Origin of the sequence: Pantoea sp. MHSD4 (assembly GCF_021043305.1) — a bacterium.
GTDB lineage: Bacteria > Pseudomonadota > Gammaproteobacteria > Enterobacterales > Enterobacteriaceae > Pantoea > Pantoea eucalypti.
In genome coordinates this window covers 1-57671 of the sequence record NZ_JAJNDH010000009.1, presented here as the reverse complement: position 1 = coordinate 57671, position 57671 = coordinate 1, and the positions used below count along the sequence as shown (strand labels likewise).

Genomic DNA, 57671 nt, shown 5'->3' with positions numbered 1-57671 from the left:
AAATGCTCGCTTCTGATGATGGCGCTGTCTATACCGTGCATGCCGAAGTGGAGGGGATTATTGGCTTACCAGACTTCGACAAATTGCTGAATGCAGCAACCCGTAATGGCATTCAGTTCTGTCCGTTAAGCGAGCTATTGCCCGACGACCTGACCACCTTACCCGTGGGAAGGATCGTCAGAGGTGAAATTCCCGGACGGGAAGGGTGGCTGGGCTGCCAGAAACTGACTAAAGAGGCGAACTAGTGCGGATACATAAGAACACGAAGTGGCTCATTTTTTTTAGCTTTTTCATTCTCTATTACCTTCTGCCGCCGATGTTCCGCGACCTCTGGCAACCGGATGAGACACGTTACGCAGAGATCAGCCGGGAGATGCTGGCAACCGGTAACTGGGTGACACCACACTTCTTCGGTCTTCGCTATTTTGAAAAACCGATTGCGGGTTACTGGATAAACTCACTGGGCCAATGGCTGTTCGGCCATAACAATTTTGGTGTACGGGCAGGATCAATATTCTCAACAGCGATAACCGCCGCGTTGATCTTCTGGCTCGGCCGGCGGATGTTTGGTTCGGTCCGCACCGCTGCTGTGGGTTCTCTGATTTTCCTGAGTTCACTGCTGGTTTATGGCGTTGGCACCTATGCCGTGCTCGATCCGATGCTGATGCTCTGGCTGGCGGCTGCAATGTGCAGCTTCTGGCTGGCGACGGAGGCCAGCGGGCGCGCCGGGCGCGCGGGCGGCTATCTGCTGCTGGGTCTCGCCATCGGCATGGGATTCATGACCAAAGGATTTCTGGCACTGGCGCTACCGGTGCTGGCGATTCTGCCATGGGTGATCTGGCGAAAGAGAATACCTGAGCTGCTTTGCTTCGGGCCGCTGGCGATTCTCTCTGCCGCAGCAATCAGTGCACCCTGGGCGCTGGCGATCTATCATCAGGCCCCTGATTTCTGGCACTACTTCTTCTGGGTTGAGCATATTCAGCGCTTTGCAGAAGAGAATGCACAGCACAAAGCCCCTTTCTGGTACTACCTGCCGGTTCTGCTGCTGGGAACACTACCGTGGCTGGCGCTGTTACCGGGTGCACTGATGACCGGCTGGCGCGAGCGTCAGCAGAATCCCGGCGCACTGTATCTGCTGAGCTGGACGGTGATGCCGCTGCTGTTTTTCAGTCTGGCAAAAGGCAAACTGCCAACCTATATCCTGCCCTGTTTTGTGCCGCTGTCGCTGTTGATGGCCCATTATGGGCTGAACGCGGCGCAGCGGGCAGGGCGCGCATTAACCGTTAATGGCTGGATCAACCTGATTTTCGGCATCCTCACGCTGGCAACCGTGCTATTGGTACTCGCGCCCTGGAGCGTAACGCATCACCCCCTGTTTGCCACTCATGAGATGCTGAAGCTGGGACTGGGAGCGCTGGCGTTTCTCATCTGGGGACTGGCGGGCGCATACAGCTGCCGATTTTCACAACGCCGCTGGCTGGTGGCCGCGCTTTGCCCGCTGGGGGTCGCTCTGTTTATTGGCTCAGCTATCCCGGATAAAATCCGTGATGCCAAACAGCCGCAACACTTTGTCTCTGTGATCAGCGAGCGTCTGGCATCCAGTCATTTTATTCTGGCGGACAATCCGGGCGTGGCATCTGCCGCAGCCTGGCACCTGCAACGCAGTGATATCGGCTTCTATGATAATAAAGGTGAGCTGCAATATGGGCTGAGCTACCCGGATGCGCAATCCCGCTTTGTCTCTCAGGCGGATTTTGGCGGCTGGCTTGCCGATCATCGCCGCATGGGAAGCGTGTCCCTGCTGTTACTGGTTGATTCCCCACACAGTGATATCGGCGAGGATGTGCCGGTTCCGGATGCGGTCTATCGCCAGGGCAGGCTTGTCTGCCTTTATTACGGTCAGATGAAGTAAATGCTGCTGCTGATTGTGCTGGTGAGTCTGCTCAGCTGCAGCGCGCAGCTGTGTCAGAAACAGGCGACCCACGCGGTATCAGGCCGCATCCGCTTAAGCTGGATTGGCGTAAGCGTGCTGCTGTTGGGTATCGCGATGCTCCTCTGGCTGCTGGTGCTGCAGCGGGTGCCCGTCAGCCAGGCGTATCCCATGCTGAGCCTTAATTTCATCTTCGTTGCGCTGGCCGGACGCATTTTGTGGCGCGAACGGCTAACGCTTCGTCAGATTGCAGGCACGCTGCTGGTGGTGACGGGCGTCGCGCTAATGGCGAGCCAGCTATGAAAGGATATGGATGGGTTACGTGCAGCGTGCTGCTGGTCTCAGCGGCACAGCTGATGATGCGCTGGGCGATGCCGCGCCTGCCCGATGTCAGTAGCCTGACGTCGCTGCCAACAGTTGCCATACTGCCTGCCTTGCTGCTGCTGGCCGGGTTGGGAGCTTATGCTGTTTCCATGCTCTGCTGGATTCGGGCGCTGCACTATTTTCCGCTTAATCGGGTCTATCCACTGCTCAGCCTGAGTTACGTGCTGGTCTGGCTGGTGGCGGTTTGCTTACCGGTATTTCACGAAGCATTTAGCTGGCGTAGCTTAGCTGGTGTGGTGATTATTGTAATCGGGCTACTGTGCATTGTTGTTAAGCCCTGAACATTCCGTCTTTTACCATTTCCGCAATGAACACCGTTTTTATTAACGTTTCCGGGCGGTAGTTAATGCCGTCATGATGGCTTTTTTAACGTTTTCATGATAAATATCCATTTTGTTATCGTTTTCGGGCGACGGATAAAGGATTCGACATGCTGGTTGGCTTCAGCGCACTGTGCGAACGTTATGCTATCAAACTGGCGCAGCCCTTACGCGTGAAGTCAGCTATCGGAACCGTACGCTCACATCATGAGGGCCAGGGACAGGTAGAAAATCATTATCCACCAGGCTATCAGCCGGAAGATGATTTTGCGGGTCACTTTGCCTTTGGTCTCAAGTACGAAGAGATCCATCTGGAGTTTTTCGCACGCCTGTTTACGACCATCGGACCACAACCTTTGGAAGCTTGGTGTCGGCAGGAACCGTTCGGACAGTATGCGCGACGGGCCGGCTTTCTCTATGAATGGCTGACTGGTAATACCTTACAGGTACCGGATGTCACCAACGGAGGCTATGTTGAGGCGATTTCATCCAAAGCGTATCTGACCCGAACGACCGTGAACCGTAACAGGCGCTGGCGCATCAATAATAATCTGCCAGGATCCGCTGATTTCTGCCCACTGGTGCGCAGAACCGCAGCCATTGAGCAGGCGCTCACGTTCGATCTCAACGATGCTTTGCATGATCTGGATAACACCTTTGGCGCGGATATTCTGATGCGCACCGCCAGCTGGCTGACATTTAAAGAGTCACGTGCCAGTTTCCTGATTGAGAAAGAGGCGGACCAGGGCGATCGTATTCAACGATTTGCCCACGTTATCGCGCAGTATTGCGGCCAGCTTGAGGATCCACTCAGCGATGCCAGCCTGCATACCATACAGCAGGGCATTCTCGGGCAGGATGCGCTGGGATTGGGGCTGCGACGTTCGCCCGTGTTTGTCGGACAGTCGACCATGCGTGAAGATATCGTCCACTATATTGCACCACACTATGATGACGTTCCGCGCTTTATGAATGGGCTTAAAGCCTTTGAGCAGGCTACGCGGGGTGCCGCACCACTGGCTCGTGCGGGGGTTATCGCGTTTGGCTTTGTCTATATCCATCCGATGCGCGACGGCAATGGCCGCATCCACCGTTTTTTAATCAATGACACACTGATTCGTGATGGAGCGATACCGGATGGCGTGATCCTGCCTGTTTCAGCCACCATTACCAGTTCGATGGATTTTCGGGTCGGTTACGATCGCACGCTGGACGTATTTTCTAAACGGCTAATGCGGCGCTATGCAGGCTGCTATCGGTTTGGCGAGTTGAAAACATATGAAGATGGCACGCGGAGTAATTTCACTTTCACCGAGTATGAGGATGCCCGTTTCGCCTGGCGTTATCCCGACTTAACCGAGCATGTGCTCTATACCTGCAGAGTCATCGAGCACACGGTCCGGACTGAAATGGCTGATGAAGCGCGCGTATTGGTGATATTTCAGCGCGCTCAACAGCAGCTGAAGGAGGTCGTTGAGATGCCTGATCAGGACGCCAGTCGTATTATCCGTTCGCTGAAAGAAAATGGCTGGCAGATTTCTGGCAAGCTCAAAAAAACGTTCCCGCTGCTGGACGATACAACTACTGCACAACGGATTGTGGAAGCGGTCAGGTCAGCGTTTGAGACCCACACAGACTAAGTATTCAGGTGTCATGTGAGGTCGCTGAGCACTGCATTTAGCAGAGCGGTTTAAGTTTTGTGGCCAGCGCACCTATATCGCTGACAATCAAATCCGGTGCAGGTGCCAGCGGGTAAAGTGCCTGTCCTTTGCGGGTAACAAATGCGGTTTTCATTCCTGCGCGTTTTGCTCCACCCACATCCCAGCCATGAGCGGCCACCATCATGCACTGTGATGCAGGCTGATCCATTTCCTGCATTGCCCACTGATACACTTTCAGATCGGGTTTATAAACCTGAACCTGTTCCACACTGAGAATGCGCGTGAACAGCCGAGCCAGTCCGGCAGAACTGAGCTGCTTTTCGGCCAGTGCCGCAGAAGAGTTGGTCAGCGCGACCAGTGTAAATCCCTGTTGCTGCAGAGCACTCAGTCCTGAGGCGACATCAGGATGGGCTGGCATGGCTGCGATAATGTCAGCCAGCGGTGTTGCGTCTGCAGGCAGAGTAATACCATAGCGTGTGGCGGTCATCTGCAGCACTGCTTCGGCAATATCACCAAAGTTATGCCAGCTGCCGGTCACCGACTCCACGAGTGAATGATGTAACAACGAGGTAAACCAGGCCTCAGCACGTTCCGGTCGGTCACCGAGTCGCTGCGCGACAACCCGGTTCAGCTCAGTGGTATCCAGCAGGGTCTCATTGACATCAAAAAACAGGGTGCCGCTGTAGGGTGCGGGGTTGTGACTGTCGGTCATCGTGCCTCCGGTTGGTTTAATGGATGTGACAGGTGAGGCGTTAAAGACGCTCTCTGAAGGTAGAACACCGGTGAGGATTGCTCAATATCGGGTGCTGCGATAGTTAGAAATCAAACTGGAAAACCTGATGTGATTCAGAAAAATATTAATACGCAAAATACTAGTTATGTTAAATAAGATACCTGGCATGCCAGTTTTTCCTCGTTATTCTGTTCCCTGCAGTGCTCTTTATCTTTATAGATTATCATTGTCCTTAATGGCTCTTTAAACTGGCAATCATTTAAAACGTCATCGCTTCTTCTGCCTGTGAACCTCCGCGCTCACATCAACATGATATCAAACTGTGTGCTTTTGGTTTCTTACTACGCAAAATCTGACATGAAAAACTTAAAAAAAAGAGGTGTATTGACATTTTTTGAAAAATTGAAAATCGCGCCACCACTACATAACTAATTGAAAAATAATAATTAAATTTATTTTAGCTGATGCAGGCTCGAACTCGTTGCATCTGCATTTATAATTTGATTAAATAAATTAATAGGAATATTCTTATTTGACTTGTTTCGGGATTTAGTGGCCTCTCAAGGACTTGAAATGACTATAGATTCACATCAACTAATTTCTTTGTTTAGAAAATATGGTTTCGAATATAAAAAAAGTTCTTCGGGCAATGGGTTTTATGCTTTCACCTTTAAGACCGGCTTCTTCCATAATGCTGAAGTAGTTTATACAGATGAATGTAATTCAGACGATGTAGAGAAATGTTTAAATGATCTAAAAAATATTGGTTACTCTACTAAAAAGTCTTTATTTAGAAGTTTGGAAGAAGTTGCTGAGCAATTGTTCAAAGGTTTTTTTAATGTGGATGAATGGAAGGAGCGTATTTCTTATGAATACGGTCATTACTGCGATAAAATGATATCTCTTCTTCCGGATGGTGCGAAAAATTATAGTTATGTTCAGGTTCCCTTTGAGAAAGACAATAAAAAACTAAATAGTGGTTTGATAGAGGATATTTTAGCGGAAATTAATAAATCAACCTCTCAACTTATAATTATTGAAGCGCCAGCAGGCTTTGGAAAAACCTGTACTTCATATGAAATATTAAATTCGCTAATTTCCGATGATGATGCTCCTCTTCCGTTCTTTACTGAATTCTCAAGGGATCGTCAGGCAAAAGTATTTAGTCATGTTTTTGTGCGTGAAGTTGATAGAAGTTTCAGAAATGTTAAAAGTGATTTGGTAATAGATGAAACCAAAAATGGAAGAATTGTTTTAGTGCTCGATGGATTTGATGAGCTTTTAAACGACACATCTACTAATAAGACAAATGAAATTGATTTCGAGAAAGCTCAGCCAATGCTTGAAACTATTGGTGAATTACTTACTAAATCCGCTAAGGTAATACTCACATCAAGAAGAGCTGCAATATTTGATGGTGAAATCTTCCAAGAGTGGAAAGATAATTATCAAGACAATTTTAATGTAGTAAGGTATAAACTTAACTCCCCTGAAGTTAAAGACTGGCTTAGTGCTGAGAGAATAAATAAACTTGAAGAATCTGGCTTGGATATAAAAAAACTATCTAACCCTGTACTTTTGGCTTTTCTCCGTTCTATCGATGATGAAGAGTTCAGCAAATTATGCGGTCAAAGTTCTAAGATAGTAGATCATTATTTCCAGGCAATGCTTGAAAGAGAAAGAGAACGGCAAGACTTATTGATGGTACCTCTCAAGCAAACCTCAATCCTATCTATGATTGCATTAGACATGTGTGAAAATGACTACACTAGTGATAATAGAGAAAAGATTATTTCACTTATAAAAAATAAAAGTTTGAACATACTCGAAGAAACAAGGCATCTTTATCCTGGGAAAGATCGACCGACAATTGATGCTCTGGCAAGTAAAATTGCAACACATGCTTTTTTTGACAGAAGTAATCAAGGCGAAAACAAAATTGAATTTGTTAACGAATTTGTTTTTGGGAATTTTATTGCAAATGGAGTAATTGCTAATGATTCGAATGAATGGTTGGCAAGTGATGAGCGTTTCGTTGAGCCAGCAGTTCAATCTTATCTACCAAGGGATACAGATGACCGAATCCTATTATGGGAAAGACTAAGTGGTATGCGAGAGTTCTTAAGTGCCACAGATCATATGAAATATGAGTATATGCTTTGCCAAGAAGTTGATGAAAATGTGTATTTAGAAACTACGATAACTGGCCTTGATTTTGATAACGCAATATTCTTCCCAAACCAAAAAATAAAAAATTCAGTATTTAATGAATGTGTATTCTCTAACATTGTGTTTAACTTCAATCATTTTAAAGATGTGACATTTATATCCTGTCAATTCTATGGGTGTGAGTACGATAATAATAATCATCCGTACGACATTAGCTTTTTGAATTGCTCAGATAACAATGGCATTATAAATGAAATCGAGTCGTACGAAGTCTCACAGAATGATGATGATTTGGAACTTCAGCTGGAAAAAGAAATTTTGTCTAAATTTATGCAGTTGGGTTCTAACTCAATAACACGACTCCATATATACACTGGGGTTTTGTATAAAATTGATGGTTACACTAGAAAACAAATAACCAGAGCTATTAAGAATCTGAAAGAAAGAGGGATTTTGGAAAGCGCAAATAAAAGCTCCTTCACAGCAATAAATAGATTCAATGTTGGTGAAGTCAAGAAAATTCTGGGACGATAAAATGAATAACTTCAGCTTTAGTGATACATTAAGATCAGATGTAGAAGATTTAATATCTTCAAAGCTTAATAACTTAGGTATAATGTTTCGATTATTTGCTAGGAACAAAGACACTCAGTCATTAAATAAGAAGTTAGAAAATACAAAGTACGGCATAACTCACAAAATTCAAGATGCACTTGGTGTAAGAATTGCACTGTATTTCAATGATGATATTGAGTTAGTTCATGCTATTTTGAATGAAATTTTCATTGAAAGAGAAAAAGACCATAGTATTGACATAATGACAGCCGCTGAATTTTCAGCGGTGCGTTATAATATAATTTATGAGCTCCCAATAAATTTATTATATGGAGAGCGTAACTTTCCAGCCGCTTCAAATTTTATTGATTCCACTTTTGAACTACAAATAAGATCTATTTTATCTGAAGGTTGGCATGAAGTAGAACATGACCTTAGATATAAAGCAAAGCAGGATTGGGAAGGAAATGACGTTGAAAGTAGAAAGTTAAATGGAATTTATGCCACATTAGAGACATCTGAATGGACTATGATAAAAATATTCGATGAATTAGCTTATAAGCATTATAAAAACAAAAATTGGAATAGTATGCTGCGTCAGAAGTTTAGATTGAGACTAACGGCGCAAGAGCTACATCCGGATATAATAAGTCATTTCGATGCGAACTTACATGTTGCAAAAGAAATATTTAGAATCCCAAGGAAGACATTGCTTAACAAGATGTCTGAGAAGGATTACACCCTCCCTCTAAATGTTAACAATTTAGTTTATTTTAGTAATTTATTCTTTATAAAAGATCAAGCTTTAAATCTAATAACTCCAAATATATTCAGTGAAGAGTTTGCTACTGACTAAATATGACTAAATCATTTTAATGAAGAGGGCAATCTGCTCTCTTTGTATCTGATTATTTTCTTTGATGACATTAAGAATTTCTTTATATGATGTTTAAAACTCCATTAATCTATCCTTCGCTTATAGGCATCAGATTACTAATAAAATTTTCGTATTGGCATAACTTCATACATAAAAAAACCCATGACCTCTGAGGCCGTTATGCCATTTTTCAGCTAATGCGTGTACTAAGAAATATAACCTTATATAATTATCATTATTGTAGCCTGGAGCCCACTACTCAGCACCCTGCCACAACAAGAACATGGTTCATATTTATTACTTCGTATAATTATTCTTATACGAAGTTATGACAGGCTGATGCTGCCGGGTTATGATGGAAACTATAACAATGCCACACCGATAGATGACAACGCTACGTGAATTCTGGCAGGTAATCCCCCTGCTAACTTCTCAGAATTCACGTAGCGTTGTCTGGACATGTTTTGGTTGATAAGTGAGCAAAAATGAATGAGTTAGAGCCTGTCACCTATTTGAGTGTGGATCCGAACAGCGACATCACAGAACGCCTCAGGCAATTCGTCCAGGATAAAGAGGCTTTCTCACCTAACACCTGGCGGCAGCTGATTAGCGTCATGCGGATCTGTAATCGCTGGTCGGAAGATAACCAGCGCAGCTTCCTGCCGATGAGCGCTGATGACCTGCGCGACTATCTCTCGTTTCTTGCTCAAAGTGGTCGGGCTTCTTCAACGATTACTTCACACGCGGCCCTGATCTCGATGTTACACCGTAACGCCGGATTGCCGGTGCCGAATGTATCTCCTTTGGTTTTTCGTACCATAAAGAAGATAAATCGCGTGGCCGTGATGAACGGTGAACGTGCTGGCCAGGCTGTTCCCTTCAGGCTTACTGACCTGCTGGTACTGGATGGAAAATGGTCAGGATCTGAAAACCTTCAGTTAGTGCGCGATTTGGCCTTTTTACACGTAGCCTATGCCACGCTACTCCGTATCAGTGAACTGTCGCGATTAAGGGTGCGTGATGTGATGCACGCCGTTGATGGCCGTATCATTCTGGATGTTGCCTGGACAAAAACGATTGTTCAGACCGGTGGATTAATCAAGGCGCTCGGCACCCGCTCAACCCAACGTCTGGAACAGTGGATAGAAGCCTCCGGACTCTCTAATCAGCCCGATGCTTATCTGTTTACCGCAGTTCATCGATCTGGCCGCGTACTGGTTGCCGAAAAGCCAATGAGTACCCGGGCTCTGGAACAGATCTTTAACCGTGCATGGCGCAGCGCTGGGAACGTTGGCGCGGTGAAAGCTAACAAAAATCGCTACAGTGGCTGGAGTGGCCACAGTGCCAGGGTGGGTGCCGCTCAGGATATGGCGGATAATGGTTATCCGATTGCCCGTATTATGCAGGAAGGCACATGGAAAAAACCGGAAACCCTGATGCGGTATATCCGTCATGTGGATGCACATAAAGGCGCAATGGTAGAGTTTATGGACCAGTATGCTGACACTGACTTATCTGACTGATAGCTTCTAAAAAGGCCATCTGAAGCTATATTCAGGCTAAAGTTATCCACAGAAAAAGTGGACAGCCTGTGTGTAAGCCTGTACTGAATAGGTCGTTATCTGGCCTTTGTTCCCATTATCTCGCTGATTTAAAGCATTTATTCACCAGGTATGCTGTTTTAGGCTCATCTGTTCTGGAAAAATATTTCGCTTCAGAAGCCAGGATCAGGGATGCTGCCAGCATCACACCCTTCTATAACATCAGCTTCCCACACTGGAAAATCATGTCTCCTGACAGGGGTTGTTAATAGGTCTTCTCAGGCGGTTTACATCACTCCAGATAACTTTAATTCAGCTTACATCTGTCTGAACAATATCATCAACGTCACTTATCCGCTGTGGCGCTGAAAAGCCCGTCACCCAGCGGATAAAGTAATTGAATCTGTTGTTTCTTTTTATTGTGCGTAGCCTTTCTGTTTATCGCAGCTGCCGTGGCAGCCGTGACAACGTCCCTTTCCCTCCTGCATCATGCCTGGTATTGCCTGCACCCGGCTTCCTGCTTTTCGCAGTGCAAACAGAATGACCATGTTAAGCAACAGTATGCCAATCAGGCAGGTTGCGCTAAATGCAGGATGCTCGGTAAACGTGACGGTCTGATAAAACAGCGTGGCCGTGGTGTAAGCAATATTCAGTCCCCAGAAGAATGAGAACATCATCCACTTTCTGCCGGCTTCGCGCGCAATAGCGCCCATGACTGAAACACAGGGCACATAGAGCAGGACAAAGATTAAGTAACTGTATGCGGCGAAGCCACTGCCAAATTTGGCTGACATGATGCCCATAGAGCCGGATGCCATCTCACCATCACCTTTGCTGGCATCGATGGGATGAGCCAGTGCATCAATTCTCAATGCAGCTGTTAACCCCGCCCAGGTCTGTGTCAGCGCATCGGTCAGCTCAGCTTTAAGGTTAAAAGTCTGCGGATCAAACGCGTTGTTCTGGAGCGCTTCAGTGGTGTAAAGGCTGTTGAGTGTGCCGACCACGACCTCTTTAGCCATAATGCCACTCACCAGTCCAACGGTCGCCTGCCAGTTATCCTGAGTGATACCAATCGGCAACAACGCAGGTGTAATCGCTTTACTGGATGCCGCCAGTGCAGAATGGTTAATGTCTTCGACCAGCTGGCCATTAAATGCAAAGCTGCTCAGTACGCCAACCAGCATGCTCACCAAAATGATGACCTGTCCGGCCCGGACGACAAACATTTTCAGCCGCTGCCAGGTCTGCAACAGCAGACTTTTCAGATGAGGCCGGTGATAGACCGGCATTTCCATGATAAACGGGGATGCTTCCCCGCTCAGCAGGGTGTGCCTGAGTACCAACCCGGTGATGATCGCAACAACAATGCCCAGCAAATAGAGTGAGAAAACCAGGCTGGAGCTATGTGCGTCAAAAAATGCTGCAGCGAAAACCGCAAAAATCGCCAGCCGCGCCCCGCACGACATAAAAGGTGCAATCAGGACCGTAAGCAAGCGCTCACGCGGTGTGTCGAGTGTCCGGGTGCCCATGACTGACGGTACATTACAGCCAAAGCCGACGATTAGCGGCACAAAGGATTTACCCGGCAGGCCCAGCGACTGCATAAGCCGATCTATCACAAAAGCAGCGCGCGCCATGTAGCCGGAATCCTCCAGAAAAGAAAGGAACAGGAACATCAGGCCAATCTGAGGAATGATCGGCAGCACGGTATTTATGCCGGATCCGATGCCCTGGGCCAGAAAAACGGTCAGCCAGTCCGGGAAGTGGCCGACATAGCCCAGCCATTGCATGCCATGAATAAATATGGCCACAGAACCACTGTCGAAAAGTGGCTGCAGTGCGGCACCGATATTAATTGAGAGCACAAACATCACATACATCACTGCCAGGAATATCGGAATGCCCAGCCAGCGATTCAGCACGATACTATCAATCTGACGGGTCCGACCGGCTGGTAATACCTGATGAATATTACTCACGGCTGCGCAAAGTGCGTTGATGGCACGATAACGGTAATCGGCAATCTGTACGCCGGTGTCATTGCCCGCCTGTTTCATCATCTCAGGCAAATGCGGGAGCAGCTCCGGGCAAAGCTTCTGGCTGTTAATATCACCCTCCAGCAGCTGCAATGCCAGCCAGTAACGTTTTTGAGGCGCTATCGTTTCGGGCATTTGCAGACACAGCTGCTCAATTGCTGAGTTAATCGCGGCCGGGTAACGCACCCGTTCCGGAGCGCAGTAAACATGAGCCTGATCGATCAGGGTTTTGAGCTGGGCAATACCATCGCCCCGGGTTGAGGTCACGGAAACAACCGGACAGCCAAGACGTGCAGATAACGCCTGAATATCAGTAGTGATGTTCTGACTGGCGGCAACGTCCTGCATGTTAAGGGCGATAATGCAGGGCACGCCAAGCTCCAGTAGCTGCAGGGTCAGGAACAGATTACTTTCCAGACTGGATGCATCGACCACGTTAATCACCATATCGGCGTGATCCTGATAGAGATACTGGCAGGCGATGCTCTCATCAATGGCGCTTTCAGCAGACAGCGTCGTCAGCGAACGAGTTCCGGGCAGGTCGATGAGCCTGACATCTGACTGTGCAGTAAAAAATTGCCCTTCTTTACGCTCAACTGTCACACCCGCCCAGTTACCGACCTGCTGCCGGGCTCCGGTAAGCTGATTAAATAGCGTGGTTTTGCCGGTGTTAGGATTTCCAATCAGCCCGATGGTGATCTTTTTCATCAGACGATTTCCTCCAGGATCATAGAGGACAGGTCCCGCTGTCGAACTGCCAGACTGATACGGCGCGTGCGAATTTGCACAGGGTCCCCCATTGGCGCCACGCGAACCGTCTCAAAAACGGCGCCGGGAAGCATGCCCATCGTCAGTAATTTCTGACGCCAGGCGAAATTTACAGACGGCTTATAGCCAAGAATTCGATAGGTACTGCCCATGTTAATTGCCATAACACGCTCTGCCTCAAGGTAAGAAGCACTCATTTTATAAATGATAAGCGTTTCGCTTTTTGATCTGGAATGAGCAATCGAGAGAAAACATGTCGTCAATGCGTATGTGGAAGAAAACGTATCCTTTCACAGGAGCCTGGTGACGGGTGAGATGGCCTGATACGTGTAAATAGAGACATCATGGCTTGTTGCCACTGAGTCAGACCTGCATCATAAGCGGTGACAATGTCAGGCAACTACAGAGGCTATTCGGCCATAATGAATGGCACAAAATCTTACGGTAACCTTGGGGTAGAGAGCAGCCCTGGATCAATAAGGATTATATGAAACAAATTACGTTGAGTGACCTCCAGAAACAAAGCGAACAGGCTGCACACTCTCCTCGCTTGCGAGCTAATCGTAATCTACATCCCGAATTAAGCGATCCGGTTCAACGTCTGGCCATCGCTATGGAGCCGGGCACTTATGTGCGCCCACACCGCCATCCGCATACTTTTGAATTGCTGATGCCTCTTCGAGGACGCTTCCTGGTATTAAATTTTGATGACAATGGTTATGTGACCCAGCGGGTGATGCTGGGTGAAGAGTGCAAGGTGCTCGAAACGGATGCCGGCATCTGGCATGCGGTACTCTCCATGGATAAAGGCGGGGTTATTTTTGAGGTAAAGCATGGCGGTTACCAGCCAGTTACTGAACAGGATCTTGCCCCATGGGCACCCGCCGAGAATGAGCCTGGCACCATGGAACTGATGGCATGGTACGAACAGGCGCAGGTGGGTGATGGTAGTTTCACTCGATAATTTTTAGCTTATTTACAGCGGGCGGTATGGTGGCCGATGCCGTCCTTCAGGTGACATCTGGCAATTTTCAGGGTTGCCTGCACTCATCTCTAAATCCAGTGATTGGCTTTTACGAACCCTTGAGATGTAAAAAACGGGTATCCGAACACAGTAACTAAGTAGGCTTAATCAGGTTCCGGTAGTAGCTTAGCATTTGAAACAGACCATTCGGATGATGCAGTAAATTGAGCATTAAGCCATCTATCAGGTCAGGCAGCGCCATTTCAGACGTCTCCACTGCACTATTGAGGTCAGAGAGGCAATAAACGTCATCAGCCTTACATTCGAAATAAGGCTGAGGAATTTGTCTTTTAACCACCTTTGAGCTTTATTGAAAAGTTATTTTTATAATTCATCCTCTATAACCGTAGTTTAAATGGTGGATACACCAGCGGTTCACGGTATTGATTTATGGGGAGTGCGCATTACGGATGTGTAACCACTACAATATTCCCGGACACTCTGTTAAAAATGACGCTTCTCCAGCTTCACTGGACTTCGTAAAAGAATCTTACCGATTATAAAACTGTGGTTTTTGTCGATTCAGATGATATCGTTTCTGAGTAGTGAAAAAACACACTGATCTTCCCTCTTTTATTTGCTGCAAGGGCATTTACGGTTGATTATCATGGCATGTAGCAAGTCTTAATCCTCCCATTGATAAAACGGCAGAGCCAAAACCGAAACATGCCCTTTGAGGCTACGGCCTATGCGTTTAAGGGCTGATTATACCGCCGTTGAAGTTAGCTGGAACGTATTTATAGTTTGCTGATATGAGCCTTACGCAAGTTTTAATGTTGTAGCTGTTAAGGATTAGAGGACAGTTACGGGATCGCTGCTAAAAGTTAATACATTCATCAATTTAAAGGGAAAAATCAGAACCCAATAATAGCACTTAAACAGGATCTTGCAGAAAATTAGTTACATCATACATAAGTCTATCACGTCTATGTACGCCCCTTCGGGGCGCGGGGGCGGCTAGTCAAAAGGCACTCGGAATTCCAGAATAACTTTGTTTTTAGTACATCAATAAACACACAAAATCAGCAGGCCTTCTCGTGTTATTGAAACTAATTTAACAGGGTGTTGTAACTAACCTGTCGCGTTATTGCTCTTTTATCACTTAATATAAATTATACTTTCCATTTTCCTGTGGAACGGCTAACACTTATTCCCTTCACATCCCGATTTTTTATCATCTGAGAAAAGCGGTTATAAATTTAAGTTCAGCTTATTTAAATAGTGCGTCGTTCATTTTATAATCAGATGCACATTCAGGATTTTCTTTATCTGAATTGAAAGTTTCATTTATCGCAAATACATGTTTGATTTTCTATTGCAGCTTTTTAACAAAACATGCTTAATCATCATACACCCCAACACATTACAATTGATCTGCATCAGTCTTTTGGCAGATAATTTTCCGAAGGCTGGAATTGTTATCGTGTCGTTTAACAATTTTAGCTAATAATGCCACATCTTCTTAAAAACTAATGACAGGACAGTGAAATGACATCTTTCAATTCTGGCAAAAAATTCGTCTGCGCTATTGTGATGACGGCTGCAGTAATATCCATGACCGCCTGCTCAAGCAATTATGTCATCTCTACCAATGACGGGCACATGATCACGACTCATGGTAAACCCGCCAAAGATAAACAAACTGGCATGATCTCGTATAAAGATGCAGACGGAAATATGCATCAGTTGCAGCAGCACGACGTTAAAGAAATTGTACAAAAATAAATCAATTCAGCCAGCAATCGTAATCATTAATTTTAAAATTTAAAAGCAGTGGAACTGAACAATGAAACTTTCTGTAATCAGCATGGGTATGCTGCTGTGCGTCTCTTCGTCTGCAATGGCCATTGGCTTGAATGTGGAGCAAGGTAAAAATACCACTGCGCTGGACGCAGAAATTGGCCGCTCATCCAGCGGAATTTATCTGGATAGCCAGTGGATCAAAAATACGGCGGATGGTGTTCAGATTGGTCAGGCGGGTACCGGTTATAATCTTGAACTTGGTCCGGTAATGCTGACTGCTGGCGCCAAAGCCACTTATCTTGGTGGCAAGAAAGGGGATAACGGCGTCGCATTTCCTGTCGGTGGCGGTGTGAAAATCAATCTGCCCGCTGATTTTGCGATTTATGGTGAGGGATATTCTGCTCCGGAACAACTGACTAACAGCGTTAAGAATTTTGTGGAAGCGAACGCCGGCATAAGCTGGTCACCGCTGGGGCCGCTGGTCTTGAAAGCCGGCTACCGTTATGCAGGTGTTGATGGCAAAGATGGACGCCCGGGCCATACCCTGATCGATGGGCCTTACATTGGTGGCGGCCTGACATTTTAATATCAGATAACGCTCCTCTTCTATAGGGTGAGGAAACCAGCCAGCTTGACTGATCGGTTTCTTTACCCATTTTTCGTTATGACTCTGACGGAAAGCAGTGAGAAACAGATGATGAAACCACTCATGTTGATGTTATTTACCCTTTGTCTGACAGGATGTGTCCAGTATAAATGGGTCAAGCCTGACGCATCTGAGCAGCAGGAGTTCGTGGCAGAAACAGCCTGTAAAGCTCAGGCACTCAGGGATTTACCGCCAGACAATGTCGTTAGCGGTAAATACACCTCAAAAGACAAGAAACACAAGACAACTGATACGAATTACTCAACCAGCGATGCTAATGAAAGTCAGCGAGACATATTGGTGAAAGACTGTATGTTCAAACAAGGCTGGCAACAGATTGAGATTCAGCACTAACGACATTGAACTGTCAGAGGCCAGGTAAAATCCTGGCCAGCACTGACCCGACAGGTTTTATCGATTGTGGCCGGAATTTATTCGGGCATCATCCTGCTGCTGCTGTGCAGTACGCTGCCGACGGCACCGTTCCGAGCAATACAGAACCTCTTCCCAGCACCTTTCCCATTTTTTTCGCCATGACATCGGTTTGTTACACGTTTTGCAGTAGCGCACCGGTAGTGACTTTTTATTGCCTTTGAACACGTCAATCCTCCAGAAAACCCAGGATACTGACAAAGCCTATGCCATATACAGTATAGCTAACCGTCGCACTGGATAACTGATGACAATGGGCGACAAAGTTAGCAGACTGCTTTTTTTCATACTCTCTTGTTCTATGATTATTCTTCGACGACCCCATTTGCTCTGACATTGTACTGTGAAATATCTATTACAGGTTTTTGGCATTATGCGCTGCTGACGACGAATTAATTAGCCAGGTTAATAATAGCCGCTTCCTGGCACACCGTTTTCAGTTCAGTGTCTGGCAGCATGTCCATCGATGTGTTTTGGGACAGGCTGGCGAGGTGATTGCAAAATCACATGGTTCACGGACTGAGCTGAATGAATATCGATGAAAAATGCTATCGCTTCCGTTATCAGCATCAATGACAACAGGGTAATAACGTGGGGAAATAATGCTGTCTATGATTACGTTGTAAACTACCTCCCTCTTTGAATCTTTACAGAGCTTCAAAAATCATGACTCTTGTAAATAATTGACTTTAGCCCACAACGGGTGGCTCTCGTTTTGACGAGTTTGTATCCATTTATTTGATGGCTGTAGGTGGATGCAAACGCTTAAATCAGCCATAACGCAGGCCGGCCCGCTCTTAAATAACCCTATGCGCTGCATAAGAAAAAAACAACCCATTATCATGGCGTTACAAATAACCACAGTTAATCAGTGGGCTAATTATTTAAAGCGTCACCGTGCCAGTCATTCAACAAAATTACGATTAACATCATGATCTTATCCAGTTTTAGCTGTCTGCCCTGAATCATTACCTTTAATTTTCAGAGCAATGCGTGTACAGGATTTGCGAAGCGACTTTGCTGAAAACAGCGTTAAAGCACAATTTCCCTATACCCGCTCCCAATTAACTAACTTTTCAGATGTCGTTTTTTTGACATTTTGAGCTAAGAGCACCGCAAAGAGTAACTCTGCTTCAATTTAAGAGTGATACGGTAATTACAGTTTAAACTCTTGTAGAAAGCGATTAATATGTTAGCGTTGAACTATCGGTTCTGTATTTTGATTCTTCGAAGGCAAGCATTCTAAAAAAGCAGGTCTGACGAAAAGCATCAGCGTGAACCCGCTCTGTATTTTATTATCTGAACATGACTATGGTGACTTTGATGAGTGACACTCTCAACAGCTTGAATAATATCCGTACCCTTCGCGCAAACGCTCGCGAGCTTGACCTGGCTGCCCTGGAAGAAATGCTGGAAAAACTGTCAGTTGTAGTGAGTGAGCGTCGGGAAGAAGCTCAGGCTTCGGAAGCAGCTAATCGTGAAAAAGCCGAGAAACTGGCAAAATATCGCGAGTTACTGTTGCAGGAGGGTATCGATCCTAATGAACTGTTAAATGGTATGCCAACTGCACCCGCTGAGAAGAAAAAACGCGCACCTCGACCAGCTAAATATCAGTACACCGACGAAAATGGTGAAGTTAAGCAATGGACTGGCCAGGGCCGTACACCCTCAGCTATTAAATCAGCCGTTGATGCAGGTAAATCACTGGATGATTTCCTGATTTAACTCAGTCTGCATACATGAAAACAGCCTGCTTTAAGCAGGCTGTTTTATATCACATCGACATCCGGTAGTAGCTCTGACATTATCCGTCGGCCCTTACCCCGCCCTTCTGCAATTTGTTTCATCCGTCAATCTACAGTTCTTCCCAGGCGTTTCACTACACTTAGTTGCTGAACATCTTCCGCAACAGACACCCGGCTTCATTCTTCCCCTGAGCTGATTTATTTATTCAGCGCTTACATGTTACGAGCGCTGATAATTTCCAGGCCGATCTGCTGACTATAAGAGAGTTCACGCGTATTGCCATCAGGGTCGGAAAAAACGCCCGGTTACCCATTGGTGCATCAGATTGCTGAGCGTCCCTTAGGCAAAACACCGTCAAGCCGTGCGCGGGCAACGTTGACATCTATCCCTTCACGACGGGTAAAGGCCACACCAATATAACCAAAGGGACCCGGCGGCGTATCTTTACTGTTGTCAGATTGCACCCGCACCAGCGCAGCACTGCAAGATGTTGAGCAGAACATCTCAAAGGATAATGCTTCAAAACCACGACGAATTTTTGGCGATGGCCAACCACTATCATGGCAAGGCATCATGCCTGTCCTGAATAAAACCTCATTTCTGATTCACGCACAGTTAATAAAAAAGAAAATTCTAAACCCAGCTCCGCTTCTATAACGAAAACCAGGCATTAGCCAGCAGATTACGCTTAAACTGTACGATTTACTGGATTAGATACCACCATTCTCACCTGATAAACAGCGAATAAAACCACATTGGCCCTTCAAATGCCGCGTACGGAAATGTTACCCTTGCTGGCTGAATAATTTGCACTTTATTGATTAACTTGAGTATTTGAGGATTGGTATGAGTAAGAATCTGAGCAGCCTGAATAATATCCGCACAATGCGTGCTGAGGCACGCAATATGACGCTGGATCTGCTGGCAGAGCTACACCAGAAATTAGAAACAGTGGTAAATGAGCGTCGTGAAGAGGAAAGTGCACGAGAGGCAGAAGCCCGTGAGAAAGCTGAAAAGCTGGCGTTTTATCAGGAGTTGCTGATGGAAGAAGGAATTAATCCGTTGGAACTGGTAAATAGCGCTTCTCCTTTGGTAACCGGCAAAAAGAAACGGGCGAAGCGTCCGGCTAAATATCGTTACAATGATGAAAACGGTCAGGTTCGTTACTGGACGGGTCAGGGCCGAACCCCTTCAGCCATTAAAACTGCGATCGAAAATGGCCAGTCACTGGATGATTTCCTGATTTAATCGCGCTAATTTCTTGCCGGAGTGTTGACCGCCAATGGGCGGCAATATTCCGGTCCGCAGAGTCCCATGGCACAGATATTTATCCTAGTGTCCTGGCGTCCTTCTTTTCCACGTTATCATTGGCCATCACTGGCTCAGAACCACGAAACGTTCGACGCCACTCGCTGGGTGAAACACCAAACCGCGATTTAAAACGCTGACGAAATGAAACCGGCGACTCAAAACCCACCTTTTCGGCCACACTTTCAATATTCATAGTGGTTGTTTCCAATAGCCACTGGCTGCGTTGAAGGCGCTCAGCCGTCAACCACTCACCCAGAGACATACCCGTTGCTCTTTGGAAGTGACGGGTCAGCGTTCGCCGGCTCATGCTGAGCCTGCGCGAGAGGGAATCAAGATTCTGCGGCTTATGCAGATTCTCCCGCAGTGACGCCAGCAGTGCATTAATCTTACTGTCACGCGTTGTTTCCGGAACCGGACGCTCAATAAACTGCGCCTGACCGCCTTCACGGTAGGGCGGCACCACCATTCGTCTCGCTACCCGATTGGCAATGGCACTACCATAGTGATGACGGATGATATCCAGACAGCAGTCGATCCCTGCAGCGGTACCAGCAGAGGTTATCAGACGATCGTCACGGGCATAGAGCGCGTTGCTATCGAGCTGAACGGCCGGAAAGCGGGAACTGAAGTCCTGCTCAAATTCCCAGTGTGTGGCAGCCCGGCGCTGATCAAGTAAACCTGCATAAGCCAGTACATATGTGCCCAGACACAGTCCAACGACTTCCGCACCACGCTGCCAGGCCGCTACCAGCTTATTAAGCAGCACCTGCGCCGGTTTTTCAGCCGGATTGTGCCAGTAGGGAACTATAATAATCGCCGCCTGATCAAGGAGTTCAGGGCCATGCTCTACGGTGATTGACAGTCCCATATCGGAACGAACCACGCCAGGTTTTTCTGCAAAAACATCAACCTGAAACAGCGCCTGCTGTGGCATAGCCGATCCAAATAAAATGCAGGGAACTGAAAAGTGAAATAGACTAAAACCTGCGGTTGCCAGCACTGCGACTCTGAGCCCAGCCATTATCTTCCCTCACTGTACACGCATGGCGGTGGAAACCGATTGTAAAGCACAAGCCGTTCACAAAGCGCCTGTGTTTAGTGAAGGGCCGATTAGAACGTCATGGAGTCACCATCTTCCGGGATCAGCACTTTGTCAGCAATACCCTGTTCTGAGGTATAGGCGCGCAGTTCAGCACGTGTCAACAGGCAGTGGTTGATGGCTTCCATATGAGAAGCAACAACTATCACGCCAGGGAGGATGTTCAGGGTACGCAGCGTATCCTCTTTGCCCATAATAATCGGACCATAGAGATCGTTGGTAGCATTGCCAATATTTAACACCACAACCTGCGGCTGGAAACGTTGCAGACTTCTGACATAAGGTTTGACCCACACCGTATCGCCAGCAACATACAGCGTTTTTTCTGCCGGATGAGTAAACACCAGACCACAGGCATCACCCAGAATCTCGCCCATTGCTTTGTCAGCATACAATGCATTACTGCCATGCTGCCCATCGGTTTTATATAGAGTGAGACCATCGATGAAACGGTTTTCATCCTGCAGCACCCGCACGTTTTCAAAACCCTGTGACCGAATCAGCGCAGCATCACTTTCATTCTGGCTGTAAATCATCATATTCTTTGGCACCTGCTGTTGCGCAGCTTCATCCCAGTGATCGGCATGGGTGTGGGTGATGATGACCGCATCTACTGCCAGCAGTTCGTCCAGCGGGACTGGCAGATCTACCATCGGATTTCTGAGGTGAGGTCGGGCATTGCCGGCAAAGCCTGGCCAGGCCTCTTTTTCGGCCAGCATAGGATCGATAAGGAATTTTTTTCCTGCATACTCCAGTAACAGCGTAGCGTTACGAATTTGGGTCAGCTTCATGCCAGGCTCCATAAACAGTTTCAGTGAAATCAGCCAGCTTTACTGGCGCTTATGCGATTACTTTACGTCACTGTTCATCGTGTGCATGACAGGCCCAAAGGTCAGCATTCGATGGGATCGGGCCAAAATGTGAAATTATCTTTTGGCAGGTGGGAGAACCGGTCTCAAAGAGCGGACCAATGACGGTCGGGCTGCTGCAAGGGAGTCCGCTGTGAAGTTCGGCTGAAAACCACACAGTGCGACATTATCAGCACTGAGATTCATCCGCCCGGGGCAGTCATTTAAAACAGCGGCAGAGAAAACGGGCATATCCCGCGCCACATATTTCCGTCCGAAACGAAAATTAAAAGCAATTCATTCCATTGATTTAAATCAATAAAAACTCAACTGGCATTTCCGCCATAAAGGAACAGAAGGCGATAATCCCTGCTCTTTAATCACGAAACAGGAGTTCACAGAATGGCTATACCTGTTTATTTACGGCTGAAGGATGATGGTGGAAATCCCGTCAAAGGCTCTGTTGATGTGCAGCAACGAGAAGGAAGTATAGAAATAACCGCACTGGCTCACGGCATATGACTCCCTACGGATAATCTGTCCGGTAAGATAACGGCCACTCGCGAGCATGCGCCCTTTATGCTGACCAAAGCGCTGGACTCTTCAAGTCCATACCTTTATCAGTTCGTCAGCGCCGGAAAGCTTTTAAAGTCTGCCGAGCTTAAATTCTATCGCATTAATTACGCCGGACAGAAAGAAGAATATTTTAACGTATTTATTGAAAATGTCCGCATTACCTGTGTCGTACCCTTTATGGAAGATGTTAAGGACCGGGATTACGAACGTCACGATCACCTTGAAGTGCTCGAAATGACGTATGAAAAAATCACCTGGAAATATCTGGACGGCAATATTATTCACTCTGATTCCTGGAAAGAGCGTAGCGCGGCATAGGAGAAAACATATGGCATGGATATATCACCAGAGTACCGGCGAACTGTGGCACCGCGGTAAGTTAATGGGTAAAGGTTATTCAGGGAGCCTGACCAACAAAAACAACCCGGATCGTCAACACGTTAAAGGTATGGGGCCAATTCCTCGCGGTACCTGGCATATTGACGGACATACCAGTACAAAGGGACCATTTACCATAATTTTGACACAAACCTCTGGCGAAAGTTATGGCCGCTCTTTATTTCGTATACACGGTGAAAGGAAGCCGCCGAAAGTACCTGGATTCGCTTCTGAGGGTTGCATAATCCCTGGGCCGGTTATTCGCACAAAAATCATTCAGTCAACAGATAAAACGCTGGAGGTAGTGAGATGATTTTGCGAATCATCTTGCTGATCGCCTGCACTATTCCGTCCTCCTGCATAGCATCATCAAATGAATGGAAAGCTTATATCCAACTGATTGAGCAGGCAGACAACAAAACGCTCCATGCGTTTCCGGGAAAAATTGACAGTATTGGTGATACCCTTGACGCTGCTCATACAGAGGAATTGACCACAGCTCTTAGCATGGCGTTAATTAAAGATCCAATATCTGTAATTAACGCAACCAACTCGCTGGACAAAAGTACCGACGCCTTAAAGCAGCGATTTGGCACATCAATGGTATGCGGTATACCTTTAATCACACATGCAAATCAGATGAAAATTGAGGAGTATTTCGCGAAGGCAGAACCCGTGCTGGAAAAAGCTGGAGCTGCTGCTGCAAAATGTCTGAGCAATATGCGTGACACGATTGACGAAGTCAGACAAGAAACCGCAAAAAATTCAGGACATTAATCCTCAGAACAAACCTGGCGCTTGCCGGGTTTTCTGAACGAATACTTGTTAATAAAAACAATACATTATAATCTTAGCGTGGTTTTTTAAACTGTTGACCCTTAAACCCAATCAGCGTGATTGCGGCTGGCCTGTCTGATGGACTGCTGACAAAATAAAGGCAAAAAAAATGCCGCAGCAGGCTGCGGCATATCATTTAGATTCCCATCAGAAATCGGCTTTCAGTACGACACGGTAATTGGCTTTACCGGCGCGGACGTGATCCAGCGCTTTATTGATGTCCGACATCGGGAAGAACTCAACCTGTGGGGCGATATCTGCACGGGAAGCAAGACGCAGCAGCGAGCGCAGCTGACCTGGTGAGCCGGTTGATGAACCGGTTACCGCTTTGTCGCCCAGAATCAGATCAAAAGCACTCACTTCAATCGGCTTCATCACTGCGCCCACGGTGTGGAATTTACCCTGAGGTGCCAGCGCGGCGAAATAAGGTTTCCAGTCCAGATCGACCGCCACAGTGCTCAGGATCAGGTCAAAGCGACCCGCCTGCTGCTTCAGGGCTTCAGGATCGCGGCTGTTTACCACTTCATCTGCGCCCATATCCAGGATTGACTGCTTCTTATCTGGCGTTGAGCTGAATGCCACGACTTCTGCACCCATCGCGTGCAGGATTTTGATGGCAATATGACCCAGCCCACCGATACCGATCACACCTACGCGGCTGGTCGCCGTGATGTTACTCATCAGCAGTGGTTTAAACACGGTGATACCACCACACAGCAGCGGACCGGCGCTTGCTACATCCAGTTTTTCCGGCAGCGGGATAACCCATTGCCAGTCGGCGCGCAGCTTCTCGGCAAAACCACCTTTGTTCATGATGGTCGGGATGCTGCCCTGCTGACAGTTCACCTGCTCGCCGTTAATACAGGCATCGCAGTGCTGACAGCTTTTTGCTGTCCAGCCGATTCCTACACGCTGGCCGATTGAGAGACCTTTATTTTTGGCCGCTTCGCCCAGGGCAGAAACCCGACCAATCACTTCATGTCCTGCAATCACCGGGAACTGAGAGATGCCCCACTCGTTATCGATCATCGACAGGTCTGAGTGGCAGACGCCACAATATTCGACCTGGACTTCGACTTCTTCGGCTGCCAGCTCGGCGGCATCGTACTCATAGAGTTCAAGGGCCTGGCCAGCCTGCATGGCTGCATAACTTTTAATTTTCATTCATACCTCTGCGTGATTAATCACAGACAAGTGTAACAACTGAAAGCCGGCCTTGCCTGGCCGTTGCGCTTACACCGCACTTTTTTGTCTTTTATTCAGATAATTCAGCCTTTAACCTGCGCACCTGAAAGAGTTTGTAACACCTTGAGCTGCGCGACGGCTTCCTGCATCGCATCCATTCCCTGCGTCAGTTCGCGCAGGCTGCCGAGGTGCTTCGCGATGTCGGCGCGCTCATGACGCGTCTGCTGGTTCATCGCCGCCAGCGTATCGGCTGCTGAAATACTGCGCTCTGCCATCTGCGCGGCGGTCTGCGCCGAATCACTGGCCACCAGCCGGATGCGTGAGATGGTGCTGACCGCCTCACCAATGTTACTGGCTGTGGCTTCAGCCTGCTCTTTCGATGAATGCGCCAGACGCCGGACTTCGCCCGCGACCACGGCAAATCCGCGGCCAGCCTCGCCCGCACGAGCTGCTTCTACTGCGGCATTCAGCGCCAGAATGTTGGTCTGGAAAGCAATATTGCTGATGCCATGCGTAATCTCATTGATGCCGTTGGAGATTTTTTCCAGATCGTCCAACCCATCGTCCAGTCGTCCCTGAGCCTGCTGACTCTCAGTGGCGATATTGCTGATATTACGGATGCTGCTTTCTGCCAGGCTCAACGTTTCACCCTGGCTCTGGGTAGCCGTTTCCAGCACTGGCAACGCTTCCATCAGCGGCGTCAATGCCTGCTGATAGTTGATAACCCGATCAAGGACCCGCGTCTGAATACTGTTCAGCGCTTCCCAGCGACGCAACGCACGCTGCGCGTAATGTGCGGCGTAACCGGCATACTCCACCGGGAACTGGCTCATCGCTTTAACGTCATGATTAAAGAACACCAGTGCAGAGAGCGTCTGATTGATTGGCACGCCCAGAATTTCGCCAAAGCTGGAGAAGCCGGCGGCAGCGATGCCTTTAAAAAAGTGGGCGCTGTGAAGCTTATCAGCATTACCGACACGACGCAGGATACAGTCGTTCATCAGAATCGCCGCCGGTTTGCCATGCTGCGCGGTAAAAGCCTGCCACTCCTGCTGCGTCGCTTGTTTGAAGTCTTTCTCCTCCATCAGGAACAGCCGGTCACCAAACTCGAGGTCACAAAAAAACTGCACGCCACCCGATTCAATTCTGGCGATCGAGCGAATGAAGTATTCCCCGCCGACTTTAACGCCAAAGGTTAACCCTTTCAGCCGTTCGGTCAGCTGCGCTTCAGTGCAGTTAAGGTGTTCACACAGCGATGCGACAAACGGCTGCTGCTGACCCTGGCGATTAAACACAGAGGTGACGGTGCGCGCAACCGGATCGGCTTCGGCAATCAGCCAGCTCTGTTCGCGTGGCGTAAAGTTCTGACTTTTAAACGGAGCAAATGATTTTCCGGGTGCCATCTGACAGAACATAATCACAGCTTTGCCCTGCAGCACCTTGCCACCAGTACCGATCCAGGTGCCATCAAAGGTAATTTTACCGCCCGCTGAACCGCCAATCGCCAGGCATGGGAAACGTCCGCAGTTGTACCAGGCCTGCATCAGAAAACCTTCGGACGCGGACAATCCGTCGCAATAAATCATCGCGAAAGTACGGTCTGCCGAAAGTGGCATCCGCACCTGCAACCGCATAAGTTCCTGCTGGATGGCGGTAATACGCTGGCTGGCAGTCTGAGTGTCCGCGACATGCAGGTCGACAATGTGCGTCTCATGGCTGGCGATCAGCGTGTCAGGCAGCCAGAGATAACTTCCCTCCGGGCCATTGCCATCACAGTAAGTACTTTGCGATCGGCTGCTGCTCAGCGCACCGTTGGAAGAGAGTGTCAGCACGGTCAAATCGGCGGAATTAAAGCGTTGCCAGGCCTGACTGACCCGCTGAAAATCGGCTTCAGGCGGAACAAAAGTCATCAGGATCCCGCCCGCGCGCGAGCTTAACCCGATGGAAGAGAGTGATTCCGGCAGCGCACGACAATCCCAGGTGCCATTCGCTGGCTGGCTGCTACGCCTGAGACGGGCAACAGGCAGGCGACTTTTGATCGTCTTAATGATCGACATATTATTATTTTCGCTTTTATCAGAGTAGGTTGCGCTTAAACTCGCGCTTGCTGGTGTTTTTTAAAAGGAGGGCTAAATGCAGGTCCGTTCGCGTTCAGAACTCGTCGCTGAGTACCGGGTTCATCATTGATCGGCGCGCTCAACGCCATTGGGTTATCGCCACTAGCGGGAAAACCTTTAGCAATTGCTGTAGTTGGTTTAATGAATGAAGTTGTTACATTTTAGTAGCATAAAATAAGCCAGAATGAGGGCCTGGCACTATTCCTGTTTATCTGTCACTCATCTGTTGCCTCTGCTTTTCGCAGCGTTTGCGTGCTACGGCGGGCAGATCCCCGCCAATCTCCCCGCGTGTCGAGCAAGGTCGCTTTACTCATAACATTCTCCTTTTTCGTCAGGCCTTTATGCGCAGTTCATCTCTCCTTACCATGCCGACGCCAGCGCTTTATTAAAAATTAATGTCAGCATTATCAACAACTTCAGTCTGTGCATTTGCATAAACGAAGCGGACGACTATGCTTCCTGGTGTGACTAGCTAGTCCTTTTTATCTAATGGAACATTGATATGAGGTCTTCCTATGACACAACAGAAGTACAGAGGTGGTGCCGGCAATTTTGCCAACGATCCAGAACGAGCGAGTGAAGCTGGCAGTGCAGGAGGCAAGGTCAGTGGGGGCAACTTCAGAAACGATCCTGAAAAGGCCAGGGAAGCCGGTCGGAAAGGAGGCAAGATTAGTCGACGTCCTTCTAAGTAATTCTGAATAAAGCGCTTTAGGACGTATTACGCCATGGAGTGGCATCTCTTCCGTTAACACTCAGAATAGGTTCATCATTCCCCCTCTTTTAGCCTTAACGCCTCTCTGACCAGGTTAAAAGCCGGTGAATGCTGCTTGCGGCTGGGATAATAGAGATAATAACCGGGAAACGGTTCGCACCAGCGCTCCAGCACCCGGATCAGCGTGCCCTGCTCCAGCCCTTCTGCGACTTCCTGTTCAGGCAGAAAAGCAATTCCCAAACCGGCCACTGCCGCTTCTGCAATGTGTGCCGAAGTGTTGAAGGTTAACTGTCCATTTACCCGCACATTCAACGGCCCTTCTTCTCCGTCAAAATCCCAGACATACAACCCACCCGCTGTTGCCTGTCGCATATTAATGCAGTTGTGATGCAGCAGATCGTGTGGGACCTGAGGCGCAGCATGACGACGAAAATAGTCTGGCGCCGCCACCGCAGCCATTCGTAACGGTGGGGTTATGGGCATCGCCACCATATCTTTATCAATTGTGTCACCCATTCTGACTCCGGCATCAAACCGATCGGCCACGATGTTTCGCAAGCCATGATTCGCATCGAATTCGAGTCGGATATCCGGATAAGCCTCCAGCAGTGGCGTCAGTTTTGGCAGCAGGAGTGAACTGAGAATATGCGGGCCACAAGTGATGCGTACCGTGCCGGCGGGCTTGTCACGCATCGCAGTCAGCATATCCAGCTCCGCCTCAATTTCATCGAATCGATTGCCAATCGCCAGGATTAACCGTTCACCTGCTGCGGTCGGTGAGACGTTCCGCGTCGTGCGGGTCAGCAGCCGAATTTCCATCCGGTTTTCCAGGGCAGTAATCGTCTGACTCAGCGCGGGCTGCGTAACGCCCAGCAGTGCCGCTGCACGGGTAAAGCTGCCCTCACGCGCTACGGTAATAAAAGCCTGCAGATCATTCATGTTGCGCTTCATGTTGCGCTCCCATTGGTGGATTCATAACCGCTGGTTATAACCCCATTAAGGATTCATTAGCTAGTCAATATAAAGTTAAACCGTAAAATTTCCTGAGTTCATCATGACCCCCAACAATGAAACAGGATTCAGCATGACTTCTCCGGAAACAACAGCATATTCCCCTCAGCACAACGTCGCTCATTGGGGTGGCGTCTGGGCGATGACGCTTTGCGTATTCGCGTTGATCGCATCTGAATTTATGCCAGTCAGCCTCTTATCACCGTTATCATGTGATTTGGCGGTCAGTGAAGGTCAGGCCGGACAGGGCATTGCTATCTCCGGCGCATTGGCGGTGATGACAAGCCTGTTGATCACCCGTATTGCAGGCAATCTCGACCGCAAAATCCTGTTGCTGACGCTGACACTTCTAATGGCGCTATCCGGATTGATGGTCGCGATGGCACCCAACTATCTCACCTACATGACTGGCCGGGCGTTGATTGGCGTGGTGATTGGCGGGTTCTGGTCGATGTCAGCTGCGGTGGCTATCCGGCTGGTCCCCACCGGGCAGGTGCCGCGTGCACTGGCTATTTTTAACGGCGGTAATGCGCTGGCGACAGTTATCGCTGCACCGCTGGGGAGCTATCTCGGTTCTGTCATCGGCTGGCGTGGCGCTTTTTTCAGCCTGGTGCCGGTGGCCTTGCTCGCCCTGCTCTGGCAAGGAGTTACGCTGCCGTCAATGCCCGTCGATAAAGCACGGCAGCGAAGCGCAAACCTCCTGCAGCTGCTGCGTTCACCGCTGGTAACAATAGGTCTTGCCGCCTGCGGACTGCTCTTTATGGGGCAATTCACCCTCTTTACCTATCTCCGTCCGTTTCTGGAAACCGTCACGCAGGTTGACGTTTCTACGCTATCGCTGGTGCTGCTGACCATTGGCGTTGCCGGTTTTATCGGAACACTGATCGTCGGGGTTGTTCTGCAGCGTGGATTTTATCTCACCCTGATGATTATTCCACTGATCATGGCGTCAGTCGCAGGGCTGCTCATGGTATTCGGTCATCAGCTGTGGCTGGTGGCACCGTTGCTGGGCATCTGGGGACTGGTGGCAACTGCCGCACCCACCGGATGGTGGGCCTGGGTCGCCAGAACCTTCCCGGATAACGCGGAGACGGGTGGCGGATTAATGGTTGCCATTGTCCAGCTGTCGATTGCTCTGGGATCGACGCTGGGCGGTCTGGCCTTTGACCATGCAGGCTGGCAGCTCACCTTTGCCATCAGCGCCACATTACTCATCGCTGCCGCTGGACTGGCGTTGATCACTGCGCGCAAAGAAAGCGCCGCCTGATAGCAGATTCATTGTTTAACCGGGCAGCCTGTTGCCCACTTCTCGTCAACCCTGAGGATCCTTTCATGAGAGCATTAACCCTGATGTTTGGACTGTTGATCAGTTCATTTGCAGCCAGCGCTGCCGATATGTCACGCGGCGCCGACAACTTTTATCAAAGCGATAAAGTGACACGCGAAAAAGTGACGTTTAAAAACCAGTATCAGATGGGCGTCACCGGCACCCTGTTCAGACCTAAAGAAGCGAGTAAAACAGCGCGTCTTCCGGCGATAGTGGTGGGGCATCCGATGGGCGCAGTCAAAGAGCAGAGCGCCAGTCTCTATGCGCAAAAGATGGCTGAGCAGGGCTTTGTTACCCTGGCAATCGATCTCTCATTCTGGGGCGAAAGTGAAGGCCAGCCACGTAATGCGGTTTCTCCGGATATCTATGCCGAAGACTTCAGTGCCGCAGTCGATTACCTGGGGACACGCGAATTTGTCGACCGCAATCGGATTGGTGTGCTGGGCATCTGTGGCAGTGGCAGTTTCGTCATCAGCGCGGCAAAGATCGATCCCCGCATGAAAGCGATAGCTACCGTCAGCATGTATGACATGGGATCAGCCAACCGTAATGCGCTGAATAAAAGCCAGACGCTGGCTCAGCGCAAGCAGATCATTGAAGCAGCAGCACAGCAACGTTATGCGGAATTTACCGGGGGTAAAATCGCTTACACAGGCGGTACACCACACAAAATTGATGCTGATTCACCGCCAGTTGCTAAAGAGTTTTATGATTTTTACCGGACACCTCGGGGCGAGTTCACCCCAAAAAGCTCGTCAGCTGCACTAACCACGCACCCGACGCTCACCAGCAATGTGAAGTTCATGAACTTCTATCCGTTCAATGATATTGAGACCATCTCTCCGCGCCCAATGCTCTTCATCACCGGTGATAAAGCGCACTCACGCGAGTTCAGTGAAGATGCTTTCCAGCGCGCAGCTCAGCCCAAAGAGCTGTATATCGTACCTGATGCAGGTCATGTCGACCTTTATGATCGCACTGATCTGATCCCGTTCGCCAAACTGACGGCTTTCTTTAAACAGAATCTGTAATCTTCTGCTCATCGACTCCAGCCCGTCTGCAGAAAACTGCAGACGGGCTGTCTGCGTGATTAGCCTTTGCGATGGCGGGTCAGATAATGCTTCACCAGCACAAAGAACAGCGGAACAAAGAACAACGCCAGGACCGTGCCTGCCAGCGTGCCACCGATGATGCCGGTCCCGATGGCAATGCGGCTATTAGCACCCGCACCGGTTGCCACCGCCAGCGGGATCACGCCAGCAATAAAGGCGAGTGACGTCATCATAATCGGCCGCAAACGGGTTCGTGCTGCCTGCAATGCAGCTGCACTCAGCGAACTGCCCCGGCGCACTGCATCTTCTGCAAATTCGATGATTAATATCGCGTTTTTAGAGGTCAGTCCGACCGTGGTCAGCAACGCCACCTGGAAATAGATATCGTTGCTCAATCCCCGCAGCGCCACTGCCAGCACGGTACCCAACACACCAAGCGGCACCGCCAGCAGCACTGAGAACGGCACCGACCAGCTTTCATACAGCGCAGCCAGACAGAGGAAAACCACCAGAATCGAGATCGCATAAAGCGTAGTCGATTGCCCGCCCGCCTGTTTTTCCTGCAGCGAAAGCCCGCTCCACGCGCCCGTCGTGCCTGCAGGTAATTGATTAGCCAGCCGCTCAATCGTATTCATGGCATCGCCGGAGCTAAACCCTTCGGCATTCTGACCCTGAATTTCATAGGCGGCAGAGCCGTTATAACGATCAAGGCTTTCTGGTCCCATGGTCCACCGGGTCGAGGCAAAGGCCGAGAATGGCGTCATAGTGCCTTCACTGTTCCGGATGTACCACTTATTCAGATCTGACGGTGCTGAACGATACTGACTGTCGCCCTGCACATAGACCCGCTTCACCCGTCCACGATCGATGAAGTCATTGATATAAGCACCACCCCAGGCGCTGGTTAGCGTATCGGTCACATCATCCAAATTCAGTCCCAGCGCCACCGCTTTGCTGGTATCAATGTCAACCTGCAACTGCGGGGTCTGCGGCAGGATATTCGCCCGCACGCCCGTTAACTCCGGGCTTTGCGCTGCGCGTTGTAATAGCTGATCGCGCAGGTTACCCAATTGTTCACGCGTGGTGCCACCGCTGGCCAGCAGCTCATAGGTGAAGCCGTTGTTCTGTCCCAGACCTGGCACCGATGGCGGCGTCAGTGCAAAGATCTGCGCATCCCGAATCGACGCCAGCGCATAGGTCGCGCGTCCGGCAATCGCCTCGGCGGAGTTCTCACTGCCGGGTCGCTGGTCCCAGTTTTTAAGCTTGATAAACGCCATACCGGCATTCTGCGCAGCACCGCTGAAATTAAAGCCGTTAATGGTGAAGATCACATCAACATTCTGTTTTTCTTCAGTCAGAAACCAGTCAACTATTTGCTGGTTGACGGCCTCTGTACGACTGGCCGTAGCGCCCGCTGGCAATGTAGCCTGAAGCATGATACTGCCCTGATCTTCGGTCGGCAGGAAACTGCCTGGTAATCGGGTGAACATCACAAACAGCACCACGCCCATTGCCGCATAAAGCGACACCATGACCAGCGGACGACGCAAGGTGCTGACCACTTTGTGGCGATACTGGCGCTCGGTGGCGGCATAAAAGCGGTTAAAACCGCCAAAGAAGCCTTTACGATGCGGTGTTGTTGGCCGCAGCAGCATGCCACACAGCGCGGGCGTCAGGGTCAGCGCCACCACCACGGAGAAGGTCATAGCCGCAATGATGGTGATGGAGAACTGCCGGTAAATCACGCCGGTCGATCCGGCGAAAAACGCCATCGGCAGAAAGACTGCCGAGAGCACCAGCGCGATAGCCACCAGCGCGCCGGAGATCTCTTTCATCGACTTTTCCGTTGCCTCTCGTGCCGGCAAACCTTCGTCATGCATGATGCGTTCGACGTTCTCGACCACTACGATTGCATCGTCCACCAGCAACCCGATGGCCAGCACCATGGCAAAAAGCGTCAGGGTGTTGATGGTGTAGCCGCATAACGCCAGTACACCGAAGGTGCCGAGCAGCACGACCGGCACCGCCAGCGCCGGGATCAGCGTCGCGCGTATGTTCTGCAGGAACAGGTACATCACTACCACGACCAGCGCGATCGCTTCGATCAGGGTGATCACCACATCCTCAACGGAGATTTTGATGAAATCGGTGCTGTCGAGCGCATAGGCCACTTCGTAGCCTTGCGGCATTGAGTGGCGATACTCTTCAACTTTGTTTTTCACCAGCGTCGCGGTGGCCAGCGCATTCGCGCCCGGTGCCAGCATCACCCCGACCCCGGCTGCAGGATGCCCGTTAAGTCGTGTGGTCATGTCATAGGATTCGCCGCCCAGTTCCACCCGCGCCACATCACCCACCCGCACGATCGCGCCGCTTTTATCACTTTTGACGATGATATTGCGGAACTGCTCTGGCGTCTGCAGTCGCGACTGCGCTCTGACCGTGGCGGTGAGTTGCTGATTATCGGGTGATGGCAGGCCGCCGATTTTACCGGCTGAGACCTGAATGTTTTGCGAGCGTATCGCCGCCGACACGTCAGACGGCTGCAACGCATAAGCGTTTAGTTTGAAAGGATCGAGCCAGATGCGCATCGCGTACTGACCGCCGAACACCTGGATGTCGCCGACCCCTTCGGTCCTGGCCAGCGGCTCCTGCATATTACTGACCAGCCAGTCACCGATATCTGTGCTGTTGCTTTTACCCGTGGTGTCATACAGCCCCATCACCAGCAGAAAATTTGACTGCGATTTCGTCACGGTGACACCAAGCTGCTGCACCTCGCTGGGCAGACGGGAAAGCGCCTGCTGCACCTTATTCTGTACCTGCACCTGAGCGGTGTCGGGATCCGTGCCCTGGCTGAACGTTACAGTGACTGACACGTTCCCCTGCGAGCTGCTGCTGGAGGTGAAATAGAGCAGGTTATCCAGCCCGGTCAATTGCTGTTCAATCACCTGCGTGACGCTGTTCTCCAGCGTTTCCGCTGACGCCCCGGTGTAAGTTGCGCTGATATTCACTGAGGGCGGTGCAACATCGGGATACTGTTCTACCGGTAACAGGGTGATAGAGAGTGCGCCAAGCAGCATAATTAAAATGGCAACAACCCATGCAAAGACGGGACGATAAATAAAAAAACGAGAAAACATCAGCGGGATCTCTTCCTTTGGGCGGGGGCAAGACCTGCATTCCTGCGGGCCAACAAACTGCGTTGATTATAGGTTGTACCTTTCGGATAAACATCCTGACATTACCTTTTCTTACACCAGGCTGAATGCAGCGATATTTTGCCCCTTAGCTGCTGACAAGCCAGGTTAGCGCTGGCAGGATGGTGATTCTCTGAGCTGATCTGAGCAGCCGGGTAAAACCGTCGCTTTTATGCCGGACTGGAGATGATGAACTGCGGCGGGTAAAACGCTGACAGAGAGGAAAGCAAGACGCATGCAAAGGGATGATTATCAGGCTGGCGGTGGAGCTTAAGCGCATAAAGATTAAAAACAGGCCTCGTTAGCCAGGTGGCATAGTCATACCGGATTGTATCGCTTCCCTTCCCGCGGAACACGATGATTTCTCCTTCGGTTCCGTTGTGGGATATATTAGCTGCACTCTCGTGACATTTACTCTGAATAACAGGTATTCCCGGCAATGGCTCTGATCCCCAAAAACTATACGCGGCTGGAAGGCGGCTATCGTGAGAAAGCACTTAAAATCTATCCATGGGTGTGTGGACGCTGCTCACGCGAGTTTGTCTATTCAAACCTGCGCGAGCTGACGGTTCACCATATCGATCACGACCACACCAACAATCCGGAAGATGGCAGTAACTGGGAATTGCTGTGTCTCTATTGTCATGACCATGAGCACTCAAAGTACACCGAGGCTGACCAGTATGGCACCCGCGTAGTGGCAGGCGAGGATGCACAAAAAGATGTCGGTGAGGCTACCTACAACCCCTTTGCTGACCTGAAGTCGATGCTGAATAAGAAGAAGTAATGGCTTAACTGTCAGGCTGGCCGATCGGCCCGACAGTCTCGCTTCCCGAAGAGGATCTCAACGTCTGGCCGCGGCCACAACGCACCGTAGTCCGTCATGCCAGATGCCACCCTCACCAGACTCCGCGCGATATGAATCCTGTACCAGCCGGTTATTTCAGATTTTGATATCCGTCATGGCCGGGTGAACCGTACATCAATCCCCCCCTCACCGACACTCTTTTTGAGGCTACCTGTCGACAGCATCTTTCCTATCGGCGTGTAACTATAGGAGGTCTGGAATGTCTCGTAAAAAAGCACCAGCGTCTTATTGCCATACAGCATCACATCGCCCTGCTGGATCGTGCCGGGTTTATGCGGATCGTTTTTAAGGGCAGCAGGCAGGTCTGCAAACTTCTCGTTGCCGTTCAGCTCCTCCATCGTCATGGTCAGCGGAAGTTGCTGTAAAAATGCTTTCGCGGTGGGGTTATCCGCCAGCGCAATCTCATACGACTGATGGTTGATCGTCATAATAATCTTCATGGGACGCAGCTCTCCAGCCCGATCCGGGCCACTGGCTTTAACGGGCATCAGACTATAAGTGGAAAGTAAAACCAGCAAAAGTAAGGCTCTTTTCATAAGGTTGCTCTCCGGATTATGGTGCATCTATTCAGACATGGCGTGCGTTACTGCAATCGCCGTCCAGCCATAATAAACGGGCTCACTTACCCGCCGTTGCCTGATGGTAAAGATTTATCCTTCCTCCTTTGCCTGCCTCATCATCCTGTCGGCGGAACTCGGGCGCCGCTTATTCTGCAACAGCCCGGATGCGCTGCGCTTCATCTGATGTGCGGCTTACGTTTCGGGCTGTCGAAACATTTTGAGAAATAATTTCCCTGAATTACAGCCAGTTTCCGCGTTGTTGCCACTGTTTCTGTACCAGGCTTATCGGATAACAATAGAGACACTGTGGAGCATTATGAAAGAGCAAAATCGCACAAATGGCATCGCCCCTTATGGGGGGGCTGCCGGTGGCTGGGGCGCACTAAAGGCGGTTGCGGATGCGATCCGCGGCCAGATGTCTGTGAAGCAGGATGTGATTGCCCTGTTTAAAGTCAACCAGCCGCAGGGCTTCGACTGTCCGGGCTGCGCCTGGCCCGACCCGCAACATGCTTCCTCCTTTGAGTTCTGCGAAAACGGTGCAAAAGCCGTCTCGTGGGAAGCGACCAGCAAGCGCACCACGCCAGAGTTCTTTGCGGCTCATACCGTGACTGAACTGTGGGAGCGCAGCGCACTGCATCTGGAGGGCGAAGGACGCCTGACCCATCCGATGAAGTACGATGCCGCTACCGACACCTATCAGCCTATCGAATGGGATACGGCATTCCGGGAAATTGGTGAGCATCTGCGCAACTATGACGATCCGGATAGCGTGGAGTTTTATACCTCGGGTCGCGCCTCGAATGAAGCGGCGTTCCTGTGGCAGCTCTTCGCCCGCGAATATGGCACTAATAACTTCCCCGATTGCTCAAACATGTGTCACGAACCGACCAGCGTCGGGCTGCCGGAATCAATTGGCGTGGGCAAAGGCACGGTAGAACTGGAAGATTTTGATCACTGCGACCTGGTGCTTTGTATCGGCCACAACCCAGGTACCAACCATCCGCGCATGCTGGGCACGCTGCGTGAAGTCTCTAAACGCGGTGCGACTATCGTGGCGATCAACCCGCTGCGTGAACGCGGACTGGAGCGTTTTACTTCACCGCAGAGCCCGATTGAGATGCTGTCAATGAGCTCCACTGAGCTGGCATCGACCTACTACAAAGTGCGGGTAGGCGGCGACGCGGCAATGCTGAAAGGGGTGATGAAGATCCTTCTCACTATGCACGAGGAGGCGCTGAGCAAAGGCGAACCCGGCGTCATTGATGAAGCCTTTATCACTGAACACACCGAAGGTTTTGACGCCCTGAAAGCCGACCTGGAGAGTACCGACTGGGAGCATATTCTGAAAGTCTCTGGCATGGCGCGCGAAGAGATCCAGCATATCGCCCGGCTCTACGCTAGTGCTGAACGCACCATCATCTGTTACGGCATGGGGATTACCCAGCACCAGTATGGCACCCAGAACGTGCAGCAAATTGCCAACCTGTTGCTGATGCGCGGCAACATCGGTAAGCCTGGCGCAGGTATTTGTCCGTTACGCGGTCACTCCAATGTGCAGGGCGATCGCACGGTGGGCATCACGGAGATCCCGCCGCAGTCGCTGCTGGATGGCATAGAGAAGGTGTTTGGGTTCCACCCGCCGCAGAAGCATGGTCACGGCGCAGTTGAGGCGATTAAGGCGATGCGCGACGGCAAAGCTAAAGCGCTGCTCTGTCTGGGCGGCAATCTGGCAGAGGCGATTTCCGACCCACAGGTCACGTTCCCGGCGATGCGCAAACTGGATCTGGTGGTGCATATGGCCACCAAACTCAACCGCTCACACCTGTTACTCGGTAAGCACAACTATCTGCTACCAGTACTGGGCCGTACTGAAAGCGATGTTCAGGCTACCGGTGTTCAAAGCGTGACTGTTGAAGATTCAATGTCGATGGTGCATGCCTCACGCGGCTCGCTGGACCCGGCTTCGCCTCATCTCAAATCTGAACCGGCGCTGGTGGCCTCCCTTGCCAGGGCAACTCTGCCAGACAGCGTGGTTGACTGGTCAGCCATGGCGGCCGATTACAGCCGCATCCGTGATGCCATTGAAGCGGTGTTCCCGGCGTTTGAAAACTTCAATGAGAGGATTAAGCATCCGGGAGGATTCCGGCTTCATAACGCTGCGTCAGAACGCGTCTGGTTGACGCCATCTGGCCGTGCTCAGTTTAAGGTGATGCAGGGCATCAATGAAGATCCCCGCTCGCTGAAATGCCATGATCTGGTACTCACCACCCTGCGCAGTCACGACCAGTATAACACCACGCTGTACGGCCTGAATGACCGCTATCGGGGCGTGACGGGCCGGCGTGACGTGCTATTTATCAATGCTGAAGAGGCGGAAAAACGCCAGCTGCGGGTCGGTGACCGTGTCGATCTGATGGCGCTGGACCCGGATGGCAATCCCACTTCTCGCCAGATGAAAAACCTGACTATCGTGATTATCGATATGGCCTCAGGTTCGGTTGGCGCTTACTATCCGGAAGCGAATGTGATGGTTCCGCTCGACAGCCACGATACCAAAAGCGGTATCCCCGCTTATAAAAGCATTCCTATCTCCATGACGCGCGTCACCGACGAGACGCAGATGACCTCAGGCGTTCTACGCTAATCGGACATGTCAGAATATGAATGTTGTCAGCGTGGCCGGTGCACCGGTCACGCTTTTTTGTTTTTCCGCCCTGCAGAGATGTTTTTGCTCATCCTTTCTCTCTGCTTTATCCCCGTTAAAGCACCTGGCGTGAAGTAACCCTGACGGCAGCATCGTATACACTACAGTGCTGAAAACGGCTCTATAAACCCTTGTCTCTTTTTTGCCTGCGCGGATATTCAGCGCCCTACCGGAAAAATGCCATGTTTCACCTGATTTTCAGCTTACCCAGCTGGTATGTTATTGCGCGCGTCATTATTCCATTATCTATGCCTCTGGCCATCAAGATCCTGCTCTCCGCACTGGTGCTGCTGGCTTCACAGTATCTGCTGGTAAGCCGCTTTACCTCAGGCGGAATTTTTTCCGCCGAAATGCCCCGCATCATCATCATCCTGTTTAACTGGGCATACAGCACCGTACTGTTGCTGGCGCTGCTGCAGATGCTGATGGATGCGGTCATGCTGATTGCCCTGCTGTTACGGCATCCGCTGGAGCTGGTTCCCGGTATTCGCTATCTGGCCGTCGTGCTGGCAATGGCGCTGGCTGCCTTTGGTGTTCAGCAGGCGATACGGGTGCCCCCGGTCAAAGAGGTGACGCTGGTGCTACCCAACCTGCCTCCAGAGTTCGATGGCTATCAGCTGCTTCAGCTGACCGATCTTCACATCACCCGGTTATTTAATGCCGCCTGGACCGCCAGGATGGTTGAAAGAGCGATGTCTCTTAAAGCCGATCTGATTGTGGTGACAGGCGATGTGATCGATGGCAGCCTGGAGCATCGTCGGCATGACGTCGCGCCGCTGCGGAAGCTGGCCGCGCGCGACGGCGTATGGGCCATCACCGGCAATCACGAATATTTCTTCCATCAGGCAATCTGGACGGCGCATCTGGCCTCACTGGGGCTACAGCCTCTGCTCAACAACCATACCGTTATTGAGCGCGGAGCCGCAAAGCTGGTGATTGCTGGCCTGCCGGACACCTCCGCGCCAGGCAGGAACGCGACCGGTCCGGATCTGGCCCGCGCACTGGAACAGGCACCTGAAAGCGCGCCGGTGATTCTGCTGGATCATCAGCCACGAAATGCCCGCCAGAACGCGGCGCAGGGGGTAGATGTGCAGCTCTCCGGCCATACGCATGGCGGACTGATTATCGGGCTGGACCGGCTGTTTGCTAAACCCAATGGCGGTTTTGTGTCCGGGCTTTATCAGGTCGACGGAATGCAGCTCTATGTGAATAACGGCACGGCACTCTGGCCAGGCATGGCGGTCAGGCTGGGTCGTCCCTCCGAACTGACCCGGATTACCCTGCGCCGCCAGCCCTAATCGCGTGACGAAATAGCCTCACGAAAGTGCGGTTTTCGCAGGTGTGCATAAGCTTGAGTGAAACAAAGGAGATCACTATGACGATGTTATGTACCGCCTGTGGAACCGCTTATCCCTCTGCTGCCCCTGATGAGCACTGTAAAATCTGTGAGGATGAACGCCAGTATGTTCCGGCTGCGGGTCAGCGCTGGATCGCATTTGATGAACTGCGCGGCAGCCACGCCAATAAGTGGACGGCCCATAGCGATGCGCTATTAAGCCTTAAAACTGTGCCTGAGTTTGCCATCAACCAGCGCGCTTTTCTGCTGCGTACGCCGCATGGCAACGTGCTATGGGACTGTATTGCCAACCTGGATGATGCAACTTATACGCTTATTGCCGCGCTGGGTGGCATTGATGCTATCGCGATTTCACATCCGCATTACTACACCACCATGCAGGAGTGGGCTGAGGTCTTTAACGCGCCTATTCATCTGCATGCCCGCGACAGGCAATGGATTGTGCGGCAGAGTCCGCATATCCAGCTCTGGCAGGGTGAGTCGCTGACGCTGATGCCCGGTGTGACGCTGTTACGGCTGGGCGGTCATTTTCCCGGCGGCTGCGTGCTGCACTGGGATGAAGGCGAAGGCGTGATGCTGGCGGGTGATATTATTCACGTCACGCCGGGTGCGCATGGCGTGTCGTTTTTGTGGAGCTACCCGAATATGCTGCCACTGTCAGCCGCGACCGTGAGTGACATCATGCATCGGCTTTCCGGCGTGACGTTCGGACAGCTTTATGGCGCGTTCGAAGGTCAGGATATTCATCATCAGGCAAAAGAGAAAGTGATGCGGTCAGGAGAGAAGTATCTGGCCTGTCTGCAGGAACATCAGGCGTAGCGGACGATAAACACGGAGAAGAGAACAGCCGCCCACAGGTGGCGGCTGTTTTAACTCACTTATGCGGTCTGGAATACCGCGACCATCGTACGCAACTGACCTGCGCGCGAAGCCAGCTCCTCTGCAGAGGAGGCAGACTCTTCGACCAGCACGGCGTTCTGCTGCGTCACCTGATCCATCTGGTTCACCGCAATATTAACCTGCGAAATACCGCTGCTCTGCTCTTCAGATGAAGCAGAGATATCGCGCATCAGCTGAGAGGTCTGTTCAATCGCGCTGACGCTCTGCTTCACTTTGTCGCCTGCGTTCTGGGCCATCGCGATCCCTTCATGCGCATGCGTCACCGACTGCTCGATCAGGCTCTTGATTTCTTTCGCTGCACTGGCTGAACGTTGTGCCAGCGCACGCACTTCCGACGCGACAACCGCAAAGCCTTTGCCCTGCTCACCCGCACGTGCCGCTTCAACGGCCGCATTCAGTGCCAGGATATTGGTCTGGAAAGCGATGCTGTCAATGACGGAGGTGATCTCTTCAATCTGTCCAGAACTGCCCCGGATTTTCTGCATCGTCTGCATCACGGAATCCATCGCCGCACCGCTTAACAGTGCCGCCTGAGTGGCTGATTCTGCGCGATCAGAGGCAAAGCGGGTGTTATCCGCATTCTGCTGAATGATTGATGCCAGTTGTTCCATACTGGCCGCTGTTTCAGCCAGAGATGCAGCCTGCTGTTCGGTGCGTGATGAAAGGTCGCCATTGCCACGAGCAATCTCTTCAGAGGAATTGGCGATAGTGGCTGCGTTACCTTTGATATCCGAAACCAGCTGGGCAAGACGCTGCTGCATCCGCATCAGCGCATTCAATAGTTCAGCCATTTCATTGCTGCCGGAAACAGTCAGCGCTGCCGTCAGATCGCCGGCCGCAACACGGCTGGCAACTTCGACCGCTTCTTTGACCGGACGGGTGACTGAACGGGTGATCATGACAGCCAGCAGAATAGCCAGCAGCGCGACGGTGAGCAGGCCTGCCAGCAGCAGGTATTGCGCCTGACGACGTTCATCAATTTGAGATTGCAGTAGTTCCTGCAGTCGACCACTACTCTGATTGCCCAGCATGGCGTAGCGGTTAATCGCCTCGGTTAAGACCCTCACATATTCAACCGGCGTAATACTGACCTGTCCGGTTATGATGGCACCTTCAGCCAGCTGTAATGCACTCAGGGCCTGTTGTTTTGCATTCTGCGCAAGGTCACCAAAAGTCGCCTTTAGATCAGGTTCAATCATAAACACCTTATCCATATTACTGCTGAACTGCGACAGTACCGTTTTGCCATTATCAATCTGAAATGCCAGCCGGCTGCGATCAGCATCAGAGGCTTTACCGCTGGCAATCAATGAAGCACCATTTCCGCGAATCTGACCCAGCGTTTCAGTCAGCAGCGGCAGTCGGCCAAAAATGCTAACAATCAGTTGATAGGTATTTAAGTCAGCATCCAGCGACAGCTGATAGAAATCCAGCACATCCTGATTAGTGTCCAGCAGCACCTGAATCAGATGAGTGTGCTGCACCAGGCTGCTCGCCAGCGTCAGTCGGCCACCATTGAGCTCCTCTTGCAGCTGACGCCATTCCTGATTAACCTTCTCAAGTCGCTTTAATGGCTGTGCCTGCTCATCGCTTTGACGCAAATCGTCAGCAATGCTCTCAGACAAACTGTTAATCTGGGTCACCAACGCCATACGCGGCGGATTATCCGGTTTGTTCTGACCGATTGCGATTGCGCTTTCAGCCCGATGACGCTGTAGCAGGTTCAGTAACTGAAGGACTTTTTTCTCAACCGGAATACCGGTGAGCTCAACTTTTTTTGTATCGATAAGCTGATTGCCTGTCTGAATAAACAAAAATGTAGGTAATATAAACAGGACCAGCGCAAAAGATCCCAGTAACAGGAATTTCGCTGGCAGATTAATTCGGTCGAGTATTTTTTTCATTCTTTTCCGCTCTGATGTATGAGGCGTGCAGGTGAGCCCTGGACAAAATAAGGTTTGTAATTTTATTTTTACTTCTTCTTTTACATAGCCAGACGTGCTTCATGCAGCACAGTATTGGTATGAAGAGATGAGTTTTGTATGAAATTCAGAAACACATATAACAACAGAAAGGAGTATAGATTGCGTTCCGTTATTTTTCAGTGAATAAAATGACGATATTTACTGCAAGATTAACCTAACTCAAACTTAAAAATAACCATATTTATCATAAAGATAAAAAACAAACCCTTCGGCGGACACCTTAAGCCGTTAGCGTGTCTTCAGCATTATTGTTTTGAAAATAAAGAAATTAAAGTCGACTCGGAAATCGCCGATAACAAATATCCGCACCCTATCTGATTAATTATCATTACGCTATTAGCCGAATATAAAAACCACGAAAAAAACAAACCTAATCATATAACTCTAAAGAGTTACTTCTGTTTTAGTAATGAAATCGATTTCATTTTATTTAAAAGAAGTTATTTTATTGATTAATGCTAAAAAAAAGCCCCCACAGTGTGGAGGCCATTATGCTATTGGTAAACTGTTAAAAACTTTCCCAGTTCGCCTTCGTCATGTCGATGGCCTGCCGCTCAGGCTGCTTTGCCTGCAATACCGGACGACGCAGAGCTGCGGCCTGCTGCGGCTGAGCGACACGGTGATTGCTCTCCAGCGTAAAGGTCGCCACCAACCCTGCCAGTGTCTCTGCCTGCTCCTGCAGCGACTTAGAAGCAGATGATGCCTCCTCCACCAGCGAGGCGTTCTGCTGCGTCACTTCATCCATCTGGCCAATTGCCTGATGAACCTGCTCAATGCCTTTGCTCTGCTCAGAGGTTGCTGCGGCAATCTCATTGACCAGATCGGCCACCTGCTGAATCGCCTGGCGGACATTTTCACTGTTTGCACCAACGCCGCTGGCCTGCGCTAAACCGTGCTCAACCTGCGAAACCGACGTAGAAATAAGATCTTTGATTTCCCGGGCAGCAGAAGAGGAGCGCTGCGCCAGATTACGCACTTCTGAGGCGACAACGGCGAAGCCGCGGCCATGCTCACCGGCACGTGCGGCTTCAACGGCCGCATTCAGTGCCAGAATATTGGTCTGGAACGCAATGCCTTCAATCAGGCCGGTGATTTCAGAGATTTTGGCAGAGCTGCCGCGGATTTCATCCATAGTGCTGAGCATCTGCTTCACCGCTGACCCATTCTGGATTGACATGTTATTGGCATTATTCACCAGGCTGCTGGCCTGATGCGCACCTTCTGAGTTCTGACGCACCGTTTCACTCAGTGTGGCCATACTGGCAGACGTCTGCTCCAGTGAAGCAGCCTGTTCTTCCGTGCGCGCAGAGAGATCCTCATTGCCTGCGGCAATCTGCGTTGACCCGGTACTGACCGATTGTGCGGCATGACTGACCGACAGAAGCGTGCCAGAAACGCGTGCCAGCAGCTGGTTAAATGCCATTGCCGTTTTACCGATCTCATCCTTACTGCGGACTTCAGCGGTGTGGGTCAGGTCAAGCGTATGACTGACCTGGGTCATGGTATTCACCATGCCTGAGAGGCTCTTTTTGATGCCCAGAATCACCTTCGTGGAAAAAGCGGCCAGTATCAGAATAAGCAGCAAGGACCCGCCAGACATCATCCACAGCGTCTTGTTATAAACACGCTTATTCTCAGTTCTAAGCTGTTCGCCAATATCGATGTTCAGCTGAATCTGACGGGTGAAATCTGCCTCCATCTTACGCGCTGCAGCACCAATCCCATTCTCACTCTGTAATAACGGCAGTGTGACCGCATCATTGTGGGCGCGTGATGCAGCAATAAAGGCCGGCAATGCGTTACGGACTGCATCCAGATTTTTATCGGCCTGCTCAGTCATCGCTTTATCTTCATCGCTCGAGATGTCGTTCGCCATATAATAATCATTGAGTGACTTAATCTGCGAAAGCAAACTCTCAATGCGCTCTTCTGCCGCGGAGAATTTCGTCGCATCACTGGTGCTATGATGGCGATAAAGCGCAATACCTAGCTGATTGGTCACGCTGATTGATTTATTGAGATCACGAATGCTGGGTATCGCGTTGACCTGGACATATTCAAATCGCGACTGAAAACCCGAGATCACAGACAATGAGATAATAACCAGCGCAATCAGTGACATTGCCAGCAGTGAAAAAATCAGTACGAGACGCTGTGTAATAGTCATACGAGCCCTTAAAAAAGAGTAATTTGAATATATCGAAAGCTGGATCGTTCTTATCGGCTCTGGTCAGCAGTGCTTTAATTAATTGGGGTAAATATATTTTTTTAATTGTTCTGGCGAATCTCAGAGAATGCACTATCTATCAAAATGATGCTTACCATCAGGACATAAAGTTTTACATTTAGTCGTATTTACATAATTTCCTCTTTTTCAGAATGGTGTTTTTTTACATGCAGCAAGGTCATCTTTGTTACATATCAGCCATTCATTTGATCCTAATGATTAGCGAGCTAATTCAACAGCCTGACTGACAATAATCATCTGTCAGAAGGAGGGCAACCCCAGAGAAATCTTGCTACAGACCCAGTAAAAATAGGAAAGGGATTACTAAGCGAAGACTGAGAGCCAAAATCACAACCCCTGTTTATCATCAGTGGCACTGATGTATGTGTTATTGACTGTCCAGAGGCTTAAAGGAGAAGGCATAGGATTTTAGCCATTCGTGGCAGGCCCAGATTAAATCAGTGAAATGACTGGCGGAATGCTGATTCTGGTCTATGCTCACTGGCCCGACCAGGCTTTAGTCTGTCGGATAGCAATATCGCTTAAAATAAAAAAGGTAGTGATCATGGATTTAGCCACATTTGAAACCAGAACGGGTCTTTGGCCACACATGCAGTTTACGGATGTTGAATATGACTTTTGCAGCGCTGGCGTTGAAATCTACGCCATTGACGTCAGCCGTCAGACTAAAAGCAAGCTGTTTATCTGCCGTGTCGCCAACGAGCAGCAGGCTGCGTCACTGACAGCCCAGTTCAAAGAGTGGCTACCGAAGTTAAAGCTTAAAAAACGCAAAGTTGCTTTGAATCTGGCTCGCATGGCGTGCGACAAAAGTTATTCCGCCAATCCTAAGTTTCAGGATCGGTCAGATTTGCGCCACAACACGTCAAGGCTCTGATGTTTATTCAGCCTGCAAGCGTTAACGCGGGCAGGCTTAAACGCTCTCTTGTCTGTTGTGTATGACGATTCTGCGGCACGTTTTAAGTGCGCGCCGCGGGCACCTGAAACAGCCGACAATCACCATCCTCAATCGAAATATCGCTGAAAGTGGTTATATGCATTTCAATCCAGGTGTTCGCGGCGCGAAATGTGTAAGAGGCATTTCGCTGTTCAAGCTCAGCGACAAAATCCCGGGTGCTTACTGTGCACTGACCGACATCATCCTGCCTCATCGCCTCCCTGAATGCTGTCCAGACCTCATCATCCTGTGACATCACATTTACCCCGCTCTGGCTCAGGCCCAAAATAACTGTATATACAAACAGTACAATTTGTTTTTGATGCGGTCAAGTCTTCGTGAAAAGCCTGATTCAGACACTGTGAGACATCACTGTTCCGGCCACTTTTAGCAGAAGCGGCAGGTTTGAGGGGACTTTAATCCTAATCTTAGAAATCGTTTTCACATCAGATTAAGTCATTGATAAAAAAAGCAAGTATCATAAGTAGCATTTTAATTATTTGATATCTAAATAAAAAAACTGTTAAACACAGCGGCATCAAAGTTGGTTTTGCCCTATCTTTAAATGGCTCTGTAATGAAATCCACTTCTTTTACAGAGTGATTTGACTCCTACCCTTGCCCCCTTTTACAGGGGGCACTTTTTCAGATAACACAGGTGACGACATTCGCGAGTTTATGCTGACGGGTAATATGCGTGTATTTAGCGAAAATGTGGTGACTACGTTAATGCGCTGTCTGGAAAAATGGTGTATTTGTAACCTGATGATTCATCAGCCGGGCTTAAATTATCAACACTTAAAAACAGTTGTTTGAATTTAAAGGTATTTTTTATGAAATATCTAAAGAACAACACTTATCTGCTAAAAAAGCTCGCCAAATCACCATGGTAAGGAGAACAAAAAACGCGTAATAATCAGTCACTATTGTTTTGACCGGCGCCTCACCAGGGATGTCGTAACGTTATAATAATGCGCTATATCCGATATTCGCCCCCGCTTTTGCGGGGGCTTTTTATTTTACTCATTCCTTTATCACCTTCCCGCTCCTGAGCGATGCAATACGTCAATCCTCACAATCCTGACCACGCCATAAATTGATAGCCCGATTAATGCTGTAAGCAAAAGGTCATAATGGCTACAGTTGTGCCCTTAGCCATCAATTTTTCTGTGATATGGTTAATCAGTAATGTTTGGCCATATGAGTTTGCTTATGCTCTCCACCCTTATATATCGCAGCCAGCTTGTGGCTTCTGTCTCGCCAGAGAGATTACTGGCGCTGGTGGAACGCGCCAGTATTAAAAATGCCGAGGCTGAGGTCACTGGAATCCTGCTCTATGATGGGCAGTACTTTTTTCAGGTGCTGGAAGGAAAAGTCGATAATGTCCAGACTGTCTTCCAGCGTATCTGTCAGGATGATCGACACTTTAATCTGATTGAGCTGATGCGAGATTATGCGCCCGCACGTCGCTTTGGAAATGCTGGTATGGCCCTGTTTGATTTACGTGACTATCCGCAACATGCCGTGGTGGATGCCCTGCTTAAGCGAGTGACTCTGAGTGATGAGCGCATCAAACAAGACCGGGTAGTAAAGTTCCTGCGTTCTTTCGTCGAAGGACGTGATAAAGCGACGTTTATTGAGATCGATCCCGCCAGTCTATGGACGCTGACTTTACCTCTTAAACAAGACGTTCAGCCCGCCGGGCAACAGACTTCCGGGCAGCGCTGTGAATTTGCGCTCCAGCCAATTGTCGATGCAACAAATCGTCAGATTGTTTCCTGTGAAGCCCTGATACGCGGCCCACATGGCGCCCCACCCGCCGACTATTTTTCACAATTGCAGGAGAACGAGCGATACCAGGCCGATCTGCACTCTAAAGCCTACGCTTTCAAGCTGGCCAGACACCTGGGATTGCGGGAGCTGACGCTCTCCGTCAATCTCCTGCCCATGTCGCTGGTCGTGATCGATCATGCGGTAGACCATCTTATCCAGCAAATCATTCAGCAAGGATTGCGACCTGAGCAGGTCGTGATTGAGGTGACGGAAGATGAGATCATTTCGCGCTTTGACGAGTTTCAGTCTGCCGTACAGCAACTTAAAGCTGCCGGAATCAGTCTGGCGCTGGACGATTTTGGCGCCGGTTTCGCAGGCCTGTCACTGTTAGCCGATTTTCAGCCCGACAAAGTTAAAATTGATCGCAAACTCATCACCGATATTCACCGTAGCGGCCCTCGCCAGGCGATAGTAATGGCCATTCTTAAATGCTGCCAGGCGCTGGAGATCACGGTCATCGCGGAAGGAGTAGAAAAAATTGAAGAGTGGCTCTGGCTGGAAGGTGCTGGCGTTCGCTATTACCAGGGGTTTCTGTTTGCCCGCCCGGCCCTGAATGCGCTGCCTGCAGTAAGCTGGCCATCGCGCCGCCCGGACTGACTAAAGAGGAGAGCGTTCCTTTTATCTCTCCTCTTTTACTCAGAGTTTGACCCGGCTCACACCTCCCCGCTGCAAATTGCAAAAGCTGTGCCATGCTTTATTCATCTGGCAGCCAACAGGCAAAACAGATATTCATCACGTCCCTGGATAACAACCGAAATTGGGAGAATCACCATGAACGAAGATCGCATCAGCGGTAACTGGAAGCAGTTCAAAGGTAAGGTTAAGGAAAAATGGGGTGATCTTACGGATGATGATATGACCGTTGTCGAAGGGAAGCGTGATCAACTGGTCGGTAAAATTCAGGAACGCTATGGCTACGAAAAAGATCGTGCTGAAAAAGAAGTGAAAGATTGGGAAGACTCCAATAAGTATCACTGGTAATGCGTTCTGAATCGCCGGGCGTTACAGCGCCCGGCACCTGCTTTGATTTCCCTCAATCCTTATTCACCCGACTTAATGTCAACTGCGCCTGATGCGGGCAGTGATTATGGAAATGATTATTTCTTTATTTGCCGATGAAGCGCATACTGCGACTCTCGTCCCTGAACATGGGACCTCAAAATCGTCCGGATATTACCTATGCCTCACCACACTACCGACACCGTATGTGGCCTTGTCGGTGTTCTTCCTGAAACTCTGCGTCGCTGGCGCCGTGCCGGGCTAATCACGCCACCGGGTCCTGCTGGCTACTCAGATAATCAGCTCACGCGTGCGCTATGTGTGCGTGAAATGACGTCGGGAGGTCATACGTTGTTCGATATCCATACGGCAATTAACTGGCCCAACGTGGCACTGTCAGGCGGGTGGGCTTGTCGCGAAGAGGATATTTTGCAGTTGCTGGCCAATAATCCAGATGCTGATATCGATCGCGAACTTCAAATGATGAACACCGACTACTGTGGTGACGATTACGTTAATTGCTACCTGCGACCCCTTAACCTCTGGCTGCGCGCTGACCTGAGTGATGGAGCGGATATGCGTCTGCAACGCTTTCATGCCGCGGTTGTCGCGCAATGGGAGCGCCTGTCTCTGGCAGCCCGTCGACGCAGCACGGTTCCCTTGTTCCTGGAAGCGGTCAGCGTTACAGATGAAACAGAGATCTGGATGGAGGCGATACGGCTTAATGGACAGGGTTTTCGGGTTGAAGTGGCCGCAGTCGCTTCTGGTCAACCCGCCGTGGCACAATGTCGTTTTGAACATCATCTGATGTGGTGTGGTGATGGGATTAGTGCCTCAATGAAGGCGGCATTCAATGCCAGTCTTGAAGCGGGTAAACCCATCATGCTGACTGGCACTAACATCGATTTGCAGTCGCAAAATAATCTTATCTTTGCCAGCGCCTGAGCACCGTCACCTTTTCACCAGCCGGCACTTAAAAGGCGGAAACAGCCTTTGCCGTCTCCGCCCTGTTCATATTATTGATGTTCCAGCGTACGCTGACCGCCGATTGCAATCGGGATACGTCGCGGTTTCTCACTCTCTGGTATTTCCTGGAGCAGATCGATATTGAGCAATCCTTCCGCCAGGCTGGCTTCAGTCACTTTTATATGCTCCGGAATAGAAAAGCTCAGCTGGAAATCGTGCCGGGAAATGCCGCGATGTATCCAGCGGCCACTCTCTTTGCCGGCCTCATCGGATGCGTGCTGAGATGCTTGTTCTCTGTGCCCCGCGACTGAAAGCCGATCGCCACGTAACTCAATCTCCAGTTCATGCTCTTTCCAGCCCGGTACGCTAACGGTCAACGCATAGCGGTTTTCCTCAACATGCTTAAGATCATAAGCAGGAACAGAGCTTACCGGACTGTCGCCAGTAAGCTGACTAAACAACTTATCGATGCGATTAAAGCGGTCTGAAAAAACTGAATCAGACAGGGAGGGGAAAACAGAAACGTGTTGTACTGACATAGTGATAATCTCCTGAACAGGTTCATCCAAAAGTTCATCTGACCGGTAACACACTTCCAGTCAACTTCCTAAATAGGGTTGTTCAGTCAGTTTTCAAGCCAGAAACTGGCTTTTTTTATTGTTATCATACAGCCGGTTATTGCAGGGAATAACACTAAGGGCGATAACACAGCGTCTATTTCTTACTCTGGGGTGAAAGAACGAAATGGGGATGGCGGCCAGCCAATAATAATAGCAACTCATATTCGCCCTGACTTAATAACGTTGGATTGCCTGCAGCTTCTTTGGTTTGCCAGACTCTCAGGCTAAGGTCAAAACGCTCAGCAGCACTCTGCTGCGACAGGCCGGCGGCAAGACGAAGTTCACGCACGTTACTCTGGACAACCACAGGCGACTGGGGGGGACGGTTAACCAAACAAAGACTCCTTCAACACGATGAAACGAAAACGCACAGCGCTTCGCGATTGACTGAGCGAAGCGATCTGAAAGCGGTGAGGACGACAAGACCAGAGAATAATTGACTATTTTGAATAAATGTCAAATTTTCAGACTTAAGATTCAGACATAAATTTTTTAAGCGAAGCGGCATATTTCAACTCATCGGCGATTTTTCTATTTCGTTAGAGTGCTTTATTCTTCCCGCCAGGAATTATCCTGTTATTTGCCTTAAGGTCCATTCAGGGATTAATCCGCTACCTCATTACGCCTTTTTTCATCAGGATAGATGCTTAGCTTGAGAATTATGTTCAGGCTGCTTCATTGAAACCAGAGGAGGATAATAAATGAAAAATCCTATCCAGCGTCGCTCGCCTGATGATTTGTCACAGGTGGAAATTCGCGAACAGTGGCAAATCACTTACTGGACCCAGGAATTAGGTACAACACAGGAAAGGCTGACGCGCGCTATCCGGGAGGGGGGGCCGCAGACAGAACAGGTCCGGGACTGGCTTGAGCAAAATCCGCCGCCACGCCGTCCAACATAATCCCAGAGGGCTAAAAGTTTAATAAATCCTGACTGAAGCGCTGGTTTTCCGCCAGCCATGCGGTGGGTTGACCTGCATCAGACAGCGTTATGCTGACAGGTCACATCTGCCGTTCAAAATCACATCCTGGCTTTTGCTTAGTGTTTTTATGCGGTTACCTGTCCTTCGACCCGCAAGTTGCCATTGCTCTGCATGTAAACGTTGTGCTTCGGTGTAAAATTGCCTTTTAAATAATATTAACCATCCTGAATGCTTATTCATCTCATGATGACAGATAAACATTAGCCCTTCTTAAAATTACCTTTTTTATTTATAAAATGAAGAAGCTCAAATAGTCTCATGCCTCTTCGATTAAATTTTCAAATCGTAAACACGCTTTTAATGCGTTAAAGAAAATATTAAGAGACACCCAGTGCATAGTCCCTTATCATTAAGTTGAAAATAAAAATCACACTCTATTTCCTGCCGCCCGAATCACATTTCGTTCCGGACAGTTTTCTTTTTTTCGCACTGTAATCAGCCGGTGCGGGGGTTCTACACACATGCTTAACAATCCAGACGGCGACAACGAGCGCCGAGGACGCGCTTTACAGGCTCTGCGCGCCCCAGATGAAAGCCGCGACGAGGTTCTGCGGAAGTTTGTCCGGCTAGCCAGTCAGGCCCTGGGTATCCCGGGCAGCTTTATCTCGGTGCTGGATGATGAATTTCAAACAGTACAGGCATCACACAATTTTGATCTGCAACGCTCAACCCGCGCAGATTCACTCTGCCGCCACGTGGTTGACAGTGACAGTGCCGTTATTGTGCCTGATACATATCATGACGCGCGTTTTGTCACCCATCCTCTGATTACGGGCTCGCCCTTTATTCGCTTTTATGCCGGTGTGCCACTGAAAACCCGCGACGGTATGATTCTGGGCACACTCTGTGTTACCGACACCCAGCCACAGGCATTTGCGAGTAAGCAAGTGACGATATTGACGTTGCTCTCCACACTGGTGATGTCATTCCTGGAAGCCTGGCACTCGGCGGGTTTTACCGATCCGGTGACCGGCCTGCCCAATCGTCAACGCCTGATACGGGATTTGCAGTATCTGGCCCTGGCCGGCGATACGACGCCACGCCGTCTGGTTCTGATTGACTGCATTGATATGTCACGCGCTTACGAACTGGCCCGAACCATGGGAATGACACCGGTCGAAAGTTTGCTAAAAGATATGGCTACCCTGTTGCCGCTGCGCCTGCGCCCGGCAGTTGGCGAGATGATCTATACCGTGGCAACGGGCCGGTTTGCTATCCTGACGCGAGCGGACAGCCGGCTCAGTGCTGCCTGGGTAGCCGGTCGTCTGGAGGGTATCAGCGCAGACATGGATGAAGGTCTTTCGGTCGCACTGACTCCCCATACTGGTGAAACGGGATTTGTTGCCGGTCATCTGCCAGCATCAGAAATATTACGTCGCGCGGTTAGTGCATTGAATGAAGCTGTTGGCCGTGGGCTGCCTTCTCAGTGCTTTAATATTGCATCGGAAACCCAGCGTTCAGAAGATTTCATGCTGATGACCGATCTTAAAACGGCGTTACGTGAAAATACCGGGCTTTACATGGTCTATCAGCCGAAAATTTGTCTGCAAAGTGGTAAACCGGTGGGTCTGGAAGCACTTATCCGCTGGCAACATCCCAGCCGGGGAGAGCTCTCACCCGCTGCATTTATCCCGCTGGCTGAACAGACCGATCTACTCTCTGTATTGACCATCTGGATTATCGATCAAGCGGTCGAACGTCTCAGCAGGCTGCGTAATAACTGTATCCAGTTGCCCTTGACCATAAACGTTAGTGTGCGCGACTTTGCGCGCGAGGGATTCGCTTCAGCGCTGGAAAGCAAGATGCTGAAATCTAAACTTCCGACTTCTCTGCTGGGCATCGAATGTCTGGAGACCGAACGTATTCTCGAAAGCCCCACCGCTCTGCGCGGGCTGGAGATGCTAAGGGAACGAGGATTCAAAATTTCACTCGACGATTTTGGCGCCGGCTACAGTAACATCAGTTATCTGCGCCGTATGCCGCTGGATGTGATTAAGCTGGATCGCTCCCTGATCAGTGAACTGTCCTCAGATACCGCTTCACGCATCATTGCCCGTAGCATTATCGCGATGCTCAAAGAGCTGGATTATACCGTGGTGGCTGAAGGGGTAGAGTGTCCGGACGCGGTGTCATCCCTGACTGAGTATGGTTGCGATCAGGCTCAGGGGTATTTCTATTCGAAGCCGCTACGCGAAGAAGCTCTCGATCACTGGCTTCACTGGAAGCTACGTGGCGAGTGTCATTAAACTGGCCTGAGCGCGATCTGATATCAGATCGCGTTTCGCACATCTGGTCCTCTCAAACACCCTCATATTCATTCATTCAAAATAATTGAATGATTTCAGCAAATATTAGCTATTTTAGTCCGGCATGATCTTGCCTATGATTCATTACATCGAGGCAAAACGCCTATTCCTGAATGAAAATGCTGAGGATGCTGCCCATGAAAACAATCAAAAATTTCGTTGCTGTTACCGCACTACTGATTTCTTTTAGTAGTTTTGCAGAGAGTATTACCGCTACTGCTTCGACATTGGATGCTGCTGAAGCGAAAGTCGCGTCGCTGGCCAAAGATGCTGGTGCATCTTATAAAATCACCGGCGCACGCGTTGATAACCGTGCCTACGTCTCTGCTGAGCTGATTAAATAACGTTTATCAGGTTAATATGACGAGGCTGCCATTATGGCGGCCTTTTTTACTATGTAGCAGGCATGCAGTTGTCTGTTCAGTATCCGTGTCTTTAATACTGTCAGCGATTATTGAAATCGCTCCATCAATTTGCCGTTACGCTTACTGCCATCTGCTCTGGTGCAGTCTGTGCGACACTGAATAAGTAGTGATGAAACATTTATTGAACAATGTTAGCGTGTACCCAACATTCATATAAAGCTGAGCTGCACATGCTGACTACCATAATTTATCGCAGCCATATTTCTGATGATTTTCCGATCAGAACCATTCCCGCGATGGTCGACAACGCCAACAGAATAAATACGGCTCACGACGTGACCGGCATTTTATTATTTAATGGTACCCATTTTTTTCAACTGCTTGAAGGTCCGGAAGCGGGCATTCAGGCTGTCTATCAGCGAATTTGCGCCGATCGGCGACACCATAATGTAGTCGAGCTGATGCGCGATTATGCACCTTACCGCCGCTTTGGTAACGCGGGTATGGCGCTCTTTGACCTGCGTGAACACGATCGCTCATCACTGCTGCAGGCTGTGCTGGATAAAGGGACGTCAAAATATCGCCTGACCTATGATGATCGGGCACTGCAATTCCTGCGCACGTTCGTAGAGTCACGTGAAAAAGAGAATTACTACGAAGTTCTCCCGCCAGGTTACTGGGAGTTTATTTCCGAACACAATGATGTACCTGACTCCCGTCCCGAGACAGAAGGCGTCAGTTTCCGTCCAGTGGTCGATCCCCTGGCTCGTCAGGTCACGGCCATTGAAGCAACAACACTGAGGCCTGCGCATGCTGATGACGCAACAGGGGACCAGCTTTATGCTAACGATCTGGAAACCGTTAAAGCGACATTTGCCCATGCAGGGCTGGTCTGCCCGGACGGTATGACGCTTTACGTCAGTCTGTTACCGATGACACTGGTGGTGATACCTCAGGCTGTTGAGCAGATTGTAACCGCCATTCATCAGGCGGGGCTGGTTCCTGAGCAGGTCGTTATCGGCGTAAGTGAAACTGCAGTTATCTCGCAGCTGGAAGATTTCTCTGAGGCAGTACGCACGCTAAAAGCGGCTGGAATTAGTCTGTCCATCGACAATTTTGGTGACGGTTCCGCAGGATTGTCATTACTGACTCATATTCAGCCCGACCGCATTCGCATAGATGCTGGTATCACTCGTGACGTCCATCGCAGTGGGCCAAAGCAGGCCGTTGTGCAGGCGATCATCAAATGCTGTTCAGCACTGGAGATCAATGTGATTGCCGCAGGGATCGTACAGGCTGAAGAGTGGATGTGGCTGGAGGCCGCAGGTGTGATTAATTTCCAGGGCACGCTGTTCGCTGCTGCAGGCCGCTACGAAGCACAGTCTGTCGCCTGGCCCGAATATCGGGAAGCGATATAGGGCAAGCTGCCTGAACAGTATCAAGCGGTGCGCCCGGGTGCGGCCGCTTTGATAACTGTCCTTTAAAGAGTCATTCAGCGCTTTAACCTCATCCCTCTGAACATGCCCTCCCCCACTGCCCTCCGTGTTGTGATATCGGGAAACCCGGCCACTTCTTACTGCAATTGTTGATAAATCTCTGGTCTCACTATTCATTCTCGCTAAGATCTCAGAGCAACCACTGTAGTGAGAAAAGCTCACCTTTTAACATCTGCATTGAGAAATCAGCGATAGCAGATCCTTATTTCGTATCAAAATCCATCAGCTAACCACTGTAGCGAGTAGACAGGCCTCATGCAGATTTTCGGAAACCACTATAGCGAGTAAATGAAAAAAGCATTCAGGGCAACTCAACCACTCTGGCTTTAAACACACCTCAACAGCACCCGTGCACGTTAGTCATGCCCTAACCACTGTAGAGAGTAAAAGACGAATCCCCTTCACAATAATGAAAGTTGACTCTTGATTGCATCAATTGTCGCAGTCTGCGGCCTTACAGAAGAGCTTTTAAGGATGCGATAAAGCATTTTGTCAGCGAAATTCTAAAGGTGGGTATCTTTATTAACGGCTGTAACGAGTAACAATTCAGGGAGAGGTTTAATTGAAGCTGTTAACAAAAACCTTACCTGGAGAGGCATTAAATGATAGTGAGTAATCACTTTAATCAGGGATTCATTGCCAGGCATAAAAGTCCCTGACAATAACAACCACTATGGAGAGTAAGCTAAACAATTCTGCTCCCAATTAATAACCACTGTAGCGAGAACATTTCATTATTGATCGTTGTTATCTGAGCATTAACTGGCCGTTTTTACGAAAAATTAGCCTGATAACCATTATAGCGAGTAAAGCCTGAGCGCGTCGGAGAGGAAAATCAGAGGATTAAGCAGAAATCAGGAGGGACTAACCACTGTAGCGAGTAACATAAAAACTCAAATTTTATCCCGGTAGCGCATCTGGTCTCTCTAACCCAGCGATTGCCAGTCTGAAGCAGACGTAGTAACCACTGTAACGAGTGAATAACAGGCCATTGTTTGGTTATCTGGCTTTAACAGATTAACAGACAGGTCCCTATACACAGTGAGTAACCACTGTAGCGAGCATGAAAATCACCGGACTCAGTTCAGAAAAAGAGTAAATGACAAGTGAGCATGCTGGCAGCGACGCTATTAAGACAAGATATCTGTTGTTAATCACTGTTCACTAACCACTGTAGCGAGTAGCAGTACTCGCTACAGTGGTTACCGTTTTAAAGAAGCCTATCCCTGCAAAATGGCGAGAGCGACACAGCGAATCTGTCACAGCTTCTTCTGCTTTCTGATTTTGTTGAGTAATTCTTTTTCCTCACGAGACACCATGACCAGTTCACTGTTCTCCTCTTCGATCATCGGTTCAGGCAGGCTGACATCAATAACGCCGGGGTCAAGATCAAGATCGTCATAATCGTCGATCTCATCATCGATCAGGTCAGAGTTGCTGAGTGGCAGTTCGGCCGGACGCAGCTTAGGATGACGATAATGCACCCAAAAGTAGACTGACGAGCCCCGCCGTGTTTCGGTGTAATCAAGATAACCAATCTCTTTTAACTGCTCCATGGCCTTTCTGACAGTCGCATTCTGGGTAATCACGCGTGACGTCAGGTTTAGTCTGGCACGCAGACGCGCCATTGATATCGGGGCAGGCTTAGGAGGAAGGCTTTCAATGAAGGTGTAGAGTGCCTGAGCGGATTCTTTGCGGGCCAGCTCATTGATAGCTTTCAGCTGCAGCAAAACCTTTCTGTCGAACTGATACAACTCAAAGATTTTGGGGTCAGCCTGCAGCGTTACCGTATCTTTCTTGATGCTGTATTTAGCCGACTGCACCAGATGCGTCGTGTAGTTTTCTCCGCCTTTACTGGTAAAGGTCAGAGTATTCGATGCGATACGCGTCAAGGATGCGTCCAGGCGGCTCCTGAGCTTCGAGGAGAGTCGTACCGAAGGTATGCCACAGAGTTTTGCGAATTCAACGAAAGAGAGCGTTACAGTGTCTCCCAGACACTCATGCGTGGCGAATGCTCGAATGATCCCGACCCAGGTTTTAAAATCATTATCCATATCCAACCGGGCACCCAGAATCTTAATGTTGTCATAGCCTTCTGACCTGACCAGGGATAACTGCTTAAGATCCTGTGTCACATCCATGGCATTCATCTGGTTTTTCTGACTGCGCGCCGTAGATTTGAGCGTCGGAACAAATAAGCCGAGCCGCATCAGCGCTACCGGCTGCACGGTGTTGTTACTGTTGGGGGTAAGAGTAACAACTTCACCTGTGCGTTTGTCTGTTTCGCTAAACGCATCGGCTATGTTCAGGATATCTGGTTCTTTTCTTGGCAT

The 57671-nt window shown here is 49.7% G+C and carries 49 protein-coding genes and 1 pseudogene (1 of these 50 running past the window's edge); 32 read left to right on the top strand and 18 right to left on the bottom strand.

Annotation, left to right across the window (positions count from 1 at the left end):
• The 5 genes from arnD to LQK91_RS20390 all read left to right on the top strand — a co-directional run.
• Positions 1 to 245, top strand: partial view of a 4-deoxy-4-formamido-L-arabinose-phosphoundecaprenol deformylase gene (gene arnD / locus LQK91_RS20410; RefSeq protein WP_003850559.1) — the 3' portion only. It extends 658 nt beyond the left edge of the window; only the last 245 of its 903 coding nucleotides appear in the window; the start codon falls outside the window, past its left edge; its stop codon occupies positions 243 to 245.
• Complete coding sequence (gene arnT, locus LQK91_RS20405) at positions 245 to 1912, top strand: lipid IV(A) 4-amino-4-deoxy-L-arabinosyltransferase (protein ID WP_105100070.1); 1668 nt, start codon at positions 245 to 247, stop codon at positions 1910 to 1912. Before arnD ends, arnT begins: the two co-directional genes overlap by 1 nt.
• Positions 1913 to 2233, top strand: coding sequence for a 4-amino-4-deoxy-L-arabinose-phosphoundecaprenol flippase subunit ArnE (gene arnE, locus LQK91_RS20400; protein ID WP_003850557.1), 321 nt, complete (start codon positions 1913 to 1915; stop codon positions 2231 to 2233).
• Positions 2230 to 2595, top strand: a complete 366-nt coding sequence (gene arnF / locus LQK91_RS20395) for a 4-amino-4-deoxy-L-arabinose-phosphoundecaprenol flippase subunit ArnF (protein WP_008926820.1) — start codon at positions 2230 to 2232, stop codon at positions 2593 to 2595. The genes arnE and arnF overlap by 4 nt, the downstream gene beginning before the upstream one ends.
• A 149-nt stretch (positions 2596 to 2744) precedes the next feature.
• The gene (locus tag LQK91_RS20390; RefSeq protein WP_008926821.1) at positions 2745 to 4274 is read left to right on the top strand and encodes a Fic family protein; all 1530 of its coding nucleotides are present in this window, start codon (positions 2745 to 2747) and stop codon (positions 4272 to 4274) included.
• Between the two features lie 37 nt (positions 4275 to 4311).
• Here LQK91_RS20390 and LQK91_RS20385 read toward each other — a convergent pair whose 3' ends face one another.
• Positions 4312 to 5007 (bottom strand): haloacid dehalogenase type II, encoded by a 696-nt coding sequence (locus LQK91_RS20385; RefSeq protein ID WP_105100069.1) that lies wholly within the window; start codon positions 5005 to 5007, stop codon positions 4312 to 4314.
• Positions 5008 to 5601: 594 nt separating this feature from the next.
• Here LQK91_RS20385 and LQK91_RS20380 point away from each other — a divergent pair.
• The 3 genes from LQK91_RS20380 (at position 5602) to LQK91_RS20370 (ending at position 10152) form a co-directional block, all read left to right on the top strand.
• The gene (locus LQK91_RS20380; protein ID WP_105100068.1) at positions 5602 to 7731 is read left to right on the top strand and encodes an NACHT domain-containing protein; all 2130 of its coding nucleotides are present in this window, start codon (positions 5602 to 5604) and stop codon (positions 7729 to 7731) included.
• 1 nt (position 7732) lies between these two features.
• Positions 7733 to 8608, top strand: coding sequence for a RelA/SpoT domain-containing protein (locus LQK91_RS20375; protein ID WP_105100067.1), 876 nt, complete (start codon positions 7733 to 7735; stop codon positions 8606 to 8608).
• Positions 8609 to 9114: 506 nt separating this feature from the next.
• Positions 9115 to 10152, top strand: a complete 1038-nt coding sequence (locus LQK91_RS20370; RefSeq protein ID WP_003850543.1) for a tyrosine-type recombinase/integrase — start codon at positions 9115 to 9117, stop codon at positions 10150 to 10152.
• Between the two features lie 434 nt (positions 10153 to 10586).
• Here LQK91_RS20370 and feoB read toward each other — a convergent pair whose 3' ends face one another.
• Complete coding sequence (feoB, locus tag LQK91_RS20365) at positions 10587 to 12914, bottom strand: Fe(2+) transporter permease subunit FeoB (protein ID WP_008926831.1); 2328 nt, start codon at positions 12912 to 12914, stop codon at positions 10587 to 10589.
• Positions 12914 to 13138 carry a FeoA domain-containing protein gene (locus LQK91_RS20360; protein WP_008926832.1) on the bottom strand — a complete coding sequence of 75 codons (225 nt, stop codon included), beginning with the start codon at positions 13136 to 13138 and terminating at the stop codon, positions 12914 to 12916. Before LQK91_RS20360 ends, feoB begins: the two co-directional genes overlap by 1 nt.
• Before the next feature lie 323 nt (positions 13139 to 13461).
• Between LQK91_RS20360 and LQK91_RS20355 the strand changes: the two genes are divergently transcribed.
• The 4 genes from LQK91_RS20355 to LQK91_RS20340 all read left to right on the top strand — a co-directional run bounded on the left by LQK91_RS20355 (position 13462) and on the right by LQK91_RS20340 (position 16741).
• On the top strand, positions 13462 to 13938 hold the full coding sequence (locus tag LQK91_RS20355) for a WbuC family cupin fold metalloprotein (protein ID WP_003850539.1): 477 nt from the start codon (positions 13462 to 13464) through the stop codon (positions 13936 to 13938).
• A 1548-nt stretch (positions 13939 to 15486) separates the two neighbouring features.
• The gene (locus LQK91_RS20350; protein WP_003850536.1) at positions 15487 to 15723 is read left to right on the top strand and encodes a YgdI/YgdR family lipoprotein; all 237 of its coding nucleotides are present in this window, start codon (positions 15487 to 15489) and stop codon (positions 15721 to 15723) included.
• Between the two features lie 61 nt (positions 15724 to 15784).
• The gene (locus LQK91_RS20345; protein ID WP_003850534.1) at positions 15785 to 16327 is read left to right on the top strand and encodes a YfaZ family outer membrane protein; all 543 of its coding nucleotides are present in this window, start codon (positions 15785 to 15787) and stop codon (positions 16325 to 16327) included.
• A gap of 108 nt (positions 16328 to 16435) precedes the next feature.
• Positions 16436 to 16741, top strand: a complete 306-nt coding sequence (locus LQK91_RS20340) for a hypothetical protein (RefSeq protein ID WP_008926834.1) — start codon at positions 16436 to 16438, stop codon at positions 16739 to 16741.
• A 57-nt stretch (positions 16742 to 16798) separates the two neighbouring features.
• On the opposite strand, the gene LQK91_RS20335 is transcribed toward LQK91_RS20340, so the two are convergent.
• Entirely contained in the window at positions 16799 to 16987 is a 189-nt protein-coding gene (locus tag LQK91_RS20335) for a DUF2256 domain-containing protein (RefSeq protein ID WP_072040393.1), read from the bottom strand.
• A 1155-nt stretch (positions 16988 to 18142) separates the two neighbouring features.
• Between LQK91_RS20335 and LQK91_RS20330 the strand changes: the two genes are divergently transcribed.
• Positions 18143 to 18544, top strand: coding sequence for an H-NS family nucleoid-associated regulatory protein (locus tag LQK91_RS20330; RefSeq protein WP_003850529.1), 402 nt, complete (start codon positions 18143 to 18145; stop codon positions 18542 to 18544).
• A 341-nt stretch (positions 18545 to 18885) separates the two neighbouring features.
• On the opposite strand, the gene LQK91_RS20325 is transcribed toward LQK91_RS20330, so the two are convergent.
• A complete protein-coding gene (locus LQK91_RS20325; protein ID WP_105100066.1) occupies positions 18886 to 19140 on the bottom strand; it encodes a hypothetical protein in 255 nt (84 codons plus the stop codon).
• A gap of 271 nt (positions 19141 to 19411) precedes the next feature.
• On the opposite strand from LQK91_RS20325, the gene LQK91_RS20320 reads away from it, so the two are divergent.
• Positions 19412 to 19813, top strand: coding sequence for an H-NS family nucleoid-associated regulatory protein (locus LQK91_RS20320; protein WP_003850526.1), 402 nt, complete (start codon positions 19412 to 19414; stop codon positions 19811 to 19813).
• A 79-nt stretch (positions 19814 to 19892) separates the two neighbouring features.
• Here LQK91_RS20320 and LQK91_RS20315 read toward each other — a convergent pair whose 3' ends face one another.
• Both LQK91_RS20315 and LQK91_RS20310 read right to left on the bottom strand, forming a co-directional pair.
• Positions 19893 to 20897 carry a GlxA family transcriptional regulator gene (locus LQK91_RS20315; protein ID WP_105100065.1) on the bottom strand — a complete coding sequence of 335 codons (1005 nt, stop codon included), beginning with the start codon at positions 20895 to 20897 and terminating at the stop codon, positions 19893 to 19895.
• An 89-nt stretch (positions 20898 to 20986) separates the two neighbouring features.
• Positions 20987 to 21766 carry an MBL fold metallo-hydrolase gene (locus LQK91_RS20310; protein ID WP_105100093.1) on the bottom strand — a complete coding sequence of 260 codons (780 nt, stop codon included), beginning with the start codon at positions 21764 to 21766 and terminating at the stop codon, positions 20987 to 20989.
• Positions 21767 to 22225: 459 nt separating this feature from the next.
• On the opposite strand from LQK91_RS20310, the pseudogene LQK91_RS20305 reads away from it, so the two are divergent.
• From LQK91_RS20305 to LQK91_RS20295, 3 genes and pseudogenes are all read left to right on the top strand, one after another.
• Positions 22226 to 22717 (top strand): annotated as a pseudogene (locus LQK91_RS20305) (Hcp family type VI secretion system effector).
• Between the two features lie 10 nt (positions 22718 to 22727).
• Positions 22728 to 23090: a tlde1 domain-containing protein gene (locus tag LQK91_RS20300; RefSeq protein WP_105100064.1), complete on the top strand. Its 363-nt coding sequence runs from the start codon at positions 22728 to 22730 to the stop codon at positions 23088 to 23090.
• Complete coding sequence (locus LQK91_RS20295) at positions 23087 to 23554, top strand: hypothetical protein (RefSeq protein ID WP_033762109.1); 468 nt, start codon at positions 23087 to 23089, stop codon at positions 23552 to 23554. Before LQK91_RS20300 ends, LQK91_RS20295 begins: the two co-directional genes overlap by 4 nt.
• A gap of 207 nt (positions 23555 to 23761) precedes the next feature.
• On the opposite strand, the gene ahr is transcribed toward LQK91_RS20295, so the two are convergent.
• Together ahr and LQK91_RS20285 are read right to left on the bottom strand one after the other, a co-directional pair.
• Positions 23762 to 24778, bottom strand: a complete 1017-nt coding sequence (ahr, locus tag LQK91_RS20290; protein ID WP_039661912.1) for an NADPH-dependent aldehyde reductase Ahr — start codon at positions 24776 to 24778, stop codon at positions 23762 to 23764.
• A 104-nt stretch (positions 24779 to 24882) separates the two neighbouring features.
• Positions 24883 to 26856 carry a methyl-accepting chemotaxis protein gene (locus tag LQK91_RS20285; RefSeq protein ID WP_008926845.1) on the bottom strand — a complete coding sequence of 658 codons (1974 nt, stop codon included), beginning with the start codon at positions 26854 to 26856 and terminating at the stop codon, positions 24883 to 24885.
• A 575-nt stretch (positions 26857 to 27431) separates the two neighbouring features.
• Between LQK91_RS20285 and LQK91_RS20280 the strand changes: the two genes are divergently transcribed.
• Positions 27432 to 27608 carry a general stress protein gene (locus LQK91_RS20280; protein WP_008926846.1) on the top strand — a complete coding sequence of 59 codons (177 nt, stop codon included), beginning with the start codon at positions 27432 to 27434 and terminating at the stop codon, positions 27606 to 27608.
• Between the two features lie 74 nt (positions 27609 to 27682).
• Here LQK91_RS20280 and LQK91_RS20275 read toward each other — a convergent pair whose 3' ends face one another.
• On the bottom strand, positions 27683 to 28579 hold the full coding sequence (locus tag LQK91_RS20275) for a LysR family transcriptional regulator (protein WP_039661915.1): 897 nt from the start codon (positions 28577 to 28579) through the stop codon (positions 27683 to 27685).
• 202 nt (positions 28580 to 28781) lie between these two features.
• On the opposite strand from LQK91_RS20275, the gene LQK91_RS20270 reads away from it, so the two are divergent.
• Complete coding sequence (locus LQK91_RS20270; protein WP_231001661.1) at positions 28782 to 29906, top strand: MFS transporter; 1125 nt, start codon at positions 28782 to 28784, stop codon at positions 29904 to 29906.
• 65 nt (positions 29907 to 29971) lie between these two features.
• Positions 29972 to 30997 (top strand): alpha/beta hydrolase, encoded by a 1026-nt coding sequence (locus LQK91_RS20265; RefSeq protein WP_105100062.1) that lies wholly within the window; start codon positions 29972 to 29974, stop codon positions 30995 to 30997.
• A gap of 59 nt (positions 30998 to 31056) precedes the next feature.
• Here LQK91_RS20265 and LQK91_RS20260 read toward each other — a convergent pair whose 3' ends face one another.
• Positions 31057 to 34158, bottom strand: coding sequence for an efflux RND transporter permease subunit (locus tag LQK91_RS20260; protein ID WP_105100061.1), 3102 nt, complete (start codon positions 34156 to 34158; stop codon positions 31057 to 31059).
• A gap of 496 nt (positions 34159 to 34654) precedes the next feature.
• On the opposite strand from LQK91_RS20260, the gene yajD reads away from it, so the two are divergent.
• Positions 34655 to 35002, top strand: a complete 348-nt coding sequence (gene yajD, locus LQK91_RS20255; RefSeq protein WP_008926775.1) for an HNH nuclease YajD — start codon at positions 34655 to 34657, stop codon at positions 35000 to 35002.
• A gap of 173 nt (positions 35003 to 35175) precedes the next feature.
• Here yajD and LQK91_RS20250 read toward each other — a convergent pair whose 3' ends face one another.
• Positions 35176 to 35619, bottom strand: coding sequence for a cyclophilin-like fold protein (locus tag LQK91_RS20250; RefSeq protein ID WP_105100060.1), 444 nt, complete (start codon positions 35617 to 35619; stop codon positions 35176 to 35178).
• Between the two features lie 340 nt (positions 35620 to 35959).
• Here LQK91_RS20250 and LQK91_RS20245 point away from each other — a divergent pair, with 340 nt between their 5' ends.
• The 3 genes from LQK91_RS20245 to LQK91_RS20235 all read left to right on the top strand — a co-directional run bounded on the left by LQK91_RS20245 (position 35960) and on the right by LQK91_RS20235 (position 40523).
• Positions 35960 to 38287, top strand: coding sequence for an FdhF/YdeP family oxidoreductase (locus tag LQK91_RS20245; RefSeq protein ID WP_105100059.1), 2328 nt, complete (start codon positions 35960 to 35962; stop codon positions 38285 to 38287).
• Between the two features lie 242 nt (positions 38288 to 38529).
• Entirely contained in the window at positions 38530 to 39645 is a 1116-nt protein-coding gene (locus LQK91_RS20240; protein WP_105100058.1) for a metallophosphoesterase, read from the top strand.
• A 77-nt stretch (positions 39646 to 39722) separates the two neighbouring features.
• Positions 39723 to 40523 (top strand): MBL fold metallo-hydrolase, encoded by an 801-nt coding sequence (locus LQK91_RS20235; RefSeq protein WP_105100057.1) that lies wholly within the window; start codon positions 39723 to 39725, stop codon positions 40521 to 40523.
• Between the two features lie 59 nt (positions 40524 to 40582).
• Here LQK91_RS20235 and LQK91_RS20230 read toward each other — a convergent pair whose 3' ends face one another.
• On the bottom strand, positions 40583 to 42508 hold the full coding sequence (locus LQK91_RS20230; protein ID WP_008926780.1) for a methyl-accepting chemotaxis protein: 1926 nt from the start codon (positions 42506 to 42508) through the stop codon (positions 40583 to 40585).
• 589 nt (positions 42509 to 43097) lie between these two features.
• Entirely contained in the window at positions 43098 to 44756 is a 1659-nt protein-coding gene (locus tag LQK91_RS20225; protein WP_008926781.1) for a methyl-accepting chemotaxis protein, read from the bottom strand.
• A gap of 625 nt (positions 44757 to 45381) precedes the next feature.
• Here LQK91_RS20225 and LQK91_RS20220 point away from each other — a divergent pair.
• Positions 45382 to 45711 carry a hypothetical protein gene (locus tag LQK91_RS20220; protein ID WP_008926782.1) on the top strand — a complete coding sequence of 110 codons (330 nt, stop codon included), beginning with the start codon at positions 45382 to 45384 and terminating at the stop codon, positions 45709 to 45711.
• Positions 45712 to 45793: 82 nt separating this feature from the next.
• On the opposite strand, the gene LQK91_RS20215 is transcribed toward LQK91_RS20220, so the two are convergent.
• Positions 45794 to 46027 carry a hypothetical protein gene (locus LQK91_RS20215; RefSeq protein WP_008926783.1) on the bottom strand — a complete coding sequence of 78 codons (234 nt, stop codon included), beginning with the start codon at positions 46025 to 46027 and terminating at the stop codon, positions 45794 to 45796.
• A gap of 955 nt (positions 46028 to 46982) precedes the next feature.
• Between LQK91_RS20215 and LQK91_RS20210 the strand changes: the two genes are divergently transcribed.
• The 3 genes from LQK91_RS20210 to LQK91_RS20200 all read left to right on the top strand — a co-directional run bounded on the left by LQK91_RS20210 (position 46983) and on the right by LQK91_RS20200 (position 49547).
• A complete protein-coding gene (locus LQK91_RS20210) occupies positions 46983 to 48200 on the top strand; it encodes a diguanylate phosphodiesterase (RefSeq protein ID WP_105100092.1) in 1218 nt (405 codons plus the stop codon).
• 174 nt (positions 48201 to 48374) lie between these two features.
• On the top strand, positions 48375 to 48584 hold the full coding sequence (locus LQK91_RS20205) for a CsbD family protein (RefSeq protein WP_003850662.1): 210 nt from the start codon (positions 48375 to 48377) through the stop codon (positions 48582 to 48584).
• Between the two features lie 198 nt (positions 48585 to 48782).
• Entirely contained in the window at positions 48783 to 49547 is a 765-nt protein-coding gene (locus tag LQK91_RS20200) for a MerR family transcriptional regulator (protein ID WP_003850659.1), read from the top strand.
• Between the two features lie 71 nt (positions 49548 to 49618).
• Here the strand turns inward: LQK91_RS20200 and LQK91_RS20195 are convergent, their stop codons facing one another.
• The gene (locus LQK91_RS20195) at positions 49619 to 50107 is read right to left on the bottom strand and encodes an Hsp20 family protein (RefSeq protein WP_008926785.1); all 489 of its coding nucleotides are present in this window, start codon (positions 50105 to 50107) and stop codon (positions 49619 to 49621) included.
• Between the two features lie 175 nt (positions 50108 to 50282).
• The gene (locus LQK91_RS20190; RefSeq protein WP_008926786.1) at positions 50283 to 50522 is read right to left on the bottom strand and encodes a hypothetical protein; all 240 of its coding nucleotides are present in this window, start codon (positions 50520 to 50522) and stop codon (positions 50283 to 50285) included.
• Positions 50523 to 50889: 367 nt separating this feature from the next.
• On the opposite strand from LQK91_RS20190, the gene LQK91_RS20185 reads away from it, so the two are divergent.
• The 4 genes from LQK91_RS20185 to LQK91_RS20170 all read left to right on the top strand — a co-directional run bounded on the left by LQK91_RS20185 (position 50890) and on the right by LQK91_RS20170 (position 55260).
• Positions 50890 to 51090, top strand: a complete 201-nt coding sequence (locus LQK91_RS20185; RefSeq protein ID WP_003850653.1) for a DUF3606 domain-containing protein — start codon at positions 50890 to 50892, stop codon at positions 51088 to 51090.
• Positions 51091 to 51632: 542 nt separating this feature from the next.
• Positions 51633 to 53417 carry a GGDEF domain-containing phosphodiesterase gene (locus tag LQK91_RS20180; RefSeq protein ID WP_105100056.1) on the top strand — a complete coding sequence of 595 codons (1785 nt, stop codon included), beginning with the start codon at positions 51633 to 51635 and terminating at the stop codon, positions 53415 to 53417.
• 197 nt (positions 53418 to 53614) lie between these two features.
• Positions 53615 to 53821 (top strand): DUF1471 domain-containing protein, encoded by a 207-nt coding sequence (locus LQK91_RS20175; RefSeq protein ID WP_008926787.1) that lies wholly within the window; start codon positions 53615 to 53617, stop codon positions 53819 to 53821.
• 251 nt (positions 53822 to 54072) lie between these two features.
• Positions 54073 to 55260, top strand: coding sequence for a diguanylate phosphodiesterase (locus LQK91_RS20170; RefSeq protein WP_003850648.1), 1188 nt, complete (start codon positions 54073 to 54075; stop codon positions 55258 to 55260).
• A gap of 1337 nt (positions 55261 to 56597) precedes the next feature.
• Here the strand turns inward: LQK91_RS20170 and LQK91_RS20165 are convergent.
• Positions 56598 to 57671, bottom strand: coding sequence for a RepB family plasmid replication initiator protein (locus LQK91_RS20165; RefSeq protein ID WP_008926788.1), 1074 nt, complete (start codon positions 57669 to 57671; stop codon positions 56598 to 56600).

Coding starts and splice junctions, on each gene's coding strand:
- feoB (WP_008926831.1), bottom strand. CDS start 12,914: ATGAAAAAGATCACCATCGGGCTGATTGGAAATCCTAACACCGGCAAA.
- LQK91_RS20165 (WP_008926788.1), bottom strand. CDS start 57,671: ATGCCAAGAAAAGAACCAGATATCCTGAACATAGCCGATGCGTTTAGC.
- LQK91_RS20300 (WP_105100064.1), top strand. CDS start 22,728: ATGGCATGGATATATCACCAGAGTACCGGCGAACTGTGGCACCGCGGT.
- LQK91_RS20170 (WP_003850648.1), top strand. CDS start 54,073: ATGCTGACTACCATAATTTATCGCAGCCATATTTCTGATGATTTTCCG.
- arnE (WP_003850557.1), top strand. CDS start 1,913: ATGCTGCTGCTGATTGTGCTGGTGAGTCTGCTCAGCTGCAGCGCGCAG.
- LQK91_RS20385 (WP_105100069.1), bottom strand. CDS start 5,007: ATGACCGACAGTCACAACCCCGCACCCTACAGCGGCACCCTGTTTTTT.
- LQK91_RS20180 (WP_105100056.1), top strand. CDS start 51,633: ATGCTTAACAATCCAGACGGCGACAACGAGCGCCGAGGACGCGCTTTA.
- LQK91_RS20265 (WP_105100062.1), top strand. CDS start 29,972: ATGAGAGCATTAACCCTGATGTTTGGACTGTTGATCAGTTCATTTGCA.
- LQK91_RS20315 (WP_105100065.1), bottom strand. CDS start 20,897: ATGGCTGGGCTCAGAGTCGCAGTGCTGGCAACCGCAGGTTTTAGTCTA.
- LQK91_RS20275 (WP_039661915.1), bottom strand. CDS start 28,579: ATGAAGCGCAACATGAATGATCTGCAGGCTTTTATTACCGTAGCGCGT.
- LQK91_RS20235 (WP_105100057.1), top strand. CDS start 39,723: ATGACGATGTTATGTACCGCCTGTGGAACCGCTTATCCCTCTGCTGCC.
- LQK91_RS20370 (WP_003850543.1), top strand. CDS start 9,115: ATGAATGAGTTAGAGCCTGTCACCTATTTGAGTGTGGATCCGAACAGC.
- LQK91_RS20390 (WP_008926821.1), top strand. CDS start 2,745: ATGCTGGTTGGCTTCAGCGCACTGTGCGAACGTTATGCTATCAAACTG.
- LQK91_RS20245 (WP_105100059.1), top strand. CDS start 35,960: ATGAAAGAGCAAAATCGCACAAATGGCATCGCCCCTTATGGGGGGGCT.
- LQK91_RS20250 (WP_105100060.1), bottom strand. CDS start 35,619: ATGAAAAGAGCCTTACTTTTGCTGGTTTTACTTTCCACTTATAGTCTG.
- LQK91_RS20175 (WP_008926787.1), top strand. CDS start 53,615: ATGAAAACAATCAAAAATTTCGTTGCTGTTACCGCACTACTGATTTCT.
- LQK91_RS20345 (WP_003850534.1), top strand. CDS start 15,785: ATGAAACTTTCTGTAATCAGCATGGGTATGCTGCTGTGCGTCTCTTCG.
- LQK91_RS20220 (WP_008926782.1), top strand. CDS start 45,382: ATGGATTTAGCCACATTTGAAACCAGAACGGGTCTTTGGCCACACATG.
- LQK91_RS20380 (WP_105100068.1), top strand. CDS start 5,602: ATGACTATAGATTCACATCAACTAATTTCTTTGTTTAGAAAATATGGT.
- LQK91_RS20230 (WP_008926780.1), bottom strand. CDS start 42,508: ATGAAAAAAATACTCGACCGAATTAATCTGCCAGCGAAATTCCTGTTA.
- LQK91_RS20195 (WP_008926785.1), bottom strand. CDS start 50,107: ATGTCAGTACAACACGTTTCTGTTTTCCCCTCCCTGTCTGATTCAGTT.
- LQK91_RS20215 (WP_008926783.1), bottom strand. CDS start 46,027: ATGTCACAGGATGATGAGGTCTGGACAGCATTCAGGGAGGCGATGAGG.
- LQK91_RS20295 (WP_033762109.1), top strand. CDS start 23,087: ATGATTTTGCGAATCATCTTGCTGATCGCCTGCACTATTCCGTCCTCC.
- arnF (WP_008926820.1), top strand. CDS start 2,230: ATGAAAGGATATGGATGGGTTACGTGCAGCGTGCTGCTGGTCTCAGCG.
- LQK91_RS20210 (WP_105100092.1), top strand. CDS start 46,983: ATGCTCTCCACCCTTATATATCGCAGCCAGCTTGTGGCTTCTGTCTCG.
- LQK91_RS20240 (WP_105100058.1), top strand. CDS start 38,530: ATGTTTCACCTGATTTTCAGCTTACCCAGCTGGTATGTTATTGCGCGC.
- LQK91_RS20355 (WP_003850539.1), top strand. CDS start 13,462: ATGAAACAAATTACGTTGAGTGACCTCCAGAAACAAAGCGAACAGGCT.
- LQK91_RS20340 (WP_008926834.1), top strand. CDS start 16,436: ATGATGAAACCACTCATGTTGATGTTATTTACCCTTTGTCTGACAGGA.
- LQK91_RS20325 (WP_105100066.1), bottom strand. CDS start 19,140: ATGATGCCTTGCCATGATAGTGGTTGGCCATCGCCAAAAATTCGTCGT.
- LQK91_RS20270 (WP_231001661.1), top strand. CDS start 28,782: ATGACGCTTTGCGTATTCGCGTTGATCGCATCTGAATTTATGCCAGTC.
- LQK91_RS20280 (WP_008926846.1), top strand. CDS start 27,432: ATGACACAACAGAAGTACAGAGGTGGTGCCGGCAATTTTGCCAACGAT.
- LQK91_RS20350 (WP_003850536.1), top strand. CDS start 15,487: ATGACATCTTTCAATTCTGGCAAAAAATTCGTCTGCGCTATTGTGATG.
- LQK91_RS20330 (WP_003850529.1), top strand. CDS start 18,143: ATGAGTGACACTCTCAACAGCTTGAATAATATCCGTACCCTTCGCGCA.
- LQK91_RS20185 (WP_003850653.1), top strand. CDS start 50,890: ATGAAAAATCCTATCCAGCGTCGCTCGCCTGATGATTTGTCACAGGTG.
- LQK91_RS20320 (WP_003850526.1), top strand. CDS start 19,412: ATGAGTAAGAATCTGAGCAGCCTGAATAATATCCGCACAATGCGTGCT.
- LQK91_RS20200 (WP_003850659.1), top strand. CDS start 48,783: ATGCCTCACCACACTACCGACACCGTATGTGGCCTTGTCGGTGTTCTT.
- ahr (WP_039661912.1), bottom strand. CDS start 24,778: ATGAAAATTAAAAGTTATGCAGCCATGCAGGCTGGCCAGGCCCTTGAA.
- LQK91_RS20360 (WP_008926832.1), bottom strand. CDS start 13,138: ATGGCAATTAACATGGGCAGTACCTATCGAATTCTTGGCTATAAGCCG.
- LQK91_RS20225 (WP_008926781.1), bottom strand. CDS start 44,756: ATGACTATTACACAGCGTCTCGTACTGATTTTTTCACTGCTGGCAATG.
- LQK91_RS20285 (WP_008926845.1), bottom strand. CDS start 26,856: ATGTCGATCATTAAGACGATCAAAAGTCGCCTGCCTGTTGCCCGTCTC.
- LQK91_RS20375 (WP_105100067.1), top strand. CDS start 7,733: ATGAATAACTTCAGCTTTAGTGATACATTAAGATCAGATGTAGAAGAT.
- yajD (WP_008926775.1), top strand. CDS start 34,655: ATGGCTCTGATCCCCAAAAACTATACGCGGCTGGAAGGCGGCTATCGT.
- LQK91_RS20260 (WP_105100061.1), bottom strand. CDS start 34,158: ATGTTTTCTCGTTTTTTTATTTATCGTCCCGTCTTTGCATGGGTTGTT.
- LQK91_RS20205 (WP_003850662.1), top strand. CDS start 48,375: ATGAACGAAGATCGCATCAGCGGTAACTGGAAGCAGTTCAAAGGTAAG.
- LQK91_RS20310 (WP_105100093.1), bottom strand. CDS start 21,766: ATGAAGCTGACCCAAATTCGTAACGCTACGCTGTTACTGGAGTATGCA.